50 protein-coding genes (2 of these 50 only partly in view) are annotated in these 57,671 nt (G+C 46.3%); 18 read left to right on the plus strand and 32 right to left on the minus strand.

Going from position 1 to position 57,671, the window contains the following annotated elements:
• On the plus strand, nucleotides 1-1,883 hold the 3' portion of the coding sequence (locus CWE13_RS08215) for a GGDEF domain-containing protein (protein ID WP_126807631.1). The gene continues 136 nt to the left of window position 1, outside the view; only the last 1,883 of its 2,019 coding nucleotides appear in the window; its start codon lies off the left edge, out of view; the stop codon is at nucleotides 1,881-1,883.
• A gap of 83 nt (nucleotides 1,884-1,966) precedes the next feature.
• On the opposite strand, the gene CWE13_RS12695 is transcribed toward CWE13_RS08215, so the two are convergent.
• The 7 genes from CWE13_RS12695 to CWE13_RS08250 all read right to left on the minus strand — a co-directional run bounded on the left by CWE13_RS12695 (nucleotide 1,967) and on the right by CWE13_RS08250 (nucleotide 15,045).
• Complete coding sequence (locus CWE13_RS12695; RefSeq protein WP_126807633.1) at nucleotides 1,967-3,748, minus strand: 2Fe-2S iron-sulfur cluster-binding protein; 1,782 nt, start codon at nucleotides 3,746-3,748, stop codon at nucleotides 1,967-1,969.
• The gene (locus tag CWE13_RS12700; RefSeq protein ID WP_126807635.1) at nucleotides 3,745-4,461 is read right to left on the minus strand and encodes a PepSY domain-containing protein; all 717 of its coding nucleotides are present in this window, start codon (nucleotides 4,459-4,461) and stop codon (nucleotides 3,745-3,747) included. Before CWE13_RS12700 ends, CWE13_RS12695 begins: the two co-directional genes overlap by 4 nt.
• Nucleotides 4,462-4,511: 50 nt before the next feature.
• Nucleotides 4,512-7,205: a TonB-dependent receptor domain-containing protein gene (locus CWE13_RS08230; protein WP_126807637.1), complete on the minus strand. Its 2,694-nt coding sequence runs from the start codon at nucleotides 7,203-7,205 to the stop codon at nucleotides 4,512-4,514.
• Nucleotides 7,206-7,561: 356 nt separating this feature from the next.
• Nucleotides 7,562-11,248, minus strand: coding sequence for an efflux RND transporter permease subunit (locus tag CWE13_RS08235; protein WP_126807639.1), 3,687 nt, complete (start codon nucleotides 11,246-11,248; stop codon nucleotides 7,562-7,564).
• Between the two features lie 2 nt (nucleotides 11,249-11,250).
• The gene (locus CWE13_RS08240) at nucleotides 11,251-13,203 is read right to left on the minus strand and encodes an efflux RND transporter periplasmic adaptor subunit (protein ID WP_126807641.1); all 1,953 of its coding nucleotides are present in this window, start codon (nucleotides 13,201-13,203) and stop codon (nucleotides 11,251-11,253) included.
• A complete protein-coding gene (locus CWE13_RS08245) occupies nucleotides 13,190-14,509 on the minus strand; it encodes a TolC family protein (RefSeq protein WP_126807643.1) in 1,320 nt (439 codons plus the stop codon). The genes CWE13_RS08240 and CWE13_RS08245 overlap by 14 nt, the downstream gene beginning before the upstream one ends.
• Before the next feature lie 71 nt (nucleotides 14,510-14,580).
• Nucleotides 14,581-15,045, minus strand: a complete 465-nt coding sequence (locus tag CWE13_RS08250) for a hypothetical protein (RefSeq protein WP_126807645.1) — start codon at nucleotides 15,043-15,045, stop codon at nucleotides 14,581-14,583.
• A 271-nt stretch (nucleotides 15,046-15,316) separates the two neighbouring features.
• Here CWE13_RS08250 and msrA point away from each other — a divergent pair, with 271 nt between their 5' ends.
• The 3 genes from msrA to CWE13_RS08265 all read left to right on the plus strand — a co-directional run bounded on the left by msrA (nucleotide 15,317) and on the right by CWE13_RS08265 (nucleotide 17,592).
• Nucleotides 15,317-16,006 (plus strand): peptide-methionine (S)-S-oxide reductase MsrA, encoded by a 690-nt coding sequence (msrA, locus tag CWE13_RS08255; protein ID WP_126807647.1) that lies wholly within the window; start codon nucleotides 15,317-15,319, stop codon nucleotides 16,004-16,006.
• Nucleotides 16,007-16,129: 123 nt separating this feature from the next.
• Nucleotides 16,130-16,804: a type 1 glutamine amidotransferase domain-containing protein gene (locus tag CWE13_RS08260; RefSeq protein ID WP_126807649.1), complete on the plus strand. Its 675-nt coding sequence runs from the start codon at nucleotides 16,130-16,132 to the stop codon at nucleotides 16,802-16,804.
• A 236-nt stretch (nucleotides 16,805-17,040) separates the two neighbouring features.
• Entirely contained in the window at nucleotides 17,041-17,592 is a 552-nt protein-coding gene (locus tag CWE13_RS08265) for a fasciclin domain-containing protein (protein ID WP_126807650.1), read from the plus strand.
• 73 nt (nucleotides 17,593-17,665) lie between these two features.
• Here the strand turns inward: CWE13_RS08265 and CWE13_RS08270 are convergent, their stop codons facing one another.
• Complete coding sequence (locus CWE13_RS08270) at nucleotides 17,666-18,544, minus strand: alpha/beta hydrolase (protein WP_126807652.1); 879 nt, start codon at nucleotides 18,542-18,544, stop codon at nucleotides 17,666-17,668.
• Between the two features lie 334 nt (nucleotides 18,545-18,878).
• Between CWE13_RS08270 and CWE13_RS08275 the strand changes: the two genes are divergently transcribed.
• Nucleotides 18,879-20,606: a Na/Pi cotransporter family protein gene (locus CWE13_RS08275; protein ID WP_126807654.1), complete on the plus strand. Its 1,728-nt coding sequence runs from the start codon at nucleotides 18,879-18,881 to the stop codon at nucleotides 20,604-20,606.
• An 87-nt stretch (nucleotides 20,607-20,693) separates the two neighbouring features.
• Here CWE13_RS08275 and CWE13_RS08280 read toward each other — a convergent pair whose 3' ends face one another.
• Together CWE13_RS08280 and CWE13_RS08285 are read right to left on the minus strand one after the other, a co-directional pair.
• Nucleotides 20,694-21,743, minus strand: a complete 1,050-nt coding sequence (locus CWE13_RS08280) for a GGDEF domain-containing protein (protein ID WP_126807656.1) — start codon at nucleotides 21,741-21,743, stop codon at nucleotides 20,694-20,696.
• Between the two features lie 41 nt (nucleotides 21,744-21,784).
• The gene (locus tag CWE13_RS08285; protein ID WP_126807658.1) at nucleotides 21,785-22,099 is read right to left on the minus strand and encodes a hypothetical protein; all 315 of its coding nucleotides are present in this window, start codon (nucleotides 22,097-22,099) and stop codon (nucleotides 21,785-21,787) included.
• A 142-nt stretch (nucleotides 22,100-22,241) separates the two neighbouring features.
• Here CWE13_RS08285 and CWE13_RS08290 point away from each other — a divergent pair, with 142 nt between their 5' ends.
• Nucleotides 22,242-23,033, plus strand: coding sequence for a thioesterase family protein (locus tag CWE13_RS08290; RefSeq protein WP_126807660.1), 792 nt, complete (start codon nucleotides 22,242-22,244; stop codon nucleotides 23,031-23,033).
• 44 nt (nucleotides 23,034-23,077) lie between these two features.
• Here the strand turns inward: CWE13_RS08290 and CWE13_RS08295 are convergent, their stop codons facing one another.
• From CWE13_RS08295 to sufB, 15 genes are all read right to left on the minus strand, one after another.
• The gene (locus CWE13_RS08295; RefSeq protein ID WP_126807661.1) at nucleotides 23,078-23,887 is read right to left on the minus strand and encodes a CLCA_X family protein; all 810 of its coding nucleotides are present in this window, start codon (nucleotides 23,885-23,887) and stop codon (nucleotides 23,078-23,080) included.
• Nucleotides 23,888-23,902: 15 nt separating this feature from the next.
• Entirely contained in the window at nucleotides 23,903-24,856 is a 954-nt protein-coding gene (locus CWE13_RS08300) for a vWA domain-containing protein (protein ID WP_126807663.1), read from the minus strand.
• The gene (locus CWE13_RS08305) at nucleotides 24,856-25,914 is read right to left on the minus strand and encodes a vWA domain-containing protein (protein WP_126807665.1); all 1,059 of its coding nucleotides are present in this window, start codon (nucleotides 25,912-25,914) and stop codon (nucleotides 24,856-24,858) included. Before CWE13_RS08305 ends, CWE13_RS08300 begins: the two co-directional genes overlap by 1 nt.
• 11 nt (nucleotides 25,915-25,925) lie before the next feature.
• Complete coding sequence (locus tag CWE13_RS08310) at nucleotides 25,926-26,699, minus strand: MotA/TolQ/ExbB proton channel family protein (RefSeq protein WP_126807667.1); 774 nt, start codon at nucleotides 26,697-26,699, stop codon at nucleotides 25,926-25,928.
• A 191-nt stretch (nucleotides 26,700-26,890) separates the two neighbouring features.
• A complete protein-coding gene (locus CWE13_RS08315; protein ID WP_126807669.1) occupies nucleotides 26,891-28,885 on the minus strand; it encodes an SUMF1/EgtB/PvdO family nonheme iron enzyme in 1,995 nt (664 codons plus the stop codon).
• 12 nt (nucleotides 28,886-28,897) lie between these two features.
• A complete protein-coding gene (locus CWE13_RS08320) occupies nucleotides 28,898-30,367 on the minus strand; it encodes a coiled-coil domain-containing protein (protein WP_126807671.1) in 1,470 nt (489 codons plus the stop codon).
• 34 nt (nucleotides 30,368-30,401) lie between these two features.
• Complete coding sequence (locus CWE13_RS08325) at nucleotides 30,402-31,673, minus strand: hypothetical protein (protein ID WP_126807673.1); 1,272 nt, start codon at nucleotides 31,671-31,673, stop codon at nucleotides 30,402-30,404.
• A gap of 31 nt (nucleotides 31,674-31,704) precedes the next feature.
• Nucleotides 31,705-32,301: a hypothetical protein gene (locus tag CWE13_RS08330; RefSeq protein WP_126807675.1), complete on the minus strand. Its 597-nt coding sequence runs from the start codon at nucleotides 32,299-32,301 to the stop codon at nucleotides 31,705-31,707.
• Nucleotides 32,302-32,698: 397 nt separating this feature from the next.
• Nucleotides 32,699-33,109 (minus strand): SufE family protein, encoded by a 411-nt coding sequence (locus tag CWE13_RS08335; RefSeq protein ID WP_126807677.1) that lies wholly within the window; start codon nucleotides 33,107-33,109, stop codon nucleotides 32,699-32,701.
• Between the two features lie 39 nt (nucleotides 33,110-33,148).
• Entirely contained in the window at nucleotides 33,149-33,679 is a 531-nt protein-coding gene (gene sufT, locus CWE13_RS08340) for a putative Fe-S cluster assembly protein SufT (protein WP_126807679.1), read from the minus strand.
• 16 nt (nucleotides 33,680-33,695) lie between these two features.
• Nucleotides 33,696-34,052, minus strand: coding sequence for a HesB/IscA family protein (locus tag CWE13_RS08345; protein WP_126807681.1), 357 nt, complete (start codon nucleotides 34,050-34,052; stop codon nucleotides 33,696-33,698).
• 10 nt (nucleotides 34,053-34,062) lie between these two features.
• Nucleotides 34,063-35,286 (minus strand): aminotransferase class V-fold PLP-dependent enzyme, encoded by a 1,224-nt coding sequence (locus CWE13_RS08350; protein ID WP_126807683.1) that lies wholly within the window; start codon nucleotides 35,284-35,286, stop codon nucleotides 34,063-34,065.
• Complete coding sequence (sufD, locus tag CWE13_RS08355) at nucleotides 35,283-36,551, minus strand: Fe-S cluster assembly protein SufD (protein ID WP_126807685.1); 1,269 nt, start codon at nucleotides 36,549-36,551, stop codon at nucleotides 35,283-35,285. The genes CWE13_RS08350 and sufD overlap by 4 nt, the downstream gene beginning before the upstream one ends.
• On the minus strand, nucleotides 36,548-37,309 hold the full coding sequence (gene sufC, locus CWE13_RS08360; RefSeq protein ID WP_420837038.1) for a Fe-S cluster assembly ATPase SufC: 762 nt from the start codon (nucleotides 37,307-37,309) through the stop codon (nucleotides 36,548-36,550). Before sufC ends, sufD begins: the two co-directional genes overlap by 4 nt.
• Nucleotides 37,310-38,746 (minus strand): Fe-S cluster assembly protein SufB, encoded by a 1,437-nt coding sequence (sufB, locus tag CWE13_RS08365; protein ID WP_126807687.1) that lies wholly within the window; start codon nucleotides 38,744-38,746, stop codon nucleotides 37,310-37,312.
• 198 nt (nucleotides 38,747-38,944) lie between these two features.
• Between sufB and CWE13_RS08370 the strand changes: the two genes are divergently transcribed.
• Nucleotides 38,945-39,262 (plus strand): Mpo1-like protein, encoded by a 318-nt coding sequence (locus CWE13_RS08370; RefSeq protein ID WP_126807689.1) that lies wholly within the window; start codon nucleotides 38,945-38,947, stop codon nucleotides 39,260-39,262.
• Nucleotides 39,263-39,342: 80 nt separating this feature from the next.
• Here CWE13_RS08370 and CWE13_RS08375 read toward each other — a convergent pair whose 3' ends face one another.
• Entirely contained in the window at nucleotides 39,343-39,552 is a 210-nt protein-coding gene (locus CWE13_RS08375) for a cold-shock protein (protein ID WP_007420064.1), read from the minus strand.
• A gap of 348 nt (nucleotides 39,553-39,900) precedes the next feature.
• On the opposite strand from CWE13_RS08375, the gene CWE13_RS08380 reads away from it, so the two are divergent.
• The 5 genes from CWE13_RS08380 (at nucleotide 39,901) to CWE13_RS08400 (ending at nucleotide 43,854) form a co-directional block, all read left to right on the plus strand.
• Nucleotides 39,901-41,628, plus strand: a complete 1,728-nt coding sequence (locus CWE13_RS08380) for a GGDEF domain-containing protein (RefSeq protein WP_126807690.1) — start codon at nucleotides 39,901-39,903, stop codon at nucleotides 41,626-41,628.
• Nucleotides 41,629-41,827: 199 nt separating this feature from the next.
• Nucleotides 41,828-42,433 (plus strand): hypothetical protein, encoded by a 606-nt coding sequence (locus CWE13_RS08385; RefSeq protein WP_126807692.1) that lies wholly within the window; start codon nucleotides 41,828-41,830, stop codon nucleotides 42,431-42,433.
• Between the two features lie 23 nt (nucleotides 42,434-42,456).
• Entirely contained in the window at nucleotides 42,457-43,038 is a 582-nt protein-coding gene (locus CWE13_RS08390) for a hypothetical protein (protein ID WP_126807694.1), read from the plus strand.
• A 12-nt stretch (nucleotides 43,039-43,050) separates the two neighbouring features.
• On the plus strand, nucleotides 43,051-43,635 hold the full coding sequence (locus tag CWE13_RS08395; RefSeq protein ID WP_126807696.1) for a hypothetical protein: 585 nt from the start codon (nucleotides 43,051-43,053) through the stop codon (nucleotides 43,633-43,635).
• 9 nt (nucleotides 43,636-43,644) lie between these two features.
• Complete coding sequence (locus CWE13_RS08400; RefSeq protein ID WP_007420073.1) at nucleotides 43,645-43,854, plus strand: helix-turn-helix domain-containing protein; 210 nt, start codon at nucleotides 43,645-43,647, stop codon at nucleotides 43,852-43,854.
• Nucleotides 43,855-43,883: 29 nt separating this feature from the next.
• Here the strand turns inward: CWE13_RS08400 and CWE13_RS08405 are convergent, their stop codons facing one another.
• Nucleotides 43,884-44,732 (minus strand): hypothetical protein, encoded by an 849-nt coding sequence (locus CWE13_RS08405; protein WP_126807700.1) that lies wholly within the window; start codon nucleotides 44,730-44,732, stop codon nucleotides 43,884-43,886.
• 191 nt (nucleotides 44,733-44,923) lie between these two features.
• Here CWE13_RS08405 and CWE13_RS08410 point away from each other — a divergent pair, with 191 nt between their 5' ends.
• Entirely contained in the window at nucleotides 44,924-45,601 is a 678-nt protein-coding gene (locus CWE13_RS08410) for an START domain-containing protein (RefSeq protein WP_157980949.1), read from the plus strand.
• A 45-nt stretch (nucleotides 45,602-45,646) separates the two neighbouring features.
• Complete coding sequence (locus CWE13_RS08415) at nucleotides 45,647-47,347, plus strand: class I SAM-dependent methyltransferase (protein WP_126807704.1); 1,701 nt, start codon at nucleotides 45,647-45,649, stop codon at nucleotides 47,345-47,347.
• Between the two features lie 57 nt (nucleotides 47,348-47,404).
• On the opposite strand, the gene CWE13_RS08420 is transcribed toward CWE13_RS08415, so the two are convergent.
• Nucleotides 47,405-48,385, minus strand: coding sequence for a M23 family metallopeptidase (locus CWE13_RS08420; RefSeq protein WP_126807706.1), 981 nt, complete (start codon nucleotides 48,383-48,385; stop codon nucleotides 47,405-47,407).
• Between the two features lie 174 nt (nucleotides 48,386-48,559).
• Between CWE13_RS08420 and CWE13_RS08425 the strand changes: the two genes are divergently transcribed.
• The gene (locus CWE13_RS08425; RefSeq protein WP_126807707.1) at nucleotides 48,560-49,456 is read left to right on the plus strand and encodes a hypothetical protein; all 897 of its coding nucleotides are present in this window, start codon (nucleotides 48,560-48,562) and stop codon (nucleotides 49,454-49,456) included.
• Here the strand turns inward: CWE13_RS08425 and CWE13_RS08430 are convergent.
• Complete coding sequence (locus CWE13_RS08430; RefSeq protein WP_198677926.1) at nucleotides 49,437-51,407, minus strand: tetratricopeptide repeat-containing diguanylate cyclase; 1,971 nt, start codon at nucleotides 51,405-51,407, stop codon at nucleotides 49,437-49,439. The two genes, CWE13_RS08425 and CWE13_RS08430, sit on opposite strands and share 20 nt — an antisense overlap.
• 184 nt (nucleotides 51,408-51,591) lie before the next feature.
• Between CWE13_RS08430 and CWE13_RS08435 the strand changes: the two genes are divergently transcribed.
• Both CWE13_RS08435 and CWE13_RS08440 read left to right on the plus strand, forming a co-directional pair.
• Nucleotides 51,592-52,137 (plus strand): hypothetical protein, encoded by a 546-nt coding sequence (locus tag CWE13_RS08435; protein ID WP_126807711.1) that lies wholly within the window; start codon nucleotides 51,592-51,594, stop codon nucleotides 52,135-52,137.
• 21 nt (nucleotides 52,138-52,158) lie between these two features.
• Nucleotides 52,159-53,223, plus strand: a complete 1,065-nt coding sequence (locus CWE13_RS08440) for a winged helix-turn-helix domain-containing protein (protein ID WP_126807713.1) — start codon at nucleotides 52,159-52,161, stop codon at nucleotides 53,221-53,223.
• 21 nt (nucleotides 53,224-53,244) lie between these two features.
• Here CWE13_RS08440 and CWE13_RS08445 read toward each other — a convergent pair whose 3' ends face one another.
• From CWE13_RS08445 to CWE13_RS08455, 3 genes are read right to left on the minus strand one after another with little or no spacing between them, the layout of a single operon-like run.
• Complete coding sequence (locus CWE13_RS08445) at nucleotides 53,245-54,234, minus strand: LacI family DNA-binding transcriptional regulator (RefSeq protein ID WP_126807714.1); 990 nt, start codon at nucleotides 54,232-54,234, stop codon at nucleotides 53,245-53,247.
• A gap of 26 nt (nucleotides 54,235-54,260) precedes the next feature.
• Complete coding sequence (locus CWE13_RS08450) at nucleotides 54,261-55,589, minus strand: glycoside-pentoside-hexuronide (GPH):cation symporter (protein WP_126807716.1); 1,329 nt, start codon at nucleotides 55,587-55,589, stop codon at nucleotides 54,261-54,263.
• Nucleotides 55,586-56,947 carry a GH1 family beta-glucosidase gene (locus CWE13_RS08455; protein WP_126807718.1) on the minus strand — a complete coding sequence of 454 codons (1,362 nt, stop codon included), beginning with the start codon at nucleotides 56,945-56,947 and terminating at the stop codon, nucleotides 55,586-55,588. Before CWE13_RS08455 ends, CWE13_RS08450 begins: the two co-directional genes overlap by 4 nt.
• Nucleotides 56,948-57,046: 99 nt before the next feature.
• Here CWE13_RS08455 and CWE13_RS08460 point away from each other — a divergent pair, with 99 nt between their 5' ends.
• Nucleotides 57,047-57,671, plus strand: partial view of a sugar MFS transporter gene (locus CWE13_RS08460; protein WP_126807719.1) — the 5' portion only. 608 nt of this gene lie beyond the right edge of the window; 625 of the gene's 1,233 nt are visible here — the first part of the coding sequence; its start codon is at nucleotides 57,047-57,049; its stop codon lies beyond the right edge, outside the window.

Consider the following 57,671-nt stretch of genomic DNA (forward strand, 5'->3'; position numbering starts at 1 on the left):
CTATACCTGAACCTGTGCGCGATTCGGCGATTGAGGCAGAGCTTGAGGGCATTCTAGGTGTAGGCTTTGTACCCCGCGATCGTACTAAGTTCGAAACTATCCTTGCCAAAATAACCAACGAAACACCAATCGAAACTTATGTTCGTGGGCAAGGTTATCAAGTGCTTGCTCTTGCTATTGCCGATGATAATCTGCCCGCAGCAGTTGCCTTAGGTGAAGCTATTTTAGCTAAAGCATTCGATTCTGGGAATGCGAATGCAATTGCTGAGGCCCATATTATTTTAGCCGAGGCTTACCTACAAAAAGATGAAATTGATGCCGCTGAGAATTTAATTTCTGACATTGAAGAATATTCAGCAGACGTAACTAATCCGCGCGTGCAATATCACGCCAAGCATCTTATTGCCCGCACTCTCATTCGCTTTGAAGAATTTGGCCGAGCGCTTGAGTATATGCTTGATGCGCATGCCATCATTTCAGCGACCAACGATGCCAGCACACAACGTCGACGTCAGTTTCTAAATCTTCATATCACCCGTTTGCAGGCAAATCTGGGTAATTACCGTGCTGCGATCGAAACTGCCAACGCTACCATTGAAGAATCGCTGCGCTATGGCCTAACCGAGCGCCTACCCGATATTTACTTGGTAAGAGCTTATGCTCAGCAATACATAGACGGCCCTTCCCCTGAACTTGTAACCGCTTTTTTGGAAGCTGCAAGGGAAGGCGCGGCACTAGGCAATGGCCGTGTGGAAATGCTTGGCTATAACAACGCTGGGGCGGCTGAACTGTTAATGGGAAACTTAGACGCAGCTAGTACCTACCTCGAACAAGGCATCGAAGTTGCTACCCGAATTAACAACGTAAATGAACGCTCGGTAACCGAGTTTAATCTTGGCTACATAAAAGTGATGCAAGGCAACTACGAACAAGGCCTTGCCGAGATGCTCGCAGCGGCGGAAGTTTTTAAAAGTTTTGCACTGCAACGAGAGATATCCATATTGCTCTCACATATAGCCGATGCATACGAAATGGCCGGCATGTATCAAGAGCAAGCGGCTGTATTGAAAGAACAAAATGAAATGCAATCTGAGCTTTTTCAGAACGAACGTGATCGCGTGATTAGTGAATTACAAGTTCGCTATGAGGCAGGTGAGAAATCCTTACAAATACAAATTCTTGAACAAGATGCGCAGCTACAAGCACAGCGCCTTAGTGAGCAGCAACGTACCCAAAAATATGCCATCGCAATTGGGATCCTATTGGTAATTATTATTTTCTTAACCGCTTACGCGTATCGCAAATCAAGAAAAGTGAATCAACTTTTGAATCGTGCGAATCATGAGTTAAATGAACAATCACTGCGCGATCCGCTTACAAGTTTATTCAATCGCCGTGCTGTGCAAAAGCGCTTCTTAGATGAGCGCCGCACCTATCAAGGTACCCACGGGTTGTTCCTAATCGATGTGGATTACTTTAAAAGTGTAAACGATCAATATGGTCATGATGTTGGCGATGAAATATTAGTAGAAGTTAGCAAACGCCTTATCGATATCACGCGAGAAAACGATATGGTTATTCGCTGGGGTGGCGAAGAGTTTTTACTAATTATAGGAAATATTGATACCGCATCATTGTCACGTTTTGCAACGAAAATTCTGCGTAGTGTCTGCCAAGAAAAGTATCAAACCAGTAAAGGAGCGTTAGTAATAACCATTAGTGGTGGCGCAATACCCGTTTCTGCAAACCAAACCAATGTTATTGAGAACTGGGATGAGAGCCTCAAGTTAGCCGATGATTTACTTTACATGAGTAAAGAAAACGGCCGAAATCAAATTCATGTAAGAGCAGAGAACCATACCACCTCCATTGCGCTCTCTTAAATAAAAGAAGCTGAAGCCCATTTCAGAGCTTCAGCTTTTTACTATCACACGGCAATGACGCACACGGTAATAACGGTTACGGCTTAGTTGCCAAAATCATCAAAACGGATGCGGTCTTGAGAAACACCTAGATTAGCGAGCATGTCCAAGGTTGCACTCAGCATTCGAGGTGGCCCGCACACATAGAAATCATATTCATCAATGTCTATGCTCGATAGATAAGCTAAAGCTTGCTCATGCACGAAGCCTCTTGCTCCCGCCCAATCAGAATGACTTGGCGCATCCGATAACACCGGTACAAAATGAATCTGCTCCGCCGCCGCTAAAGCTTCAAGCTCGTTTCTGTACACAAGTTCATTGCTATCCCTTGCGCCGTAATAGAAAACCATGTCACGAGGCTCGGGCGTTGAAAGTTCTTCTTGAACTAATGCTCGCAGCGGTGCCATACCGGCGCCACCACCAATAAAGAAGAGCTTTCTGTTCGCGCCTTCCATACGAGTGAAATCACCGTAAGGCCCTTCCACAATAACGTGCTCACCAACTTTCAAGTTGCATAAATACGTTGAACCTACACCCGGAGCTTGCGCGCCTTCGGCTTGTGGTTGATAGCGAACGGTGAACACAAGTTCATCGCCCGATTGTTTTGTGGCCATTGAGTAACTTCTCCGCACTGCAATATGCTTGAAGTTCCCGTCCTGAATTGCCGCCCAGTTTGGATGGAATTCCTCGGGGATATCGCAGGGCCGAATCGCCGTAATACCATCAGGTATTAAAAACTGCATATATTGGCCCGCAAGATATTCAACGTCACCTTCTTCAGCTCGGAATCGCAGTTCCCGCAGCATTGGCGTTAAAAAACGCGACGTTAACAACGTGAGCGAATGTTTCTGTGCGTTTACTTCCGGCACTTCAACATTCTGCACTTTGGCAATACTGTGTTGGCACGCCAAACGAATGCCTTCGTTGAGTTCTTGTGGCGATAATAAATCATGTTCCGCTGCAGTAATTTGCGCTTGGCCATTCACCGTTACCTTGCACAAACCACAGGAGCCACCACCACCACATCCGCTTTCTACAAGCACTTCATTATCTTGCAGTGCTTGTAAAACCGATTTGTGTGCTCGTCCAGAAAACTTATGCTGATTCGAGCCAATCGTGGCCCATAACGGAACATTGCGAAAGCTGAAGCGCATCTCGCCACTTACTAATAGTTTCACCAAGAGAATAAATCCACTTAGCGCAAACCAGAGCGTGACAACGCCTGCGGTAACAATCACCAGGTTATTAAAGTTCCGGCCGCCGGTATAGTCTATAAAGTGCAATCGGAACATCCAATCAGCAACCACCCAGGGAGTATTTCTGTGGTCGATAACGGAGCCCGAAGTACTATCTACGTACACTCGAGTATTTAAGTCGTCGTTAAAGTCGACTTTATATCCCTCTCCTTGCCAATCGTGCAGCTCTCTAGTGGTAGAGATAGGAGTTACACGTGTTGGTGTACCGGGGCCGGAGTAAGTTGATAAAGCAATTTCTTTAGCTAAGTTTTCCGACGTTACCCAAGTTTCGCCCGTTTGCCCATTCAGGTAGCTCACACCATCACGATGGTGAACTTCAATTTTTGGAATACCCTGAACAAGCTCATGCCGCAACAAACGAATATCATCGAAATTACTCCACCAGCTTGGATTCATATTCCGTGCATGCTGAAGATCTAAATTCACCAGTTGCGGCTCTGAACGATACTGATGCCCTTTCATGCCATGATGATCTACGAGCGCAAAATAAAGCCCGCTGATTGTCCACAGCACTATTTGCAAAACAATGATTAAGCCTGTCCAACGATGGAGCCATTGTAAAAATTTCATATTGGCTTTCTCCGATTGGAACGCAATGTTTGCACCACAAGAATACTGCCCGTAAACGCAAACAGGAAAGTGCCGAAAATAAAGGCTCGGAGCCACCAAGTCGTAATATCAACACGATCTTCGTAATCCATAATGTGCAACATCCACATAATGTCGAAACCACGCCAGAAATCATGTCTGCGAACCGTCATTTCACCTGTTGCTTGGTGGAGATACAGGCTGGTATTCCCGAAATCATCAAAATCAACACGCCAAATAGGTAAGTGCGTTTCACTTAGCTCAGTGGGTGGATTTTCAGTAAGAAGCTCAACGTTCGTTATCGGGTTATCACCTTTTTTATAATATTCCATGGCCAATGTACGAATATCGCTTGCTGCCAACTGAATCGGAGCAAGGGTATTCAAATTAACTAGAAACTTATCGCTTCCTGAATGCACTTGCGCTACATCTTGGCGCTCACCGTGAATCGTACGGTTCACAATTTTCACATCGTAAGCATCTGGATAAGTTGCAATAACATCAGCAATCCGAACGCCCGCTGTTGGATTATGAAGAACACCATCAACTTCTTGCGTAAGGTGTTCACCGTGAATAAATGGCAGCTTTACAAATACCATGTAGGCACCTGAAACAGCCCATATCAGCATTTGTACGCCCACAACCAGTGATAACCACCGATGCCATGTACGAAATGCGGAAGATTGATTTTGCATAGACATTCCCCGACAAAATGGCGGTGGGAGATTCCACCGCCACTACAGCTTTAGAACTGATAACGTAATTTCACATAGAGCTGGCGCCCCATGAGGTCATAAGTCATCGTGTCAGTATTGGCGTCTGTCCAGCTTTGAATGAAAGGTGCTTTCTTATCAAACAAGTTGTTCACACCCGCACTAAGCGTCCAGTTATCATCAAAGAACCACGCACCTTGCGCATTGTGATAAAAAGTATTCGATACTTTTGATCCCAAATCACCAGGCGAGGCATTGATATCATCAGCGGCACCAATCATGCGCACGCCGTAATGGAACTGCCATTGTTCACCTGAGAATGTAGCTGAGGCATCTGAACGAATGCGTGTATAACTACCACTTCCACCCGTAATTTTGCCCGCATATTCAATGGCGCTTGCGCCTGGGAACGGCTCAATGGTGTATTCATCAAGGTAAGTTAAATTCACATTGAACTTAGCATCTAAGCCGAACATAGTAGTTCGATAAAATGCCGAAGCATCCATCCCAGAAACATTCTCAGTGGCTACGTTATCAGGCTGTGCAGATAAGAAATCCAAAGAGCCTGTGAGGGGATCACGAGTGAACGTATCAGCACTACAGAATGGATGAGATAGGCCATCAGAGTTATAACAAGCGTTCAGTTTTGTTGAGCCCGCTACACCACGAATCGCATTTTCAATTTTTATGTCGAAGTAATCGAGCGTGAACTGCAAGCCTTCAACATAAGCCACATCCCAAACCACACCTGCGGTAAAGGTATCGGCATCTTCTGGCTGCAATTCTGGGTTGCCACCAGTGCGTGTTAACACGGTAGAACCAAACTGGGTGTAACCTGCAGGCACGCCATCAGCTTGGCAATTAGCCGCTACTGTTGGATCTGCACCCGGCTGATCCCAACCTGAACACGGATCTGAAGTTGTTAAATTACCCTCACCGATACCACCAAACAATTCAGGAATGTTTGGCACCCGAAATGCGGTAGATTGCGTTGCACGGAACTTCACATTCTCGTTTACATTCCAGTGCAGGCCTAACTTGTAGTTACCATCACTACCAAATGTATCGTAATCAGAATAACGGTATGCCAAGTCTAGAAACACAGAATCGGCAAACTTTTGATCCGATATAAGTGGTACCGAAGTTTCCGCATAAAGTTCGCTAACTGAGTAATGACCACTCAACGGTTCTTGCCGATTGGTATTCATAATGCCGGCAACAACAGAAGAATCGGGTTCACGCCAGCCGCGTTCTTTGCGGTGTTCGAAGCCAAACGCTACCGGAATAACACGATCACCTATTTCAAATAGGTCACCGGCAATATTGGCGGTAAGTGATTGCTGTTGGTTTCCACCATAGTCATTAATGCGGAACAGCATGTAATCAAGCGCTTCTTGGCTAACATTGCCTAAACCAATTAAATCAGCGCATGGCACGCCATTACTGCCACAAGTATCCGGATCAATTGCCCGATTCATCCGCTCAAGGTTCGCAATGTTGGTACCCGCATCATTACCTGTAGTGCGGCCAAAGTTATATGCTACTTCCCACGCCCAGTTGTAATCAATTAAACCATTCATTCCCGCGACTACCCGGAAAGTATTTACATCTTGTTCAAAGCCACGCGGACCTGCTTCCTCTAACCGCCGTTGAACAATGCGAATATCTTCGCCAACTGGGTTATCTGGGTGATCTGCAGAGTAATCAATATTTCGCAATGTGCCCGGTGTAGCTATTTGATTCGAGCGGCGGTTGTTATATAAAACTTCCGTGAACACATAAGTTTCCTCGCCCACCCGGTAATCACCGAATGTCGAAAAACTGATGGTTGTTACAGGGTTCACCGCATTCAACATATCGAAGAAATCAACGTTATGCGTACCGGCACTGTAGGTTTCAAATCCTTTCGGATCGCCACCAGCGGTTTGGTTAAAGTTAATCATTCGGCCAGTTTCTGGCCCACTGGTGATAACCGCACGGCCGCCCGGAGTAGAAGCGCTACCAAAGCAACCAAGTTCACCTGGTGAAGTTTCAGCTAACGCACAAGGTGCGCGGTCAGCCATATTTACCGCGTCGGTGTCACGAAAACTAATCGTTGAAACCAAACGCCCGCGATCGGAGCTGGTACCAAACATTAGGTTAACTGAACGTTCTTCACCATCACCTTCTTCGGTTCCAGCTAAACGCCCTTCAACCATTACGCCATCAAAGCTCTTCCGAGTAATTACGTTCACCACACCGGCAACCGCATCGGCACCATAAATCGCTGAGGCGCCATCTTTCAGCACTTCAATTCGCTCAACCATGGTTAACGGCAGTGTGTTTAAATCTACCGAGCTATTAGCACCGGTACCGCCATTTACCACTCTGCGGCCGTTAAGTAGCACTAACGTACGGTTAGCACCCAAGCCGCGCAAGTTAACCTGCGTGGTTCCCCAACCACCGCCAACCCAGTAGGCAGACGTTTGGTTGCCGCCAAACCCGGCCGAAGCCGACATTTTCTGCAGCACAAGTTCCATTGAAGTAAGGCCCGAAGCTTCAATATCTTCTGCCGTGAAAACTTGAACTGGCGCAGCACTTTCCGCTTCCGCTCTAAGAACGCGAGAGCCCGTTACACTAATACGCTCGATTCGTTCAGCATCGGCTTCAGAATCTTGAGCGAATGCCTGTTGAGTTGGTACTAAGCCAACACCAACCGCTATTGCGAGTAATGATAATTTATGCATTTTATGTTTCCCCATGTGTTGCGTTATTTTTATCTCACACCTTTATTCATAGCAGTGAACAAGATGTATATGCAACTTTGTATTTCACAAGATCTAATCGAATAAGTTGCTATTTTTATTATGTTTTAGCGCATATCAACCACCAAGTGAACGCGTGAACGTTACTTGTATAGTCATCTTATCTTTAATAATCATGTTTTATATGGTGTTTTTTTAATCGATAAACACGCTCCAATTTTAAGTTGTATATGAATTTATATATTCTTTTTCTGCATAAAAAAATATTCATTGCGCCGTAATAGTTTAAGAAAGAAGCAATAATCTATTGCGGCGCCATTTTTATTAAGCAAAAGACTTTATTTCGTATGCCATTTCAGCTTCATTTCTTCCCGCCAGCTGTATAAAACAGGCACAACAAACATGGTGAGCACCACAAAAGTGAGCCCTCCAACCGTTGGAATTGCCATCGGAATCATCAAATCAGCGCCTCTTCCAGTGGCCGTAAGCACTGGAAACAATGCCAATATGGTTGTTGCACTTGTCATCAAGCAAGGCCGCACACGCTGTACGCCCGCCTCAATCGTGCGCTCACGAATACTCTCTATAGTGTTCGAGGTACCTTCAGAGAAACGCTGCTGCAAGTAAGTAGCCATCACCACGCCATCATCCACCGCAATGCCAAAGAGCGCTAAGAAGCCCACCCACACCGCTACACTTAAGTGGGTTACTTCAAATTGGAAGATATCGCGCAAAGTAACGCCTTGCGTTATGCCCGGAATAGTAAAGTTGGCAAACCACGATTGGCCGTAGAGATAAAGCATAATGAAGCCACCGCCCCACGCTACAGCGATACCGCTGAACACCATAAGGGCCGTACTCACTTGCTTAAATTGCAAATAAAGAAGAATGAAAATGAGAGCGAGCGATAGCGGAATAACCACTTGCAAGGTTTCCATTGCACTTTGCTGTTGCTGGTAGCTACCAGCGAAAGTGTAACTTACCCCCGATTCAAGGCTCAGTTCTCCGCGCGCTTGTGCACTGCGAAGGTGCTCTGCCGCCGCTTCCACCGCTTCAACTTCAGCAATGCCCGCAGCAGCACCAAAAGTTACATAGGCCGTTAAGAAAGTGTTCTCTGAACGAATCATTTGCGGCCCACGGGTGTAACGAATATCCACTAGCTCCTGAAGCGGTATCTGCGCACCACTTGAGGTAGTGACCAAAATATCGTACATCGCCTCGATATCGTTACGTAGCTCACGTTGATAGCGCACCCGGATAGGGTAGCGCTCTCGCCCTTCAATGCTGCGTGTTACCTCAACACCACCAATGGCAGTAGCCACCGTGTTTTGTACCGCCGCAATGGTAAGGCCGTAACGCGCAATGTTTTCACGTTTCAAGTGCAATTCAAGGTAAGGCTTCCCAACCACACGCTCAGCGCTAACTGAAGCGGCATTCACCGCCGGCGAATTGCGCAAAACCTGTTCGATATCAACAGCAGCACGCTCTAACGCTTCGAGATCAGGAGCTTGTACTTTAACGCCCATGGCTGCACGCATACCGGTTTGCAGCATCAGTTGCCGGGTTTCAATCGGTTGCAAACGCGGAGCCGAGGTAACACCTGGCACTTGCGCTGCCCGCACAATTTCATCCCAAATATCATCTGGGCTGCGAATATGATCGCGCCATTGCCGGTAGGGTTCGCCTTTCGAATCTGGAATCAACTCACCATTACTATCGCGCACGAATTCGCCTTGCCGGTTTACCCGAAAATTGATTCGTTGCCCGTTCGTATTGGTTTTGAACTCACTCTTATAGTTAATAATGGTTTCAATCATCGAAACCGGTGCGGGGTCGAGAGCCGTTTCCGCACGGCCGATTTTACCTACTACGCTTTCCACTTCTGGAATGGCGGCAATGGCTTTATCTTGCTCGCTCAATACATCAAGCGCAGCACCAATAGATGCATGCGGCATCGTTGTGGGCATTAACAAGAAGCTGCCTTCATCCAGTGATGGCATAAATTCACGCCCCAAGCCTGGAAAAATAGCGAAACCCGCGATCACAACCAGTACCGGCAGCGCCATAAAGGCCGCTTTAAAGCGTAAACAAAGCCGTAACATAGGCTCGTAGAAATGGATAATAATGGCGAAACCACCCACTACGAAGGCGAAAATCAAGAGCACGAACAAGGTATTGCGAACGCCGCCCGCCGCAGGCCCTAGAGGCTCCCATAATCCCGCTAACGCCAGTATGACAACGAAAACCAACACGGCATAAGCAATACGGTAGGCTTTTCGGCGCGCCATTAACCAAGCATCGATTTTACGGAAACGATCACTGAGTAAAATTCGCAGCATTACCGGCACCACAACAAGCGCCAATACCACTGCGGCTAAAAGCACCAAGGTTTTGGTGTATGCCAATGGCGTGAACAACTTGCCTTCAGCACCGGTCATGGTGAATACCGGTAAGAAGCTAATTACCGTGGTAGCGATAGCGGTTAATACCGCAGGCCCCACTTCTTTGGTACCACGTTTAATTACCTCGCCAATATCGAGATCGGGCTTATCTTTACGTAACCGCAAGATATTGTCGGTCACGATAATGCCCATATCGACAATGGTACCAATGGCGATCGCAATCCCGGCCAACGCCACTATATTGGCTTCCACGCCTAGCAGCCGCATACCAATAAAGGTAATCAACACCGCCAGCGGCAGCATAGTGGCAATGGTAATAGCCGAACGCAGGTGCATCAAAAGAATGAGCACCACAGCCGCAGTAACCAGGAGCTGCTGCGTGAGCGCATCGCTCAAGGTGCCCAGTGTTTCCATGATCAAGGTTGAACGATCATAAAACGGCACTACCGTAATCTTGCTCAAGGTTACCCACTCGGGCCAACGATCTTGCGGGTGCGCTTGCAGCCATTCAGCCCAAGCTTTTTGTTCATGATCATCGAAATTCAAGGTTTGGCTGCGAAGTTCAGGTAACCCTTGCTGCTCAGCAAAATCACGAATATCGGCTGCACTCGCTTGCTGCCAATCAACCACGGCTCTGGCTGGCAAACTATCAGCCAGTTCATCAATGCGCAGCTTCACATTTTCAATAGCGGCAAGCGGATTAAATCCTTCTCGCACCGTTACAATACCGCCTACGGCCTCCGCGCCAGCTACATCAAGCGCGCCTCGGCGTTCCGCCGGGCCAAAGCCAACGGTAGCTACATCAGAAACTAAAATCGGGGTGTTATCACTCGCCAAGCGAACCACAGCATTTTCGATATCCGCTAGCGTTTTAATAAAACCGACACCGCGAACAATGTATTCCACCTGATTTATTTCAGTAGTGCGGGCGCCAACATCGATATTCGATTCCTGGACCGCCGCAACCACTTGTTCCATGCTCACATTAAAGTAACGCAGAGCATCGGCATCGATATCAATTTGGTATTCGCGAACGAAACCACCTATTGAAGCCACTTCGCTAATACCTTCAGCGGCCAACAGCCCATAACGCACATACCAATCTTGTACCGAGCGCAGCTCATCCAAATCCCAACCACCGGTTGGATTCCCCTGCGGATCTCGCCCCTCTAAGGTATAGAGGTAAACTTGACCAAGCCCGGTAGCATCTGGCCCCAGTGCAGGTTGCACATTATCTGGAAGCGTACCCGCAGGTAGGCTGCTAAGTTTTTCTAAAATGCGCGAACGCGACCAATAAAACTCCACATCATCATTGAAAATCACAGCAATACTGGAGAAACCAAACATTGAAATCGTGCGCACATCTTTCACGCCCGGCACACCCATCAACTGCACAGATAACGGGTAACTAATTTGATCATCCACATCTTGCGGTGAACGCCCAGGCCAATCGGTAAATACGATCTGCTGGTTCTCACCAATGTTCGGAATGGCATCTACTGCAACCGGTGAACGTGGCGTACCCGTATCCCAATTGAACGGCGCTACCATAACACCGGCAACAATAATCATTACCGCCAGTAGGGCTACAATTAGTTTGTTGTTCAAAAGCCAGTGGGTCATTACTAATGGCCTCCGTGATCATGGTTACGCTGATCACCCATATCGTCGGAGCCATGCGCTTCGTTGTCATGCCCAGAAAGCACGCCCTTGTTGTCGCCACAACGCAGCATCATGGCGCCATAGTATGGATTCAGTAGTTCGTCATCTTGCTGCAACCACGAAGCGCCTTGGCCACTGCGTGCCATGGGGCAGAACATGACGTGCAATTCACCTTCGTGATAGCCCGCTTCGGCGAGTGCAATCATGGCTTGCGAATGCTGATGAAATTGATTTCGTGCTGTGCTGATCGATGCAACATGATGAGCATGGCCGGCGCCAGTAGATAGCTGTTCAACAACAGCATTTAAACTATCAGGCCAATTCACCGCTGCTACCGATTCATGAAAATCCGTGGCAGCGGTTTGCCAATCAGCAAGATTATCGTTTTGCAGGGCTCCCCACATTTTGTGATATGCGGCGAATACTGGGGCTAATTCTGCAGAATCAACCTCATTTTGCGAAACGACCATGCCGCTATCGGAGGTATGTTCACTCTGTGCTGAATCATTATGTGCAGAATGATCAACGCCCTGTGCGCTGGCTGCCGGCTGATCAACCGAATTCCCGCCATGATGTTCATGGCCTGTTGCGCCGCCACCTTCGGGCGCCATCATGCTCGGCTGCCCACGTAATTGCAGCTCACTGTCAATCAAAAATGCACCACGGCTTACTACCAGCTCACCTTCGCTTAAGCCCGAAAGTACTTCGTAGCTATCGCCAAGTTTACGGCCCAGCTCAATAGTGCGGGCAGAAAAGCTGCCGGCTTGTTCCCCATCACGTACATAAACAACCGCACGTTTACCGGTAACTAAGGGCGCTGAAGCTGGAATCATTAGCATATTGCCAAGCGGTATTTGAATATTCGCGCTGGTAAAAGCACCAGCGGTTAATAACTGCTCACTTTCATCTATTGCCACGCGCACTTCGCGTGTGCGCCGATCCGCATCAATTCTTGGTGATACCGATATGATTTCGCCATGCACAGCGCTACCCGTTGCTTGCAAAGCAAACTCAATATGTTGGCCAACCGCTACTAACGCGAGATCCCGTTCAAAAACCTCAAAAACTGCCCACATTTTGTTGTTGTCGGCCAACTCAAATAGGCTATCCCCTGCATTTACATAATCGCCTTGAGCAACATTGCGGGTAACCACCAAGCCTGACGACGGCGAACGAATTAACACACGATCGCTTGCAGTGCCGCTTTCTACCACTGCATCAATTTGCGCCTGAGTTAAACCAAGCAGGCGTAACCGTTCACGCGCCGCCCGCAGTGTTGTTTGATTTGATTCTTGCAAAAACCCAGGGACCGTTGTGTCGGCATTTTTTTGCGCTTGCAATAGCTCTTGCTGAGCCACTAGTAATTCCGGGCTATAGATTTCTACTAGCGGATCATTCTGGTTTACGCTAGCGCCCGTAAAGTTAATGTATAAACGTTCTATACGCCCGCCCGTCCATGCACTAATACTGGTAAGTGCACGCTCATCAAACTCAAGCTGCCCCGTTACCCGGAGTTGTTGGTTGCCTTCTTTACGAACAACAGGCTGCGTTTGCACATTCAAAAGTGCCAAGCTGCGTTCCGAGAATTCAATATTGGTTGATGCGCTATCCTCGTTATTTCGGGCAACCGGTACCAATTCCATGCCGCAAATAGGGCAACGCTCGTTTGGATCTTCCGAACGAAAATGCGGGTGCATCGAGCAGGTATAAAGCTGCGCTTCTTCAACAAAAGGGTTTTCTGAGTTTTCACCCGCATGATCGTGATCGCTATGATCAACCGCTTGCGAATTTTCGATGGTTGCGGCGTGCGCATGCCCTGCTTTAGGCGTTTGAAAGGCGATCCCTAAAACCGTTGTAGCAATCACTATCAGCACAAACACCGCAGCGATAATTTTAACAAAATTAATGTTTTTCATTGGAAACCTCAGAATTAGCCCCAGAAGAGATCAGCGATTTAATAGCCGCTACGGCGGTAAGTTGATTAGCAAGTGCGCGGCGATAAGCCAATGCAAAACTCAGCCATTCTTGCTGGCTGGAAATAACATCGGTGTAACTCGCATTGCCGTTTTGATAGTTACTTAGAGAGGTGGCCACAGCTTGTTCCGCACGTGCGGTTAAAACCTTGCCGAATAATTCGCGATTACGTTCCGCTTCCCGCCATTGAAAGATGGCAATACTCAGATCCGCCTGAACTTCTAGCTGGCTCGAATAAAGCCGATGCTGCGCGGCTTGGTAAGCACTTTCTGCCGCTTCTCGTTGTGCTCTGTAATTTGAGCGCCAAATAGGTAACGACACCGAGGCCATTCCAGCAAACGTTCCTGAACCCATAGCTTCGTTCATGTATTCCACACCGACCATGAGTTTTGGTAATCCGGCGATTCCGGCGATATCACGCGCTACCGTTTGGCTTTCGATAGCAAATCGGCTAAGCGCCAATTGCGGGCTGTTTTCGTCGGCGAGCGCATATAAGGTTTCAATATCTGCCGGAAGTTTCGCGAAATTGCGATGGCTATCTACCAGCGAGTATTCCCCGGCGAGCGGTTCACGGCTATCACGCCCGAGTGCAGCGTTTAATCGTGCCCGTTGGGAAATTACCAACTGCTCTAGATTAAGTTGCTCAGCAAGGGCCGAATCTACTGCGTTCTGTGCACGCAACAAATCTGATAGGGAAACGGAACCCGTTGCGTAACTCTGTTCAGCCACCGCAGTAAATTGTTTTAATAACTGAATAAGTTCTTCTTGTAGAGCTTGGCTTTCGAGTACATAAAGATACTCTGCAAACGCAGCAACAACGTTTACCGATACCTCAGCTTTTACTGCATCCAACTGCGCCTGCGCCGATCGCTTTGCTATTTGCGCTTGTTCGATAGCCATGCCGCGGCGGTTGAACAAAGGAATTTCTTGCTCAACGCTGAGAGTTCTAAAATCAGAATTGTTTAACCCCTGAGCTACCGAGAACTGTGGATCAGCGAACGCTCCGGCAGACGTTAAAGCTGCATTGGCGCTTTCGATATCCGCCATTGCTGCTTTAACGCTAGGATGATGCTCATGGGCAAACGCAATAAACTCTGCAATATCCGCATCCACATGAATGTGCGCAGTTTCTGGACGTGTTAACGGTTCCGAGAAATCAGCATATTCAGGGCTATAACTTGCACAGCCGGTAATGGTAATGATGATCAGAGTAATGCTCGCGCACACCCGGATTCTTGGTAAAAACATGGAATATCTCCTGCATCAACAACACTCGAGTGAATTCGTGATGAATCACTCGAAACGAATCGAGTTGTAGATCAGGCGATAATAGGAGGAGGTGTTGGTTTACTGGTTAGTAATGAATAAAACGACGCGGCAAGTACCGATGATGAAAAGGCTTGAATGGGTGTATGTAAATTAAGGCTGTTAAGCGCTGCACTGCAGCCATGGCCAAACATTACACAATGGCCACAATCGGCAGGGCATTTAGTACCACAATCAGAAAGATCGTCACAACAATCAGCATCCGTGGTTTGCGTGTCAGTTGCGGTAACCTCCGCTACCTCAGAATGATGGCTTTGCGGCTCATGATTTTCTGTATGGTGCGCTTGGGTATCTTGATTCGACATGTCTACCATAGGCACTTCGGTGTTGCAGTGGCCATTGGTAGCTTCTTTTGTTGCTGGCATATGGTGCTCAGCGGCAGTTTCAGGTGTAACTAGGGTGGCAGAATCGCTATGGTGTTTCATTGTGTTTTGCGCGGGCATGTTTTGCATAGACATAGCTGAGCTGCTTCCAGAAAACGGAAGCAGAAAAAGCGAGCCTACCAAAAACAAAACAAACCAATTACGCATCTGATTCTCTATTTACCACTTGTTTATATTTACACCTATTATATGTATATACATCACTATACTGTGTAATTTCAGTATTTCAATTATTATTTGCACAGCGCCTGTAAAGATACATATTAAACAAAGCCAAATGCACAGAAGCCGCGTAACCATTGATAGTTGAGCTTTGCTTCAGAACCCAATCACATTAGGTGAAGGCATGAAAAAGATTATATTAATTAGTGTTTTATACACAGTACTCACAGCATCGAATGCGCTCGTTGGCGCAGTGTTCGGGCAAGATACGAATGCTGAAGGCGAAAAAGAGCGGGCGGTGGCAACTTTTGCCGGTGGCTGCTTTTGGTGCGTAGAAGAAGGGTTTGAGAAACTCTCGGGCGTGCATGAAGCCATATCTGGCTACACCGGGGGCCGAGAACGCAACCCCACGTATGAACAAGTAGCCGGCGGCCGAACCGGGCATACAGAAGCTGTGCAGGTATTCTATGATCCCGAACTAATCGAGTATGCTGGCTTACTCGAGGCATTTTGGCGTTTCATGGACCCAACAGATGCCGAAGGCCAATTTGTTGATCGGGGACAGCAATACCGCGCCGAAATTTTTTATCACAACGAAGAACAAAAGGCGTTGGCTGAGGCGTCGGTTCGAAAATTAAAAGCTACAGGGCCATTCACATCATCAATTGTTACGCCGGTTACCGAACTCGGGCGTTTCTACAAGGCTGAAGAATATCACCAAGATTATTACTCAAAAAATCCGATTCGTTATCGCTTTTACACCCGCAATTCAGGCCGTTATCAGTTCGTAGAATACTGGTGGGGTGATGATGCGAAGCAAGATTTTCAACAGTTTACCAATGCTGATTTGCTCAGTGAATACGGTGAAAAATAACTAAGCCCTTGATGATTAAGGTGTGTGCCCCAAGGTAATAGTTGTACAAACTTTTTAACGTGCATCGATTCTGAAATATCTTTTTTCAGCTACGCTAAGCGTTAACCCATATAAGGAAAAGCAATGAACATATTAATGATATTAACCTCACACGACGAGCTAGGTGATACCGGAAAGAAAACAGGTTTCTGGCTTGAGGAGTTCGCTTCTCCGTACTACGTATTCAAAGATTCCGGAGCAAATGTAACCTTGGCTTCGCCGAAAGGTGGTCAGCCTCCTTTAGACCCAGGAAGCGATACGCCAGATTTCCAAACAGATGCAACCGATCGTTTTGAAGGTGATATAACCGCAAAAACCGAACTCGCAACCACTAAGAAATTAAGTGATATCAATATCGATGATTTTGATGCGGTTTTTTATCCCGGTGGACATGGCCCTCTATGGGATTTAGCCGAAGATAAGCACTCTATAGCTCTAATTGAACAAGCAGTTTCCCAAAATAAACCCGTTGCTGCAGTTTGCCACGCACCTGCGGTATTTCGCCATACCAAAGCGAGCGATGGCGAAAGCTTAGTTAAAGGCCGTAAAGTAACAGGCTTCAGTAACAGTGAAGAAGCGGCGGTAGAGCTCACAGATATAGTGCCGTTTTTAGTAGAGGATATGCTGCAAGAAAACGGTGGAAGCTACTCAAAAGGCGAGGATTGGGGCCCTTATGTAGTTACCGATGACATTCTGGTTACGGGCCAAAACCCGGCTTCATCGGAAAATACAGCAAAAGCACTGCTTAAACTTTTATAAATTCATATTCGGGCGTAATTCATTGAAATTACGCCCGAATATCTACTTCCCAAAGCTCCTGATACAATTTCAATTCACTTCTCCGCGTAAAGGTTTGGTTAACAAACATCCAAATCTAATAATCCCTCGTAAACTTAACTGAACCACAAATACTGATTTTAATTCAGTAACTTGTTTGGCACTCGTGCAGCAAACCGCAGCACAGTGACGAAAGCAGTTAATTAATGGAGAATACTATGACTAAATTAACAACGATTGCTATGTCTATCGCCCTAGCGGGTAGTTTTGCTGTAAGCGGATTGGCTGTTGCTGACCATCACGGTGGTAACAAAGAACGCAGTGGTTACAGCATGGAAGAGAAAGCTGAGAAGAAAGGCACTATCGCTGAAATCGCAGCCAGCAACGGTAGCTTTGGTACGTTAGTAGCCGCATTAGATGCTGCTGATTTAGTAGAAGTGTTAAATGGTGAAGGCCCATTTACCGTTTTTGCACCAACTGATGAAGCCTTTGCGGCATTGCCAGAAGGCACAGTTGAAAGCTTGTTAGAGCCAGAAAATCGTGATCAGCTAATTGCCATCCTAACCTACCATGTTGTTTCTGGTAAGGTGATGAGCGCAGATTTAGCGGGTGAACAAACGGATGCCGATACGGTTGAAGGTTCTTCGCTAAGCATCGATGCCACCGGTTACGGTGTAACCGTTAACGGCGCAAACGTAGTAACGGCCGATATCGAAGCTGATAATGGTGTGATTCATGTTATCGATGCTGTTTTGATGCCAGGTAACTAAGTACTAACAATTCCAGTAGATACTCGAAAGGCTGTAGCTTTATTGCTACAGCCTTTTTTATGTTTGGTGTGTGCTATTCACAGGGCAAGTTGAGCTCACGCTCTTCCAAATACGCCTGAATATCTGCGTACACTGGCGTTAAAAAACGGAGTGGGCTTGCCAAGCTCGCTACCACTGAGGCATGTCGAGTACTGCTATATAAATGCATAGTTACCGGAACACCTAACTCTGTTAAACGTTTTTGCAGCTTCTCTGCATGCGCTGGTTCTGCAACTGTATCGGCCTCACCGTGGATAAGCAGTGTCGGTGGCATACGTTCTGTGGCAAGCGCTACAGGGTTCGCCTCATTGCCCTTTACTTGGCTAAACTTATCTTTCACACGGTCGTGATCCAGCGGTAGATCATAAGGACCAGAAAGCGCTAATAATGCCGCAATTTCGATGTCGCTCGCGTTGTGTTGTTGAAAGTATTGATTATCGGCAGCAAGAAGTGCTGCGGTATGGGCGCCCGCCGAGTGGCCGGCTAAAATGATGCTATCGCCTAACCCGCAATTTTCCGGCAAATGATTCCTCATGTCACCTACGGCCATAGCAACATCGTTTACAAAGGCAGGAAATTCAACGTCGGGATATAAACGGTAATTAGGTATCAGCGTAATATAACCCAAACGCGCGAATGCCTGACCAACAAACTCAAACTCTTCTTTACTACCTTGATCCCAAGCCCCACCATAAACAAACACGAAAACGTGTTGATTGTATTTTCCATCGGCGGGAAGATATAGATCCATAGCCTGCCGCGGTTCATCGCCGTAAGCGATATCGGTTTTTACAGAGTAGGCTCCTGAGGGTACTACTGAGTTCAACACGCTTATCGGTTGGCATGCCGTTATTAATGTCACCACAAGCAACAACACCGCAAGTAAACCAAGTTGTGGATAATAAGATTGCATTCCGTACTCCTCATGTTCCGGCAAGAACTCCAACCGTTAAATACGGGATTACAGAAGCCGATTGTTCTTACTTTACCGCAAAGTTTCCCCAAACATTAAAATCAATGCATATTTTTTTATGACAGTTTCATGACTGTAATTTCGGTGTTTTAGTTACATATCAAAAGGTTGCGCTCAAACTACGGAAAATTAATACAAACTTTCAACCCGACAGCGATTTCAATTCCGGATAATGCTCTATAAAATGCCGGTACAAACTAAGTAGTCACGCAATCCGTGTCGATTATTCTGGCAGTGTTGCCAACAAAAGCACGCCACATCAAAGGCTTAACCTATGAGTTATTCATTATTTGATTTTCTACAACTAGTTGGTTCATTGGGTATTTTCATATTTGGTATGAAAATTTTCAGTGAAGGTTTACAAAAAATTGCAGGTAGCCGGTTAAAAGGCATCGTTTCGGGCATGACCCGGAACCGGTTAACTGGTGTGGTAACCGGGTTCGGTACCACCGCCATCACGCAATCATCAACAACAACAACGGTTATGGCGGTAAGCTTCGTAAACGCAGGGCTGCTTACCTTTGTGCAATCAACCGGCGTAATTATGGGGGCCAACATTGGCACCACTATTACGGCATGGATGGTGGCACTGTTCGGTTTCAAATTCCAAATTACACCAATCGCATTGGCAGTAATTGGTATTTTCTTTGCGTTCCTATTCTCTAGCAACAACCGCATGCGGAATATCGCAGAGGCCATGGTTGGCTTTGGTATCTTGTTTATCGGCCTTGAGTTTATTAAAGGTGCGGTTCCTGATATCAACAGTAATCCAGAAATACTAGCATTCATGGATGCTTTCAGTGATTACGGCTACTTATCGTTAATTATCTTCGTGCTCGCCGGTACCGTGTTAACGCTGCTTACCCAATCATCGTCGGCAGCCACTACCATTACCCTAGTCATGTTGTTCGAGGGATGGATATCCTTCCCTATCGCAGCAGCCATGATATTAGGTGAGAATATAGGTACTACTGTAACGGCGAATATTGCCGCCTTAGTGGGGAATGTGCAGGCGAAGAGGGCCGCGAGGTTCCACTTCTTCTTCAATATCATTGGCGTTATTTGGATGATGATACTGATCTATCCAGTTATCATGCTCATTGATAATTTAACCCAGTATATCTCCGAGAACCCTATTTCAATTCTCAGTGATGATGAATCGGTTAGGGGAAATGCGGCGCTCGCTTTATCGTTCTTCCATACTTTCTTTAACGTGATGAACGTTATACTTCTATTCGCCTTTGTGCCGATGATTATTCGTTTCGTTGAATATATTCAGCCCGATAAAAAAGGCGAAGAAGAGTTTCACTTGCGATATATCAGTGCAGGCCCAATGACATCACCTGGGTTCTCCATTGAACAAGCGCATAAAGAAACGCAGCATTTAGCAGATATTATCGAGAAAATGCATCAGGCCTTAACCGAGCTAGCTACGAACCCGAAAGCGGATAGAGCTGTGCTTCTGGAAAAAATACGCAACTACGAAGAAGCTACCGATGTTTTAGAAATTGAAATTTCTGATTATCTAGTTCGAGTAAGCGAGCATACCAACCTAGAGCGTTCACAAAGCGAACGTATTCGTTTCATGCAAACCATGATCAACGATATGGAGCGTATTGCAGATATCTATTTCCAGGTATCTCTACTGACTGAACGTTTAGTAGCATCACGTAATGATTGGCCTGAAGAAGCGTTACAAGAATTGGCGGAAATGCTTGAAACGGTCAACAATGCGGTTGTCACCATGAAAGAAAACGTGTCACAAGAACCTGAAGATGCGGATCTTGAAAAAGCATTGGTGCAAGAAGAAGCGGTTGATCGGTGCCGCGATATGTACCGCGCCAGCCACTATTTACGTCTTGAAAGTGGGAATTATCCAGCCCGCTCAGGCGTGCTATTCATGGACATGCTGAATCGCTTAGAGCGGATTGGCGACCATATCTTGAATGTGAATGAATCGGCTGCAGGCCGTCGCTTAAAGGCGAGCCGCATCGAAGATTAAACATCGAGTATGGTTCGCGGGGCTTCGGCTTCGCACACAAAAAACGGGCTACTTCAGTATGAAGTGCCCGTTTTTTATATTTGCTATTTAGGCATGCATTACACAATTGCGCCCATTTTCTTTTGCTTTATACAACGCATCATCGGCGCGCCCGAGCGCTTCGGTTACCGGCATATACTTATTTATTTCCGCAACACCAATACTCACCGTTATAGTTAAATTTGCTGTCGACACCTCTCGTTCAATCTGTTCACGTAAGCTATTCGCTAATTGTATGGCCGACGCTAAATCAGTTTGGGGGCAGAGTAGTAGGAATTCCTCACCACCCCAACGCCCAACTTCATCAGTTTTGCGCACGCTATTGCTCAATACAGACGCTACTTTTTGGAGCACTTGATCACCGTGCAGATGGCCAAAATTATCATTAACCCGTTTGAAGTAATCAATATCAATTAACATCACTACGAAAGGCTGATCTAATCGCTGCAAATAAGCCATTTGCATCTCCAGAATACTATCGAGCTTGGCGCGATTATGAAGCCCGGTGAGTTTATCTGTGATAGATAGCCGTTCCATTTCTGCAAATGCAGCTTCACGCGAACCTTCATAGTGCCGAAAGATCAGCCAATGGCCGAGCAGCACCTCGGTGATATTCAAAAATGCTCCGGTAGAAAACGCCGTACTCGGTAAATTGGGCATTTGCCAAAATAGAAATGTGAGCAAGCTAACAAAGGTAGCGCCTGTTAACCATGAACCGGCCCGCTTACCGAGTAAAAAGAATGCAATAGGTGGCAAAACAGTAATCCAAATGAGTGAGTAGGCACCACCTTTGGCGAGCAAGATAAACGAGAAGAGATTAAAAATAACAGCCGCACACAGTAGCCAAGAAGCAACCAATAAGTGACCGGTGCGACGATACAACCAGCCAATCAAAATAGCTGAAATCATAGATGTATAGTTAAACGAAGCGATTTGCCAGCTATCGAAGGTTACAACATTGATGGTGCCGATTACGGCCGAAAAAATGAAGATTATTATTAATAGTGATTTCAATAGGCTGCGTTGGTGGCGAGCAGGATCGTGAACGAGTTGAAAAGGGGTCTGAACATTCATGTTTTGTGCGATGTGATTATTCAATGTATCAGCCTTTTAGTAGCGGTACTTGGCGCGTTTACTGCCTAAATAAAAGAATACACAAAGGTTGCAAAAACATACAGATATAATGCGCTAAGCACGATATTGCTAATAAAAATACAGTACCAGAACGGCGTGTTAATGCCATTTTCAGCTCGCTTTTCTGCAGAGCAGAGTACGATAGTCGAGCCTATAGAAAACACCGCTGAAGCCACTAGCAACGGCAACGAAATTAACGCCGCGAACAACAGCACACCCCCGCTGGGCGCAGCACTCATGGAAGCTTGCGCTTGCATGAGCCAATGCACTGCAATCGCAATTAATGCTGCTGCTAACGCTAATAGTTGAATCTTTTTCATGTTAAATACCAAGAATCATGAATTTAGCTCATCTTAATAGAATGCTTTTGTATTACAAAGCCTAGTTTAGGCTGGAATTCAAAGCTTGTTGTGGTTAAACTCATCGATAAAATCAAACGCTCGTTTTAAAATGGATGATCACATGCAGTTCTCAGAAGTATTAGCCTCCATTGGTTCCGAAGCGAACCAAACATTGCATTTGCCTGAAGGTTGGAATCAAGGCCGAGCTCTATTTGGTGGCCTTACCGCGGGTATAACCTACCAACATGCTTTAAATGGTGTGAACCCAAATCAGCAAGTTCGTGCGCTTACCATTTCTTTCGTAGGCCCGTTAGCTGCTGGGAAAGCGCAACTAAAACGTAGAATTCTTCGTGAAGGAAAAAACGTTACACAAGTAAGTATCGAGATTGAGCAAGATAATGCAGTAATGCTCAGCGCCTTAGTAACCTTCGGGTTATCGCGCCCTTCAGCGGTTAAAGTAACCGATACGCCAACCGCAAAAGTGCCTCCCCGCGAACAAGGCCCAGCTTTCCCTAGATCAAAGCTAAGCCCCGAATTTACGAACCACTACGATTATCGTGTAAGTGTGGGCGGAATGCCATTTAGCAATAACCCATCGCGTGAATTTGGCGGGTGGATGCGCTACTCGCAAGAAGATAGCCCTATTGATATTGGTTTGTTCCTAGGTTTAGTAGACGCATGGCCACCGGCTGTGTTGCCGCACCTTGATGCCCCCGCGCCCGCCAGCTCACTTACTTGGACGATAGAATTTCCTGAGCCACTGCCAACCACAAAGCGCACCAGCGATTGGTGGCAATATGTGGCATACATTGATTATGCCGCCGATGGGTATGGCCATACTCATTCACATATTTGGGATAATGATGGCAAGTTAGTGGCAATTAGCCGACAAACGGTTACCGTTTTTGGCTAAGTTGATGGCCAATAAACCCTGTTGAATTAAGCCTAAATTAGGTATTAAGAGAGCACCGATTGCCTATCTAAGGCATTACCTAAGGCAGCGAAATAACGAAGCCAGGCTTTTTGTAGTTGAGCATTCAGCGCACTTGCTGGGTATAAACCTGCAAGTGCCGTTTCACTCTTTAAACAGCCTGAAACTAAAAAGTGATTCTTCTGCGGTAAGGTCTGTATGGCCTTTTCAAATCCTCTAGCCGCGAGTTCTTCTGGCAAGCTGAAATACAATGATTTATTGGCGGCATCAACGGCTTGGCAATGGCTTACAAATTCATTGGCGGCATCACCTTCAGCAGTTAAAAACAACGTCCGGTATGCATTGTGCAGTAACTTGTTTAAAGCATGCGGGTGATAATCATCTCGTTGCAACCAAGTGCTGCTGGCAAATGCATTCTTTTTCTTTATCTCAGGAAAAAGCTTGTTAGCAATATAGTGATCAAAGGCGTGAAACCATTCATGCGCCAAGCTACCGCCGCCAGCATTTTTAGTAAGGGCCAGAATACGGCCGGTGGGTTGATAATGCGCAGAAGCACCAAGTTGCCCGCCACTACCAAACGTAAGTGCCACTTCTCCATTCATAGAGATAACGGCAGGCGGTACTGCTAATATTTGCTGTAGATCACAGAGTGCATCATAGAATAAGTTAGCGCTTACTTGCTCTTCTTCGGCGGTTACCCAACGCCCAATTTTAATTCGATAAAAATAGAAGCGTTGTACAATATCGCGGAAACTCACATTTTCACCCCGGCGATGATCAGGGCCATTCCGATAAAACGCTCGCGGTGAACGCGTTGATTGTGTACTGCTTTGCATTATTTGTTTGCCAATTTAATTCGGTAACCCTACAAAAGCGCCCCGGTTTCGTTTCGCTACAGCTTGCATGAAAGCCGAAAATTGCGCGGCATTACCATAGCTGGCACGATGAAAGCCAATGCCGTGAATCCTGAACCGGGCGGTTCCGTTGGGCCGCATATTCGCTTGCGTAATCTCAGTAACCACCTGATCGAGTGTTCCCGGGCGGAAATCATCGCCAAACACATATAAGCTTACTTTATCTTGTTCGTTTTTATACAGCTCAATCGCCCGCAGAATACCCACCTCTGGTGCACTTGCTCCACCTCGGAATCCTGCTAAGCCTTGAATAGCACGCTGGCGCATCGTCGTTGTGTCGGGTAGCCAACGTCCTTCTTGGCCCGAGTACATAAAACTGCCATCGGCGGCCATAATCTGGAAGCCCTTCATTTCCGGATGGCTTGCGATAATATCTTCTACTACACGCGTTACTTGCCGCCAACCTTGATCGGCCGACATCGAGCCTGAATTATCGATTACAAAAATCACATAATCGGCATCGGTTGGTATACCACCCGCTTCTGGGGAAGGCTCATCAGCAGAACTAGGTACATTCAACCGAGCTTGCTCAAAACGAATTTCATTCCGCAGCGATTGTGCCTGCCGCCTCACCTGGGCAATGCTCTCTTGCGCCCGCGGTATAGATTGCTCTAACGCTTCGGCATCGGTTTCATCGGCACTGGCGGCTGCTATTGCTTCATCTAAGGTTTCTAACTCATTATTTAAACGCGCGCTGAGATCAGCAACACGATTCTGTGCGGCAAGTAATTGCTCAATACGCACCGTAACTTCCGAAGCGGATGCATCCGAGGGCACATCTGCGTTCCGAGCTAACAGCACAAGCAGCACTACTGCACCAAATGCACACGAAATAATATCTAAAAAAGATAGGCTAAAAATTTCTACCGGAGCCCGTTTCACTCTACGCATTATGGCCACTCCTGCGAAGGTGCCAAGAATCGGCCTTGTGTTGAGTTGGCCCATTCCCAATACATTGACGGTGCGAAAGGGTCGCCCTCTAGCGGCAATAAAATAATGTTCATTCGATAATTACCGGGCACACGCTTCACCGTTTCCAGTAACAGTTCTTGCCGGCATTCAGAGGATATTGAACGTTGCCGAGAAATGAAGTTTCGACAACGCAAACCCAAACCTTCACCCAAAGTAGGTAAACCATCAGTTACTAGGTATATATCCGTAATATTTGGGTTAGCCGCCAACAGCGTTTGCATACCGAGTAATAAATTCGTACCGCCGTCCGGTGTTACATCATCTATTTCATCGGCAATTTGCCGCAACGAGCTAGTAGCCGGCACAGGGTTTACATTGTTCGGGCCCAACACGCTCGCCGAATCAGAAAAGCTAACTACGGTAACGCGGGAGGTTTCCGGCAAACGTGCGAGCAACCATTTAGCGGCGCGCACATTGCGTTGCCATTTAGCGGTGCGCTTACGTTGTTCCGGTGCATAGCTCAAGGCCAACAGCACATCCACCAGGCTATCACCCATCATGGAGGCTGATTTATCGAATAAGATACCAATTTGCCGGCCTTCAACCACCATGCCCGTAATGTAGTTTTCTTCACCGGTACCACTTAACCGAATATTCGAATCTGGTGTTTCGATGTCTGCCAAGGCGGCAAGCTGCTCTTCAAGATCTGCAATAACCGCAAGCTCAGTCGATAATTGCTGCAGCAGTTGCTGTTGTTGCGCCAAGGTAAGCTGTTGTGCCTCTTGCGAGCCATCTTGCCTTGCTTGCTCTTCGGCAATCGCGGCGAGAGTGGCTTCAATCGCTTCTGAGATTTCAATTTCGTCGCTGGTTGCCGCAGCAATTTCCGCATCTAAGCGATTTAATTCATCGCTCGGGTCGATAGTTGCCGCGTAAAAATCAACGAGGATAAAAATTAAAATAACCGCACCCAAACCACATGCCATAACATCGAGAAATGACATATTAAAAGCATCGTTATTTCGCCGCTTCAAACGCATAAAAAGTTCGCCTAGTTATGCAGGTGAGAAAGCAGATTTTTTTCGCAAGAGCCCTGGATTTTTAACACCATGGCATCTTGTCGGCTGTTCAGTAAATGCATAACGTACATCAACAATACCGAAATCAATAAGGCTACTAATGTTGAGTTAAACGCTAATCCAAGCGATGCCGTCATGCCCGAAATATCACCGGCTAACGCATCATCAGCTTGCGCTAATGCTTGCCCGATGCCGCGCACAGTGCCTACGAAACCTAAGCTTGGAATCGCCCAAATTAAAAAGCGCACCATATTATTCCCGCTTTCCAATTGCGCCGACACATTATCAACCGACGATTCAATCGCATCGGCAGCATGCTGTACGTTCTTCGTGTGTTTAAAGCGGCGAATGCAGCTAATCCATGTAGCGAGGGCTGGGTTTTCTCGATACTTCGAGCTTTCCAATTGGCTAAGTGCCAAATTTACATTCAGCGGCTCCGATTTATCGTGTTCAGCTAAGAAATCTTGGCTATAAATGGCTTCTTCATCAACTAAGCGCCAAATTTTATAGGCCATCAAGAAGATACAAACCAGCATTAGCGATATACAAATTTGCTGCTCTACGCCGTTCAAAATTACCCACAACGATGATAATGCAATCGTGCCTTCAGCATTCACCAACTGCTCAGCTGCGGGCCTAACCATGCCAGCATAAAATAACTGCACCAAGGTAAATGAAATGGCCACTACAATAAAACTCACCAGTACGCCTGGGTTCATTGATGCATTCGGATTATTGATTTTCATATGCTTAGCCTAATTGTAGTATTCGTGCCGATGGTTAAATATTAGTCGGGAAATCTTGTGGCGCATCAAGCGACACAAAGTACGCCATAGCACTGGCTCCGGCCAACGCTAAAATGAGTATCGAAATTATGATAATTAATCGTCTTTTCACTTTTTCACCTGTAACAAATCCTGATAAAACGCGGCCCACATTAGTTATGGTAACGCGCGATGCGGAAACCTATATCAGCCGCCGGTTCTGTGCCTTGTGCACGCGCGCTTGCGCGCAACAATTCCAGTTGTCCCGTAAGGTATGAAGCGCCCTTAACCACGCGGCCGTTGCCATTGTCTGGGCCTAAATAATCTTCCGCAGTAGGCGCGATATTTCCGTTACTTATTGGTTGTAACTGATAGTAATCATGCACCCACTCACGCACATTGCCCGCCAGATCATAAAATCCATTTCTATCCGCAGGATAACTCCCTACCGGCGCTTTGCCTTTGTGTTCATCTTCATAATCGCGGAGCACAAAGGTTTGTTCGCCGCGTAACGATTCATCGGCGAAGTTAGCTTGGTTATCACGCAATACCGATTGATTACCCCAAATGTATTGCGTGCGTGCTGCGCGGCGAAAATGTTTCGCTACAAATTCCCACTCGGCTTCGCTAGGCAAGCGATAGCCACGTGAATCAAGGCGCACATCAACCAACGTATCGCCCCGAATAATATAGAATGGCAATAAACCTTCTTGTGCACTCAGCCAATTCGTGAAGCGTGCAGCATCGAGCCAACTCACATTCGTTACCGGTAGCTCGCTGGTAGTATCGCCTTGGCCGGTAAATCGGGCATATTGCCCCTCTGTGATTTCATGGGTGGAAAGCCAAATATTCCGGGTAAAGGTTACCGGGCGCTCCACTTCGTTTCGATTTCGGCCACTTTCACTCAGCGGCGAACCCATCGTAAATGCTTGTAAACTTACCGGTAACAGGTTAATTCCAATCGTATTGGCAAATAACGGGCGCCCTTCCGCTCTACGAGCATCGAACTCCGTTAGTAACTCGGCAGTAACGTTTCGCTCCGCCGATGCTGATGGCCGAACTTCTAATTGCAAAGTACGGTAACCTTCTCGCCGGAATTCAACGATTTGCGGCACGGTTTGTAAACTTAGCTGCAATGGCACTCGCCCTTGCGCAGCGCCATTAATGTAAACGTCTGCAGGCACATTGGCGGCGATATTCACCGTACCCATTTGCATTCGCAGATTAAATGGCACCGTGCTCTCTTCTCCGGGCGCGAGCTCAATACGTTCAGAAGCGGGCCAATAACCTTCTTTTTCATAACGTACCAGCAAGGTTTGATTGGCGTTCACCCGGGCCGGGCTTGCTATTGGTTGCTCGTTTACCGTGAGAATACCCCCAGTGGGTTGTATGGCTGCACGCAACGTAGCTTTTAATAATTCCAACTGATAATTTCGTGTGGCGCGTTCGTTACCCACACTTAGCCGCACCGTATCGGTTACCGGTTCGTAACCTTCGGCCTCAAGCCGAATGTCGTAGCTACCACCATTACGTGTTAATCGTAACGGCGTGTTTCCCACCACTTCGCCATCGAGCGAAACTTCAGCGCCTACGGGCACTGAGTTTATTTGCATCTCACCTACAACCGGCTTTAATGAAAACTCATGGCTCAGCTGCTGACCTTTAGAAGCGGTAATGATAGTACTTTGCGGTTGATAAAACGGGTGCGCAACAGATAACTCAAATTCGCCTTCCGGAAGTTCAACCCGAAAATTTGCGCCCTCATCAAGGGTTACGCCATCGATTTGCCATAATGCATCGGTAATATTTGGGGTGATAGTGGCAACGAGTACCGCAGGTTGCGGCTTCAGCGTTACCTCAATATTGCTTGCTGTGCTGCTATCTACATTAACATCTTGGCTAATATACAATGGCGCGCGTACCTCTATGGTGGAATTGCTACCCAATAAGTAAAGCTTATTACCGAGCATGAAACCAGCGCCAGAAACGGTGCGAAATTCCGCCTGCTCTCGGGCTTCGCTAGGCGCAACAATGACAGTGAAGCCTTGCAACAAGAACAGCCAAAACAAATACACGGCAAGTACAATCACCAATGCACTTCCGCTTAATATCGCAAATAATCGGTGTTTACGTACGCCAGAATCAATGGCGCTATCAAGTGCGTTCAACCTTTACTCCTTTTAAATCCGCTCATCACAGATGAGGGTAACGGCAATCGGTGCGGCCGATTGTTCTACCACCACAGTGATAATCTTTGAGCGGTATCCTTCACGCCGTCCTTCAAACTGATATGTGCCGGGTTTTAACGAAAATGAGTATTCGGAGTGAGTGCCCACTACACCCTCACCCAGCACTCGAACATGCGTCCGGTTATCACTGGTGAGCACTACCGTTACTGGCTGGTTCGCTGTTTCAATGAGCTGTTGCAACTCTTCAATAGCACTACTTAGGCGTGGGCTGATTTGCTCATAACGCTGAGCCGTTGCAACCGCTTCCTGTGCATTTTGCAACACAGCTAAATCAGCAAGCCGTTGTGGGCTATCGATATATCGTTGCAGTTGTGCCTGCGTTTGCACAATGGCGCTTGCTTGCGTTAGGGCATTATTCGAAACACTATGCGAGGGATATTTCTGCAACGCATTACTGGCTACCATAGCCACCGTAGCCCATTCATCGATCTCTTGAAATAGCGCCAACTGTTGTTCAATTTGTGCCAACTCTTGTTCCGCCCGTGCGTTTGTTAAGCGCGCACGGGCATTCGCTATTTCTGCACGACTTCCATCAATTTGTGCGGCTCGATTTATAGCGGTTGCTGCTCTATCCAAATCCCCCGAATCAAGCGCTTGTAGTGCTTGATCAAGCGCATTTAGAAATGCACGCTCGGCAAGCTCAGCACTTACTTCTTGGGCTCTTTCGGCCGCTTGTTCATGGTTCGGATCTAATGCTAGCAAGCTTTCTAACAACTCAATTTCCCGAAGTGGGTTGTTCTCTGCGCGCGCCGTTTGGCTTTGCAACCACAAGGCCTGAACCTCCTCATAAGCCTCTAATCGAGGCTGGAGTTCTAACGCCGGCGTGAAACTAGGGTTAATTCGAAGCGCTTCGGTATTCAATAATCGCGCACGGGATATTTCACCATCAGAAAACGCAGCGAATGCTTGTTCATACGCTTGCGTGAAGGCAGCTTGATATTCATTTTCAAGTTGGCTTATGGCGTTATTAAGGTCGCTGAGCGCTGCGCGGGTGCCAGCGTAATCAGCATCGGTGTATAACGCATAAGCATTTTCCAGCATTTGCTGAAAAGTAGTGAATTGCTCCGGCCGCCAAGCATTAAAAGCAGCGTTGGCACCTGCCTGCTGTAAACGCTGGCGCGTATCGGAAAGTTGTTGCTGGATAGCCGCTCGTTCAGCAGAATCAATAGGCGGCTGGTTGCTTGGTTCTTCAGCTTCCAGCGCACCATTCGTTCTCGAAACTTCTGTAAGCGCCTTATCCGAATCGGAATTAAACGATTTGGTTACGCTTAAAATTAAAAAATACAAAAGTGCCGCGAGGGCAACGATAAGTAGCGATACAAACGCCACTTTCGTTACCTTTTTCACGAGCTTCAGCCTCGCGGCTTTTACTTCGGATATCGAATCATCAATGTTAGACACAACTCACCTCTTACTTCTTGCCCATCAAGCTGCGCTACAGATTCTGATCCGGTGTCGCCTCTACTTTATAAATTTCTAAGAGTTGCGCCCGCAACTGGGTATATTGCTCACGTGCGCTACCCTGTAATTCAATCGTTTGATCACGATATTCAATAACCTGCGGCGTTACTTCGATATCCAGATTCTGGCCCATCTCGCTAAGTAGCTGGCGTTGATTATCCAGATTGCGATTGTTCTCAATAGCACCGCCTACGTTATACAGCGAAGTAGCCCCCAACACTATGGCGCCAATCTCACCGGCTGTTGACCCTGAGTTTTTCATTAGCAAACCAGCACCTACTGCGGCGAGTAGTGCCGTGGCTTGCCTACGGCCGCGTTGTGCTTTTTCGCGGCGAATAGAAGCAGCAATGGGTAAGGTTTCGCGGTGATAATCGCTATAGCTCGAATCGCTTTGCTGATAGTAAGCCGCATAGTTATCTTGCAGCTCAGAGATAAAGTTTTGCTCTTCGGCCTGAATCAAACGAATACGCTGTAGCATTGGATCTTCATCGGCTGGAAAGCCATTGATGCTGTACACCACGCCGTTCCGGGTTGATTTTTGCTCAAGGTAAGAACCCATCGTTTCTGGGCTATACATAGCCGCATAACGCAGCTCCGTTACCGCTTGAATATTTGCTTTCTGAGCTTCACTTTTCTCACGTAATAAATCATAAACGTAATTGGCGATGCTGGTGAAAATCGGCTCATACGGGTTGTTACCACTATTGAATGCATCGCGGTAAAAGCCTTCGCTCACCTGATATTCGAAGGTTTGCGAACCCCAAAGCGCATTGGTGCCATCCATTACCCGCACACTGATGCTAATGGTTTCGGTATCAGAATGATTAATTTTTCCCAACACATATAGATCAGCTGAAGAGTTCGTGTCAGGTGTTACATCAATCGAGCCAAACGAATTCGTTTTGCTTAATGCATTTTTTGTATCTAGAGCAAAACGATTTGCTTCAAGACGACGAATTTGTGGCCAAATATCATCTTCTACCAATTGCTCGTAATCCACGTTGCCGTTTCTATCCAATGGCAAGCCCGGATCAAACACAGGTACTGCAACATTCAAATAAATATCGGAATTATAGGTGTAGTTACGTTGATTATTGCCCAACGTACCTGAACCAGAAGGGCCCGTCATGCTTGGTCCCACGTGGCGAACATCAGGGCCTGTTTGGCAGGCCGTTAACACGAAAGCAGTAATACCTAGTATTAGGAATTTACGAACTACCTGAACCATTGATTTAGAAAAATGCATACCCGCTCCCTACTCTTTATATCCGTTGCCGTTACTGGCAGCCGTAATCGTTTTTAAGTTTCTCAAAATGAGCCTTTTCGGATTCTGTTTTTGCTCCGGCCAAGCCTTGCTTAATCGCATCACAAACGGTTGACGTGCCACCTTTGCCAGTTGCCCCGCTATGGTTGCGCGAAGCAGAAGCCGGGGGTGCCGTATCTTCAGTACTATCAAGTTCAAGGTCTTCTGGTATTTCACTAGCGAGCTCAGCACCATCGCCACCATCGATTAATCCAACACTACCCGCATTTACCATCCGCTCTTGCGCCGATTCGTTGGCTGCTGCACGACAAGCTTCATAGTTACCTACATTCGCCTCAATATTCGCATTTAGCAAGGTAACTCGTTCGGCTCGTGTAAGTTCTTGCTCAAAGAAATTATCGAAAACCAAGTGTGAGCAATCCAAATAGAATACCGAGCTAACCGGAGCCATAGGCGCAGAAACGGCTGCGTTCTCTGTATTCTCCGCTTTTGGCTTCTCACTTTCTTCCCGCTCTAATGAAAAAGCAGGCAGCGAAATGCACAGAGCACCCATAACTAGCGCGGTTTGCGCCAGAATACTTAGGTTAACTTTCCGCTTAAATACGTTCATATTGATACCGCCATTCACGCTCAATCACTCACGCCAAATTGTTCGTAATTATCAAGCCTATACTCTATATCCAAAATGAAGGTTTACGCCAACTATATATTAAACTTCCACTTTTAGCAGTTACTATACCATTAGGTATTGAAATTATAATATGGTTCCCTTAACTGCCTACGTATCTATAAATGTAGCCTAAATTAGGGTTTCTTGCTCGAATTTACGCTTTCTAAGCCTTCGCCATTATTATCGTTCATAAAGCACTTTTCTAACGATCACCCACAAAAAAACGCGCCTATCTGGCGCGCCTATTCCCAACTCTTTTACCTACTTTTAAGTTTTCTCGGCAAGCGTATTTTCGTTACTATCCCTAATACCGTTAGAGAAAGTACCGTTAGCAAAATTAAGCCGCTTCGGCAGCAATCGCTTTAATTTTGCCTACAATAGCGCGCAAACCATTGCCACGAGTTGGCGATAAGTGATTCTCTAAATCAATCGCCGCAAAATACCCATCAATATCAAACTCGGTAATTTCCTGCGGCTTTTTCTCGTTATACGCTGCCATTACCATGGCTAATAAGCCCCGAACAATCATAGCATCGCTATCAACACGGAAGCTAAGCACGCCATTGTTCTCTTGTGTAATCATCCACACATCGCTCTGGCAACCTTTCACTTTCAATTCTGGCGCACGTTCTTCTTCAGGTAACTTCGGTAATGCTTTACCAAGATCGATAATATACTGATACCGAGATTCCCAATCGTCGAGAAACTCAATATCTTCAATAATTTCGGTAGTGCTTGGTAAGTTCATGTTGTTCTCACGTTCAAAATTAGCGTTCTGCTTAAAATTCTAAAAAAATACGCCCGCTTCGAGTTGCGCTTCTTCGCTCATCATATCGCGCGACCAAGGTGGATCAAACACCAGCTCCACTTTCACGTCTTTCACATGCGGCACCATACCCACTCGATATTCCACATCGCCCACTAACACAGGGCCCATGCCACAGCCTGGTGCGGTGAGTGTCATATCAATAGTTACAACACCTTGCTCGGCATCAACCACTACTTTGTAGATCAAGCCAAGTGATACAAGGTTAATCGGAATTTCAGGATCGTAAACCGTTTCCAGCGCTTCCCAAACTTGCGCTTCAGAAACCTTGCCATCTTCCGGTTCAGGGAAATTCAATACGGTAGGCTTACGGCCAATAGCATCGGCATCGGTGCCATCAATACGCAACATATTGCCGCCCCAAGTTACGGTGTAGTTGCCACCGAGATCTTGCGTAATGTTTACGAATTCACCGCCAGGAATGATTTTCACTTCCCCAGTAGGCACACGGCGCGCTTTGCAATCGCGAGTGGTAGTAACAATCTTGTGCATATTTGCCTTACAGAAGTTAACTTACGCTGAAACTTTCGCCGCAGCCGCAGGCATCAACAACGTTAGGGTTATTAAATTTAAGAATACCGTTAATACCTTCTTTCACGTAATCAAGCTCGGTATTTCGCAACATTGGAACCGCTGATTTCGCCACCGCGAGCGTGAGCTTTTCGTTCACTTCAACAACTTCATCGCCTTCTTCCGGTACATCAGCTAGATCAACAACATAAGCATAACCCGTGCAACCGCTGGGCTTGGTAGATAAACGGATTATCTTTTCCGGTGTTGCCGCAATTTTTGCCTCAAAGTGCTTAGTGGCACTTGGGGTTACGGTAATCACACGAGATTCAGGAACAAAACTTTCAACTGACATAGCAACTCCTTTAAGCAAGCATCATTTGGGCTTTTTTCAACCCAACAAACAACTGCTCAACTTCTTCGAGTGTATTATAAATACTAAATGAAGCCCGCGCAGTACCTGGTACACCAAGCCGTTCCATTAATGGTTGGGCGCAGTGATCACCAGTGCGAATAGCAATACCTTGGCGATCAAGCAAGAAACCAACATCGGCGGGGTGTGAACCTTCAAGAACAAAGCTATACACACCAATTTTATCTTTGGCATTCCCTACGAGGCGTAAACCTTCAATGCCACCGCCCAACTCAACAGCTCGCTGCAACAACGCTTTCTCGTGCGCTTGCACCGCGCTCATATCTAACTGTTGGAACCAACGAATAGCCGCGGCTAAACCAATCACACCGGCAATATTGGGCGTGCCCGCTTCTAAACGATTCGGCAGCGCACCCCAAGTAGCATCTTGGTAGCTTACTGAAGCTATCATTTCGCCGCCGGTTAACCATACTGGCCAATCTTCCAGCACTGCCTGCTTGCCCCAAAGTACGCCTACGCCTGTTGGCCCGAATACTTTGTGGCCGGAAAACACGTAGAAATCGCAATCAATGGCCTGCACATCAACATTTCCGTGAGCAATGCCTTGCGCGCCATCAATGAGAACGAGCGCGTTTGGCGAATGCGTGCGCACCTGACGAATTAAATCAACAATCGGGTTCACCGTGCCAAGAGCATTCGAAATATGCGGCATGGCCACAAACACCGTATTTTTACTCAGCAGCTGCGTAAAGGCTTCACGATCTAACGTACCGTTATCATCAATTGGCGCAACATGCAGTGTTGCACCACTGATTTTACAAGCTTGCTGCCACGTAACTAAATTCGCATGGTGTTCAAGCTCGGTAACCACCACTTCATCGCCTGCTTTTAAGCGCTGCGCCATGCCTTTACTAACAATATTAATGCCTTCGGTAGTACCGCTAGTCCAAATCACTTCTTCACGGGCGTTGGCGTTAATAAAATTCGCCATAACTGTACGCGAATCTTCATACAAGCGGGTAGCTTCATCACTTAAAAAGTGGGCACCACGATGCACATTAGAGTTACTTTGGCTGTAATAATTCACCAACGCATCAATCACCGCTTGCGGCTTTTGCGTCGTAGCTGCGTTATCGAGATAAACCAAAGGCTTACCGTGCACTTCACGGCTTAAAATCGGAAACTCTTGGCGTAACGCTTGAACATCTAAGCTCATTTTGTCTCCATGGCACTGAAACGCTCACGCAACAACGGCTGTAACCATTCTGATAATGCCTTATTCGGCATTTGGTTTACCAGTTCTTGCACAAAGCCAAAGTTCAACATCACTAATGCTTGGCTACGTGGAATGCCACGAGTTTGCAGATAATAAAGTTCTTTTTCAGCTATTTCAGCCACCGTTGCACCGTGCGCACACTGCACGTCGTCGGCATAAATTTCTAGCTCTGGCTTGGTATTAATTTGGCCACCGCGCGATAACAACAAGTTGCGGTTGTTCAGCTCCGCCAGTGTTTTTTGCGCATCACGATGAATATGAATACGGCCATTAAATACAGCTTTCGCTTTATCGCCAACAATACCACGGGCATTTTCTTCGCTGGTGCCGTTAGGCTTCGCGTGCTCAATGGTAGTGTGAAGATCGAAATGCTCTTTTGGCGCCAGCAAGTAAATACAATTCATTTTCGCAAACGCATGTTCAGCGGCATGAATCACATCAGTATCAATACGCGTTAAGCGGCTACCATAGCCCACAATCGTGCTATTCAAACGTGAACTTTCGCCCATTTTAAAATGGCTGCCACCCATGTGAATGGCTTCTTGGCCGTGCATGGCAAAACGATAGTGCTCTAATTTACTCTCGCTACCGAGCACATACTCAGCATATGCCGTATTCATGCTATGGCCATTGCCTGCACCATGCTCGATAACGGTAACTTTCGCGTTATCACCCACGTTCACAAGCACACGGTGATGCGATTCCACGCCATCGGTAACAAAGTTCACGATACGGATAGGCTGTTGAACATCAGCGCCAGCGGCAACATCAATAACCACACCTTGCTCAGCTAAAACATCGTTCACCAACCCAAATAAATGGTGCGCAGGCTTTGCCTGGTTAAATAGTTCACTAATCCGCCCTTGTTGCTCGGCATTCACGCCGTGCAATTGGGTAACAGTAACGCCGGCAGACAAGGTTAACATACTAAAATCGGTAACCGGCTGACCATCTACAAACACCAAATCAAGGCTGTTTAAGCCTGCAATAGCCGGAGCTTCGGCATTCGCAACGCTTGCGCTGTTGCCTGCTTGCTTAAGTTCTAATTCCGCCACTTCATGCAGCGATGTATACCGCCATGCTTCAGTGCGGCGCGTAGGCCAGGCTTGCTCGCGTAACGTTGCTAGTGCAGTTTGCCGAACAGGGCTCAGCCAATCGTTAACCGTGCTGGCACGATCAAGAACGTTTGCTAACCACTGGCTCATGCACTTGCCTCCTCATGGCCTTCAAGCCACGCATAACCAGAGGTTTCAACTTCTTTTGCTAACTCAGGGCCGCCACTTTTCACAATTTTGCCATCGGCAAGAATGTGCACAAAATCAGGCTGAATGTAATCAAGCAAGCGTTGGTAATGGGTTACAACAATAAAGCTGCGCTTGCCATCACGTTGGCTGTTTACGCCATCGGCCACTACTTTCAATGCGTCAATATCAAGGCCGGAATCTGATTCATCAAGAATACAAAGTTTCGGCTGTAACAAAATCATCTGCATAATTTCGTTACGTTTTTTCTCACCGCCAGAAAAGCCTTCGTTCACGCCACGCTTCAAGAAATCGAGCGGCAGGTTTACTTGTTTGCACGCTGCTTTCGCAGTTTTCAGAAACTCAGCGGCCGAAAGTGGCTCTTCGCCACGCTCTTTACGTGCCGCATTTACGCTTTCCTTCATAAATTCCATATTGCTTACGCCAGGAATTTCCACCGGATACTGGAATGCCAAAAAGATACCGGCGCGCGCGCGTTCATCTACTTCCATTTCGAGTAGATCTTGCTTTTCAAATTCAACACTTCCGCTTTCTACTTCATAGCCTTCGCGGCCCGATAACACATAACCTAGCGTACTCTTACCGGCGCCATTGGGGCCCATGATCGCATGCACTTCACCTGGGTTGATAGTGAGATTAAGCCCTTTAATAATGGTTTTCTCTTCAACACTGGCCTGCAAATCTTTAATGGTTAACATCATTTACCCCACTGAACCTTCAAGACTAATTTCAAGTAATTTGCCCGCTTCTACTGCGAACTCCATCGGTAACTCTTTAAATACTTCTTTACAGAACCCGTTCACAATCATCGATACCGCTTTCTCCGTATCAAGACCACGTTGCTGGCAAAGGAACAGCTGATCATCACTTACTTTCGAAGTGGTAGCCTCGTGCTCAACAATGGCTGAAGGGTTCGAGCTTTCAATATACGGGAAGGTGTGTGCCGCCGATTTATCACCAATCAACAACGAATCACACTCGGTGAAGTTACGTGCGCCATCGGCTTTCGGGCCCATTTTCACCAAACCGCGGTAAGCATTGCTGCTATTACCTGCAGAAATACCTTTCGAAATAATGGTCGATTTCGTGTTCTTACCAAGGTGAATCATCTTCGTACCGGTATCCGCTTGTTGGCGGCCACGGGTTAAGGCAACAGAATAGAACTCACCTACGCTGTTATCGCCACGCAAGATGCAGCTTGGGTATTTCCAAGTAATCGCCGAGCCGGTTTCAACTTGGGTCCAGGAAATTTTAGCGTTGGTTTCGCAGATACCGCGCTTGGTCACAAAGTTATAAATACCGCCTTTACCGTTCTCATCACCCGGATACCAGTTCTGCACGGTGCTGTATTTGATTTCGGCATTATCCAGCGCTACTAATTCAACCACTGCCGCGTGCAGCTGGTTTTCATCGCGCTGAGGCGCAGTACAGCCTTCGAGGTAACTTACGTGGCTACCTTCTTCGGCGATAATCAGGGTGCGTTCAAACTGCCCGGTGTTTAATTCGTTGATACGGAAATAGGTAGAAAGCTCCATTGGGCAACGCACGCCCTTTGGAATATAAACAAATGAACCATCGGTAAATACGGCACTATTTAATGCAGCGAAGAAGTTATCGCTCCGCGGCACCACGCTACCAATGTACTTTTTAACTAAATCAGGGTATTTCTTGATGGCTTCAGAAATCGGGCAGAAGATAACGCCCGCTTCTTCAAGCTTAGCTCTGAAAGTGGTTACTACCGATACCGAATCGAATACCGCATCTACCGCTACACCCGCAAGCATCTCTTGCTCGTGCAGTGGAATGCCCAGTTTTTCATAGGTGCGCAGTAATTCAGGATCTACTTCTGCCAGCGATTGCGGCTTATCTTTCATGCTTTTCGGTGCCGAGTAGTAAGAAATTGATTGGTAATCAACTTTCTCATAGCCCAAATGTGCCCAATCAGGCTCTTTCATTTTTTGCCACGAACGAAACGCCTGTAAACGCCAATCTAGCATCCACTCTGGCTCTTCTTTCATCGCGGAAATACGACGAATAACGGATTCATCCAAACCGATGGGGAAAGTATCTGATTCAATCGCAGAAACGAAGCCAGCATCGTATTTACGCGCTAGAGCTTGATCGATTTGTTCACTCATCCTGTTACCTCTTGTTCAAACCATGATGTTCATACCATCTTGAATACCCGTAATTATACATTTCCCGACTAAATCACTCAAGTATTAAGGGCAAAACAGTTCAAACAAAAAGCACGCTTCAGGGTGATTTTGCTGGCCAACTTGTAACCAAACGGAAATAGCGCTATTTTTTGATCAAAGCGTTAGGAGTACAAGACTATGATTCGCACCGTACCAGATACATTTTCGAGCTTTAAAGCGTTCTATCCGTATTACCTACAAGAACATAAAAATCGTACCAGCAGGCGCTTACATGTTATTGGCAGCTTGTTAGTGTTAGCTATTATTGTTACGGCGATTATCACAAGCACTTGGATGTTACTGTGGTTAGTACCGGTGGTAGGTTATGGCTTTGCTTGGGTGGGGCACTTTTTCTTCGAAAAGAACAAGCCCGCTACGTTTAAACACCCGCTTTACAGCCTAATGGGCGATTGGGTAATGCTAAAAGATGTGCTTACCGGAAGGCTTCCTTGGTAAACAAGCCGAGTAAACAAAACGGTTTCATTCAGCCATAAAAAAACGCGCCAGAAGGCGCGTTTTTTAGTGAGCTATGTAAATTACACAGCTACGATATTTTCTGCTTGAGGACCTTTAGGGCCCTGAGTAACAGTAAATTCTACAGTTTGACCTTCAGTCAAAGTTTTAAAACCGCTGCTAACGATTGCACTAAAGTGAGCGAACACATCAGCGCCGCCTTGTTGTTCTAGAAAACCAAAACCTTTAGCTTCGTTAAACCATTTAACAGTACCAGTTACAGTATTAGACATAATTAACATCCTGAAATTTATAAAATAAAAGTGCCCTTTCGAGGCGATAATTCGGAGAGAAAATAAAAACAAAATTAAATACTACAGGACGGAGGTAATTACGAATAATACGGCAACGCAGTGAAGTTCTAAATAATATTTACTATCCAACGCCGGCTAGCCTACTCCTATCTGAGTGAGAGTCAACGTTTCTTTTAGAAAGAATTAAATATATGTTTTTATTTAGCTTTTTATTAGAGCAACAAACACTGTTCAGGTAGGCATGCGCAGCTACACGCATGTTTCACAGGAATGTCATACGAATAGGTAAAACTTGCCACATGTTTTACTAACCGAACAGCACTTAATATGCTAGAAAACGCTATCGATACAGGTTCATTGTTCTCTGTTTATCAACCCATTGTTGATACCTATCGCGGTGCCATTATTGGCAATGAAAGCCTGATACGCGGCCCTAGGGATAGTGCGTTTGAGCTACCCGCAGCTATTTTCTCGGCAGCCGATGAACTCGGAATACGCAGAGGTTTGGAATGTTATTGCTTACGAAGTGCTGTGGGTTCATATCAAAAATCCGAGTTTAACGGCCTACTGTTCATCAACATCAACCCAAACTTTCTCAGCAATGACGATGTTTTCCGTGAATTAGCCGCGCTGCAGAAAAACTCTTCAACTCCCATCGTGTTAGAGCTATCTGAACAGCATCCGGTAGAGAACATATTGCAGCTAAAGAAAGCGACGAACCGCTTACGGAACTTGGGCTTTCGATTCGCCATCGACGACCTCGGTGCCGGCCATTCAAGTATGATGCTCTGGGCTGAAATACGCCCTGAGTTTATAAAAATTGATCGCTATTTTATTAGCGAAATACACAAAAACCCCTACAAACGAGAGTTCGTGCAGCATATCGTAACCCTTGCTAAAAACTTGCACGCCACGGTAATTGCCGAGGGCATTGAAACGATTCAAGAGCTTCGCCAATTACAAAAAATAGGTATTTTTGCCATGCAAGGTTTTCTAATCGGCAGGCCGGCGCTACAACCACTGAATACCGAATTGCTTGAAGCTTTACTCGCGGAAGAAAACCACCTTGATCGATATAATTCTTTACATGCCTTGGTAGAAGATACAACTGTTGTCACCAGCTCTCGAAGAATTTCAGATATTCTCGATTATTTTCAACAAAACAACCGGTTAGTTGCCATTCCTGTGGTCGATAACGAACAAATTACGGGCATTATTCGGCGCGGGCAATTCATGGAATTGATGTCGAGTAATTTCGGCAGAGCACTCTATGCCAGCAAACCAGTTTCTCTTGTGATGCAAACGAACGGGCTGATTATCGATATCAATGCACCGCTAGAGCAAGCAAGCGCATTGCTCACTGAGCATGAAGATACACTCGATCAACACGTGCTCCTCATTCAGAAAAACGGTAAATACTGCGGTGTGATTGCCGTTCCTAGCCTGCTGCGCCGCATTACCGAGTTCCGTATTCAGAATGCGCGTTATGCAAACCCACTTACCTTGCTGCCTGGCAATGTACCAATCAACCAACAGATTGATTTACACATCACCAATCAACACGCATTTTTTGTGCTCTACTTCGATTTAAATAACTTTAAGCCCTACAACGATATTTATGGTTACCATCAAGGTGATACGGTTATTCAATGGTTCGCACAAATGCTGCATGAAGTGTTTACCGAACAAAATTATTTCGTGGGCCATGTTGGCGGTGATGATTTTATCGTGATCGGCGATAAAAACTTCAACAAGCAACTGCTTGATGTACTAAAAAACAAGTTTTTAGAGGAAATTCAAGGATTTTACCGCCAGGAGCACTTAGAATCGAATACCATTTTAGCGCGCGCTCGAAATGGCCGCTTCCAAAATTTCCCTATCCTCGATTACAGCGTAGGCATTGTGGAAGTTAGCCCCAACTCAATATTCTCTCATCAAGAAGTATCCTCCTTGGCGGCTGATTTGAAACGCAAAGCGAAAGCAAACCCCAAGGGTATAGCGCAATGCAAAACCACCAGCGCCGATACACCCACCGTTCGAAAGGCAATGAATTAGCCGTATCTCGAAGCTTCCGCAAACACGGCAGGGGGTGCTCTTACCTATCATTTTACGTTTATCATAAAATAATACTTGCATATCATAAAATGCCGATCTATTTTATAAACAACGGTGCAATACATACGCACAAACCTTTTTATCAACACAGCCGCGATGTAGCCAAAACACAGGGGCTCGGCATTTTCGGAGAATAACTATGAACACAAATGCGTTTAAATCTGCCGGCTTCGCCGCAATCGCGTTGGCAATTCTGTTTCCGGTTTATTGGCTTTACGCATTCGGCACGCTAAGCGCTGAATCATTTGAAGCCGCCTTTCAAAACGACCTCACCAGCCTAAATGGATGGGATGTTTTATTCGTTATTATTGGTGCACTCGAAATCGCGGTGTATGTGGCGCTCGCCAAACTGTGCCGAAATCAACTTAACGGCAACTTACCCGCGGTTTTACTCATTATTATGGCGGTTGTTGTAGGCCTTTTTCATGCCACGGTTGTGGTTGATATAACCTTAGCACTCGGTCTGGCCGCATTGAGCGATACATTAATGAACGTTACCGTTATATTTGGCCTCATCTGCCTATTTTTATATGCCGTAGTAGCCTTTATTTTCGCCATCAGCATGCTCATCCGCTTTGCCCAACTTTCAATGCCACTCAAAGTGTTCTCCGTGGGCCTACTCATAGCCTGCGTGTTCCAATTCACTGTAGTGCTGGGCATTGTGAATATCTTCTTATTCCCGGTGCTATTAATTGTGCTCGCGATTCAGTTTTTCCGCGGTGACCACGAAGTAGAAGTTGTGTGAAACAACCGTTAAAAGGATTTCAAATGCCCTATTACAATGCAAAATTCGCCGCCGCTATTGCGTTATTGCTCACGATATTGATACCCGTTTACTGGCTTTCACAATTTGGTGTGTTCTTTGAAAAACTGATGTGGCCGAGCACCGAGAACACCTTCTACTGGCGTCATATCTTCACTGTGCTCATGCACGTTTTAGTGATCGTTACCTTGCTAAACGTCCGGGCATCATTAGCCCATTTAGAGGCAACCCTGTTAAAGCGCATTATCGTAGGGTTTGCCCTTATCATTGCGCTGTTCTCCGTAATATGGGTACTGTTTGGCAAAGTAGAAGCTGCTGGTCCTGATTCACCCTTAATTATTTTAGGAAGCCTTCTGGTATTAATGCTACTCAGTGGACTCGTAACATTTAGCGCTGCAATACAATTTCACCAGCCGAAGCTACCCGCAAGCCTTCGCATGGCTGGCCTATTTATAGCCCTATCAATTCTGCTTCCAGCGATTACCCTAGCAGTATTGTTACCGGTAACCCCTATCATGCTCACTATCGGTTGTGGATTTATCGCTGTGTATTTTTACAAATCCACCCAACCTGTCGATGTGGTGTAACCGGAGGCTGTTATGAAAAACTCACGCAAGTTAACGGCGAGCCTAGCGATTCTTGCTGCGCTGTTATTGCTACTGATTATGAATTGGATGGCAAGCGCTATCACCAGCGAGCCGAGTTTTGCAGGGGAAACCAGCATTGCGCGTGTGCTGGTAATCGGGTTATTTCAAGCTATTGGCCTGTATCTACTGCTGGCACTACGAAATGAATTCAAAACACTTTTAGTGAGCAGTGGAACACAGCTACTGCTTAATCTACTACTCGTTGTATTAGCCATAGCGATGCTTATTCAATGCATTTGGTTTCTTTTAGAGGGGCCTGCAACTGGGCGTATTTCCGTGAGCAACTATTACACACTCGATGTCCTACTTTTGAGTACGGTGTTGGTTTTAGTGATTACATTATGCGCGTTCGGCGTAGCACTTGCGCTTAGCCGCTCGTTAAGCTCCCAGCTTTTGCGAGTAACCGGTGGGTGTGTTGCCGCCGGCTCACTCGTAATGCTTGTTAGCATTCCAATCAGCACCGTTGCTTTTTTGGCTGGCTTGATATCGCTCGCCATACATTTTTGGCGAAACAAAGCCAACATCGATATTGTTTAAGAGGCCACCATGAACATTCGAATTAACTTAGATGTGGAGCTCGCCAAAAACAAAATGCCGTTAACCGAGCTTTCCGAGCGGGTAGGTGTTTCGCTCACCAATTTATCGCTTTTAAAAACGGGCAAAGTAAAAGCCATTCGCTTCAGCACCCTCGAAGCTATTTGCGAAGCGTTAAATTGCCAACCTGGGGATATTTTAGAGTATGTGCCACCGAAGTAACTCGGTGGCTGCTAGGACTTCAAATATGGTTAATTGAGTGGGGTAATCTTCATAAAGTACACCGCTTTATCAGCAGATTTCCCGGGTATTTGGGGTTCACCAACTAGAAAAAAACCTTCAAGTAGCACATCATCATTATTAAACAATGATAAAAGTAATCGCGTATCGTCTTCTGAACGCAACACTAAGTGGTTTTCATTAAGCTCGCCGCGAGATACCGTTAGGGTATGCTCACTGACGGAATTAATTGAGGGGCCAGCGCCCAACAGATAAACTTCGAACGTTGCTGTATTATCATCGTGAAGCTCTAAAGTTAACAATTCGTGATGGGGCGCTCGTGGCCCGTAGGAATAGCCAAGGTAAAAATCATGCTCATTCCCCTCCCTTACACTCCGTATCAAATTCTCATGTTTAAATGTGAGCTTACGCGCTGCAGAATCACCGTTCACATGTTTTAAATGATAGTTTTCAACGAAACGAAGTCCTGAGTCTCTGCCAAGATGGGAATCGATTATATTCCAATAACCCAAAGCACTAGGCACCATTGTTAGGCGGCGTTCGTAACCCATTTGGTCAAAGAACGTAATTGTGCAGTTTATCGATGAACAAGAAATGCTATCATCGGTGAAATACGAAGAATGGCGCAACTGAAAGCCGTCCGAAATACTGAAATCGAGAATAAAGTGCGTTTCGTCCTCTCGTATCCCCAATAAAATATACTCACGGGTAAGCGTTTCGATACCCTCGTACATGCCCTTATCTAATGTAAGCGGCTTTTGCTCGTGAGGGAGTGGGCCATCCATAGCTTGAGCTGGTTGCGCGAGCAACAGCAAAACAATACTAAACACCCATGCCCACTTGTAGGTAAGAAATCTCATCGCTATTCCACTCATTCAATGTATTAGGTTCATATTAACGTAGCATTTTTATGTGAATATTGTGGCCAACTTTGGCTAAATTGGAAATCGTTTGTATTTTATTCGCCGGAAACAAGCAAAGTAACATTTGTTAGCTAAAATCATTAAAGGCACCTCAATAGTTTGAGAGGCACCATATAGAGAGTATGCACATGAAGTACTTAATGGTTTTATCGGCTTCAGCCCTATGTGGGCTTAGCATTTCTTCTACTGCCGCAGCTGATGAGTGGAAACACGCTTCTAACAACAGCAATGTTCAGATTGAGTATCGTGATATTGCTGGTGATGTTCTGCAAATTAGGGCCCGAACCGAGCTCGTTGCAAATAACGGCAGTTGCATGGCAGCATTCGTACATTTGTTTAACGATACCGAACGTGTCAGCGATTGGATAGAAATAGCAACCGATGCAACTCTCGTTGAGCAGCTCAATCCTTACACCCGCATTGTTCACACCGAATTTGATTCCCACTGGCCAATATCAGACCGCGATATGGTGACACGAAGTATCTGGCAATATGATGCTGAGTCGGAAGCTCTACGTATTGAAATAACGAACGCCAGTGAAGAAAAGCCACCCAGCAAAAACGTAATCCGCATGACCGATGTAGCCGCCAACTGGCACATACAAGCTACCGAAAACGGCACTGTGCAGATAGCATACCAAGGTAATTCCAACCCAAAAGGCAACATCCCACGCACATCCGCACGAACATCAGCCATAACCGCCATAGAGCAAACCTTTGCAGCAATAGAAACCTATATCACCGATAACGAATATCAGCGCGATTATCATTCAGTGCCTTGTTTGGAACCCCACTTGCCAAACTAAGCCATTGCGTACAAAGTAGAGGCTTGATTTGGGGGCAGGAACAACATGAACGCATTCGTGGATAGGGATACACTATCGTATTATACCAACAACGCTGAAGATGTTTTCGATCGTTACGAAAGCCTTGTCGAAAGTGGTATTGCTGGGTTTTTCCCGAGCAGCTTCTTGAAGGGTAGTAAGATCTTAGATGTCGGTGCTGGTTCCGGCCGCGATGTTCGTAAGTTATTAGAGCTTGGTTTCGATGCGTATGGCGCAGAGCCGGTAAAAGAACTCCGTGATCTTGCTATTGCGAAACACCCTGAACTCGAAAACCGTTTATTTTCAGGCAGCCTGCCTGACAATTTAATTTCATATCAGAAATACGATGGCGTAGTTTGCTCTGCTGTTCTGATGCACTTACCGCCAAATGTGCTATTTGATGCTATTTTAGCCTTGCGTGATGTGCTTACTACACAAGGTCGTTTACTAATATCAGTTCCATTGCAACGCAATGATATTGACGCTGGCAATCGAGACCAGCATGGGCGATTATTTAGCCCTATCACCGCAAATCAACTCAAACTTTTATGCAAACGCCTCGCATTTGATTGTATCGAAGAGCATACAACCGATGATGCACTTGGCCGTAAAGATACCGCTTGGCATACATTGCTGTTTGTGCGGAAATCGGCAGCTGGTAAGCCGCTCGATAGAATTGAATCAGTATTACGCAACGACAAGAAAGTAGCTTCGTATAAATTAGCGTTATTGAGGGCGTTTTGCGATATTGCAGAACAAGATGATCATGCGGTGGCATGGAACCCCTCTGGCAACATAGCAATTCCTACAAAGCGTATAGCCGAGCTCTGGCTAATCTACTATTGGCCGTTAGTTAGCGCTTCTCAATTGATTCCGCAACACAATGCGGAAGCAACAGGTAGCTCTGTAATAGCATTTAGAAAACCGCTTTACGAGCTAATTGTAGAATCCGCTGAAGAATTCCAAATTAACGACCTTTCAGATACTCAGTTGCTCTCTGCATTCATGTTGGCTTGGAAAAAAGGAGTGCTTTCTGAAGAAATGCTGAAAAGGCTCAAAACTACTTTAAGCAAAATTCGAAATGCGATAATTACCGGCCCAGTAAAGTTTGCCAGTTCGGGGGAGATGTTTTCGCACAATAAAACGAATGACACTATAGAGGTGGAGGCTGAACTTTGGTTGGAGTTTTGCTTAACCGGATATTGGGTACGCGATTCGCTAATATTACGCTGGGCAGAACTCTGCTGCCGTTTCGGGTTACGTCTTCCCCACTTGAACATCGGCATCGTGATGGAACGACTACTCCAGAAGCCAGAAATAGAGCGCGAACAAGCTTTAGCCAGAAAAATTTATTTACAGAATCCAAATTTAGCCTGCGTTTGGACAGGTACAGAGCTTACATCCAGTGTATTTGACGTAGACCACGCATTGCCTTTTAGCCTTTGGTATAACAACGATTTGTGGAATCTACTACCCGCTAGCAAAAAGGTAAATAATCAAAAGCGTGATGCTATTCCAGCAAGTTCTGTATTTCTAGAAAGCCGAGATCGAATCATTGATAACTGGCAATTTGCTTTTAGCGTTGAGCCTGAATTATTTAAATTTGAAGTACAAAGAACGCTCGGTGAATTCAACAGAGATTTTTGGGAAAAACCCCTGTTTGATCACTTAAAACGGAAAGCTGAGGTTGCTATTTTTCAACGTGGTGCCCGCGAATGGTTTATTTGATTGCTTCACATTTTAGAAAAATCAGCTAATTTCTTTTGACACCTTAACTAGGCCAAACTACCCCGCCACTTTCTCGCCGCGGGTAATTTCGCCAACGCCTTCGAAGCGAATGGGTAGGCCCATTGAGCTGTAGAAGCTGGGGCCGTTTTGTAGATGGAAATGCAGGTGGGGTTCGCTTGAATGCCCGGTGTGGCCGCAATGGCCAATTACTTGGCCTTGTTTCACTTGCTCCCCTACTTTTACAGGTATGCTGCCTTTGATCAGGTGGGCGTAAAACCCATATTCGCCCTCAGCATGGCGGATAACCACGTGATTACCGGCAAAATGTGTGCAGAGGAAATCGGCAATACCGAAACCTACCAATGGCGCTGGGCGAACGCGATCGAGCACGGCTACTACTTCACCATCGGCAGCGGCCAGAATAGGTTGGTTGTAACAAAAATAATCGTGCAGGCGAGCGCCTTGGTTCTGGTGTCGGCGATAGTTTTCATCGGCCATAACAAAATCATAAGCGTAGCGCTGGGGGTATACGCCCCAAGAGTGCGAGGTTTCCTTGGTTAAGCCGCCATTAAACACCAGCCACTCGCCTGTAAATGGCAATCGATAGCTCATTTTCGTTTGATAATTAGCATTTTCTTCTTCGTGCTCACGCAAATATTTAGCGGCTTTTATTTGGCCAAAAATTTGCTTCATTTGTTGCACAAATTGAAATGGGTTTAGCACCGATAGCATTACCGTTGGGTAGAAGGTAAACAGCAGCATATAGCGCCCGCAATAGCGAATGGGGCCAGAGGTTGGCCACTTTTCGGCCGGGTGCGCAACGCGTTCTTTCTTACCGCCTGCAAGAACGCTGAAAATCCACGCATACACAACATAAAGCCCGAAATACAAAGCTAAATTTGCCAACGAACCCAGTTTAACGCCAAATACGTTTTCCATTACTTCAACGGCCACAAGAAAAGTAACAACAGCCGCCACGATTGGCCAATACCATGCGTTCAATTTATGTCGCCAACTTTTGCGTTCTTGTTTGCTCATGCGCGGTTTCCCTATTTTCTGTTCAATCGTTGCACTGCAAAGCCAAAAAATATGAGTGATAAATGTGCTGAGATTTCTAAATCGCTATACTACAATAAAACCAATAATCGCTCAGCTACGCAAGAATTCCATGGGTAGAGCAATCAATAAAGAGCCATTGAATAAGGGATTAATATGCAATCGCAACAGGACGTGTACCGAGGTGAAGCAAAGCTATTTTCTAGCTTGAATGTTCTTATCTTTATTTACCTAGTATTTCTCTCCCTTGTTACTTCGAGGTTTATCGAAGCTTTTTCATTTAATCAATTGTTGTTAGTGCTTTTACCCGTAGCACTAGCTGTTGCTTGGTTTGGACGAACTTGGATCAAGCGCAATGTAGTAAAGGTTTCCGATGAATCAATTTCTATCGAGCGCAGCGGTAAAGAACATGCTTCTATAAAATGGTGCGATATACAAAGTACTGAATTTTCGACTATAGGCAGAAAAGGGCTCGATTTATTCGATAACGCGGGTATGTTGAGGCTGCACATTCCACCCTACATTGAACGCTTTGAAGAACTTGTATCTTTTGTGTTTGAACGTATAGCAGCCGAGCACACGCAAATATCGCGCACACAGTACTTTCAACACCTAAACGTAGTACGAGATACTATTCAGTGGATAGTAACTGTAGCGCTTATTTATTCTGTATTTATCTTCGGTAACTACCAAGAAACTGGCTTCGTTGACTTCTTCTTTCCAGGCCACTTAGGTATTCTTATTGTGGCCTCAATATTTGCCATCCACACGATTTACCGCGCTTGGTACACACCCAAGCAGCTCACTTTTCACAATGCTCATCTAGAGATTACAACTACACTTCGAAACACTAAAATTCCTTATGCAGCCATTGCAAACGCCGAGCTAGTGGGTAACCCGTGGGCACCTGTAACCTCGAAGCGAAATTTCTTAAGAATTGGCCGCAAGGATAAAGCCGGTGGCTATACTGTACGAGGCTTAGAATCGAATAGCGAAGAATTGCTGGCCACGTTGCAGAAAAGGTTAGCTGCTTTTAATCAGCATCGGGAGTAATGCATATCTCACCCAGCTTCTCGTGCTCACCTACTGCTCGGTTGCGGCCTGCGCCTTTTGCCTTGTACAAATACGTATCAGCAAGGCTTAAGGCCTCGTCGAGTTCCAATTGAGTGCTAATGTTACGCACTAAAAATCCAATTGACGTGGTTACTGGCAGTTCGGTTGAATTAAAGCGCACGGGTTGTTGCACGTCTTTTAAGATCCGTTGAATCAACACTTTAACAATTTCAGGGTCGTTCACATCGTTCAGGTAAATCAAAAACTCTTCACCACCCCAACGCACCATGCGGTCGGTAGATTTCAACTTGTGCTTGATCCGGCCACATATAATTCGCAGCACTTCATCGCCCGCATCATGCCCGAAATGATCGTTGATTCGTTTAAAATGATCTAAATCCAGCAGTACAATTAACGCGGGTTGGTTGTTCTTGAATTGGCTTTGCATGAACTCACCAAAAGAACGGCGATTATGCAACTTCGTGAGTGGATCGTGCCGGCTTTCATAATCGAGTTGTTTGGTTTTTTCGGCCAGTTCCCGATGCGCTCTTTTTAGGCGCAAATACGCAATAACAACAATGCCGGTGAAGATAATCGCTACGGAAATAATAATGATCCAGAGCTTTTGTTGAAATTCACTTTGTTGAAGTTCAAGAGCGCTTTCCGCTCGAGCGGCTTCCAGCTTTAGGATTTCCTCACGCTGCTCTTGGCTGGCCACTACCGCTTGCATAAGCTCGGTATTGGTAATGCGCTTGGCCCGATTCAGTTCATTATTCAACTCAATACTTTCCACAAGGGTTTCGTATGCTTCGCTGGGCATGCCATGGAAGAACAGAAGCTCCGCCCACCCTTTTAAATTTTCTACCAGAACACTGGTTATTTTATTATCTCTAAACCACTGCTGTGCCTCGCTAAACATCGCCAGCGCCTGCTCTTGTTCACCAATTTCGAGCAGCACCGATGCTCTTTGTGTTTGCACAAACGCAATCGAATCGGCATCGCCTAATCGATACGCACGCTCAAGTAGGGCTTCGGTATACGTTAACGCTTCCTCCATGCGGCCAAGCCTGCGCAATGCAAAAGCAATATTTGTTCCCGTAGTAATTAGAAGGCGTTCATTCTCAGAATCAATTAATGCTTCGGCTTCGGCGTACGCTGCCAGCCCTTCTTCTAGCCTATCTATACCGAATAATAGCCACCCTCGGTTCATCAAAAGCTCTACCCGAGTACTATCCCGTTGCGCCAACTCTAAAGCTTTGGCATTGGTGGCTAGCGCTTCTTCAACTTGAAGAATATCGGCTTCGATTAAAGCCATTAACCCTAACGCCTCGCTTTTTAGCTCACGTAGCCCACTTTGCTCTGCTATGGCGCGAACTTTCATAGTGGCTTCCATCGCTTGGTCGGTTAGGCCGGCGTCAAGTGCGTAGTAGGCGTAATCATAAGCAACCCAAGCTACAAGCAAGGGCGGATCGGTTTCGGTAAGCGCTTGGTATGCAGTTACATTTAATTCTAGCTCTGGGAGTTCATAACTACTGGTTGCGATAACATCTTGCTGACACTTTGCATACGCTGCATCACTTCGGGTGTTGTCATCAAATTTCTCGAACTGCTCAAGCGCAATTTCTTGATAAGGTAGGTTGTAACGAAAGGCCCAGTGGCATTGGAGAAAGTACAATAGTTGCGCATAGGCCGGATTATCCATAAGCGCATGACTTTCCAACGCTTCTAATGCCGCCCAAGTATCGGCCGGGTCAGTATCGGTTGGGTAGCCTGTGAGCTGCCATATAATATGCTCGAAATCAGAAAATTGCTCGGTGGCTTCGTGTGCAACCGTTGTACTATTATTCGTTCGGTTGCCTACAGGTAACTCGCTAGTTTGCGCAATACTTTGGGCGCACGATAAAACCAGCATGAATACCCCAACTACAAAACTACGCTTCCCTAACATCATGCTGACCTCCGTTAATCTGTACCTATAGTATATTTTTAAATAGCGAAGAGAAAGTGTTCCTCGCATTTTTGATACAAATTTTTAACAATATTTTCTAAATAATAAACTCCTCACTTTTTCCTCATTACTTTCATGCACCTCAGCGCTATCTTTGCGCCAATACTTAAACACGAGGAGCACGGCAATGAACGTTTGGCGAATTACAGGTTGGGGTTTAGTGGTGGCATTGTTGATTACACCCGCAATAGCAATGCGTTTTACCACGGAGGTGAATTGGGATGCTTTCGATTTTATCGTAGCCTCGATTTTGCTGGGTGGCACCGGGCTATTCATAGAGTTCGTGGTGCGCTTATCAAGTAACGGCGCTTTTCGAATGGGCATGGTATTGGCCATTCTGGCCAGCTTATTGTTGATATGGATGAACCTTGCGGTTGGCATTATTGGTAGCGAGGATCACCCAGCGAACTTAATGTACTTAGGTGTCATTGCCATTGCATTGGTGAGTTCAGTGTTTGTGCGAGGCCGTGCGAGTGCCATGAGCTGGGTGATGGTGAGCACTGCGGTAGCACAGCTTTCGGTTTCGGTAATTGCGCTGGCACTTTCGCTTTCCGTAGATTTAAAACCTGCGTTTTTCTTAAATTCTGCGTTTGCCATTCTGTGGTTAGTATCGGCCGGACTATTCAAAGTTGCTGCAGATAGCTATGATAAAGCCACGGTAAATAAAGAATAACCACCCTAACGTAAGTAACGCATGCCAACAACTGAATATCGTTTTCATGAATTTACACTCAACCCTGCCGAACGTTCGTTAACGCGAACTTCGGCAGACATTGACGCTATAGTTGATTTAAACAGCCGTTATTTCGATGCCTTACTGCTGTTGGTTTCTCATTCCGGCGCGCTGATTAGCAAAGAGCGCTTTATGCGTGAAGTGTGGGGTGGCATTCCGGTTACCGATGAAGCGCTTACGCAGTGCATACGCTCGCTTCGCCGCGCCCTTGGCGATCGGGCAAATGCACCGCGTTTTATTGAAACTGTGCCGAAACATGGGTATCGATTTATCGCCGATGTAACCCATGAGCCCGGACAAAGCATTAAGGCAGATTCAGCTTTAGAAGGGCACCCTTCGAATCATATTCATCCACAGCAGATGCCAATTCATAAACTCATTATGCTCGGTGGCCGAGGCACATTAGGTGCGGGTGCCGCGGGTCTGGTTGGTGGCGTAATGTTCGGCGCGCTGGCTCTTTCGCAACCCGCGCTGCAAAGCTTTGGTGCTGCCTCGGTGCTCGTTGTGATGGTGAGCCTAACTTTACTGGTGGCGTTACTCGGCGGTGCAGCAGTTTCGTTTGGCATCGCCATTAGCCAATATCCATTTAAAAACGATACCCAACTATTTCGCAGTGTGATGGGTGGCGCACTTGGCGGGCTGTTGGTGGGTGCGTTCGTGAAGTTGATTGGTATCGATACTTTTATGCTACTTCTTGGCTATAACCCGGGCGATATAACGGGCGCGGCCGAAGGTTTAGCTATTGGTGCTGCGGTGGGCATTGCTTACGCGCTCGTTAAGCAACGGGCAGAAACCTTTGCGCATGCGGCTGTTTTCACGATTTTAATTGGTGCCATTGTGGGTGCCGGCATCGTGCTGGCTGGCGGAAATCTATTGGCAGGAAGCTTAGAAATGGTAGCCCACAACTTGCCCGCCAGTAATATTCCGAAAGGGCACTTATCGCCAGTAATGCAAATAGTAGTTGGCGCGCTTGAAGGGGCTTTGTTCACCACCGCAATTGTGCTCGCCACGTTTAAAGTTCGATAAAGAATCCGCCAAATGCAGGTATTAGGTTGAATCGCGCACGATAAGCTTGGGCATGAATACTGCCTTTAGGTCGTCTATTGGGCGTTGGTAAACACGTTTTAACACCCAACGCGCTGCCATTTGGCCTATTTCAGCCACCGGGTAATCGATAGTGGTAAGTTTTGGATAGGTATAGTGCGAGAAGTTAATATTATCGAAGCCGATTACCGCTATTTCTTCTGGAATTCTTAAACCCGCTTCATGCGCAGCGGTGATTGCACCCGAGGCCATTTCATCATTCGCACACACGAGTGCAGTGAACGAATAACCATGATCGCGCAAATGGTTAAAGCCATTTACTCCACCCGTTTCTTGGAAATCACCTTCATAAAACAACGCTTTGTTTTCGCTCAAACCAAATTTAGTTAATGCACTTTGGTGGCCGTTATAGCGCTCCTGTGCATCGTGCTTCCAAAGTGGTCCGGAAATATAAGCGATATCGCGATGGCCGAGCTTTAACATATATTCGGTAGCTAAATAACCACCTCTATCGTTATCCAGAGTAATGCAGCGATCTTCGATGGTTTCAACCATGCGGTTAATCAGAACAAAGGGTAAACCTGTGGCAGCGAGCTCGGTTAAGTATTTATCATCCACCGCTTCTACATGCAGAATCAATGCATCACAGTTCCGGCCACGTAAAAACTCGATACTATCACGCTCTAAATCTGCGTTACTGTGCCCGGCTGCGATAATTACGTGCTTCCCAGCCGCCCGGAATTCATTTTCGATTCGGCTTAATAGCTCGCCATAAAACGGACCACCCAGCTCAGAAACCACAATACCAATGCTATTCGAGCGGTTGCTCGCCAATGATTGTGCTACCGAGTTTGGCCGATAGCCCAGCTCTTTCATGGCGGCTTCAACTTTTATGCGCGTGGCTTCACGAACCGGCACCGTGTTGTTAATCACACGCGATACGGTGGCAAGTGATACACCTGCTAATTCTGAAACTTGGTAAATTGTAGCCATTGGTTTAAACGTCTCGCCAGCTGCTGTTATCGTGGTTCTTGAGTTAACTCATGGGCAATTTGTTCTACCCGTACGTCATTCAGAGTGTACCTGCGCATCACCCAAGCAACAAGCAATGAGGTAATAGCGGGCAGAACCGTAAACGCGAACAAAATACCTAAACGGCTTGCTTCCGTTTGCACTTGGTTTGGTTCATATCCTGAAAGGGCGAGCCACCAACCCGCTATTGCACCGCCCAGCGCGATACCAATTTTAATAAAAAACACTACCGAAGCATACACCAAGCCCGTGGCACGAAACCCTGATCGGCGTTGCCCTAAATCAACCGTGTCGGCTATTTTGGCCCACAGTAAGGGGGTTGCCATTTGTAAGAAGAAACTCCAGAAGAAGTAAAGTACAAACGCTAGCACGAGTTGGTCCGGTTTCACCCAAAACGCGGCAAGTGAAAATACAGCGGCAATAATTTGCAGTGCCTTATACGCTTTTACTTTATCGATTCGGCGCACCAGCGGAGCCGCTAGCGCACAACCGAGAATATTGCCGACCATGCCTAACGAGATAAACGGGGTTATTAGATCTTCGCGTACCAGATAATATTTTACATAGAAGATAGCCAGCGTATTTTTTATGGCTATACCGCAAAGTAGCAGAACGGCAACTACCGCCAGCGTGCGCATAGCATCGTTTTTCCATACACTTACCAACGCCGTTTTTAAACGCAGCTGCTGATCCGCAGGCGGTTTCACTCGCTCTTTGGTGCCCCAAAAGCAAAGTAGGAAAAGCACTACGCCAACAACACTCATGGCAGCTATCGTGAGCTGATAGCCGAGTGCGCGATTGCCTTGGCCAAACCACTCTACTAACGGCAGCGTGAGTAAGGTAACAAAAAGACCACCGAGCATACCAAACACAAATCGATAGGATTGAATCGATACGCGCTCTTTCGGATCTTGTGTTATCGCGCCGCCTAAAGCGGAATAAGGAATGTTAATTGCGGTGTAGGCGAGCATGAGTAGGGTGTAGGTAGCATAAGCGTAAATAACTTTTCCGCTATCACCAAGATCTGGCGTGGTGAACGCAAGAATACTGCACACCGCAAATGGGATAACCAACCAGATGAGGTAGGGCCGGAACTGCCCAAATCGTGTATTGGTTTTATCGGCTAAGAAGCCCATAAGCGGATCAGTGATAGCATCAAGCAGCCGCACAACTAAAAACATTGTACCCACAGTGGCAGCCGAAATTCCGAAAATATCGGTGTAGAAAAAGGCTAAAAATAACATCACGGTTTGAAAAATTAAGTTGCTGGCTGTATCACCAAAGCCATAAGCAATTTTTTCTTTTCGCGATATCATGATGCTTCCACCACCTGAAGTTGTGCTTTCCTTGCGAGCCAAAATTGCCGTAATGCACGGCTGCTATCTTTCAGAATACGTTGTTGGCTATCAAAATCCACGTACACTATTCCGAATCGTTGCGTATACCCTTCTGCCCACTCAAAATTATCGAGCAAGCTCCAAGCAAAATAACCACAAACGGGAACTCCTTTCTGAATACTTTCATGAACTGCCAACAAGTGGCGGTTATAGTAATCGATTCGAGCGTCGTCGTGTACCCGATTATTTACTACTTCATCAGGAAATGCAGCACCATTTTCGGTAATGTAAATCGCCGGTAGTTCACCAAACGTGCTTTGTAGATCAACAAGAATTTCCGTAAGCCCCTCGGGATAGATTTCCCAACCCATTGTTGTAAGCGGCGGTTCTGAAGGCGGTACATCTGAAAACCAACCATTTTTTTCGCGAAACACGGTTCGCGTGTAGTAATTTACCCCTAAAAAATCGATAGGCTGGGAAATAATATCCATATCACCTGATATCACTTCTGGGCGCTCATTTTCGGCAAGGCGCTCGAGTATGCTTGGATAGCTGCCAGTAAGAATAGGCTGTAAATACCATAAATTGTGATAGTTATGCGCAAGGTTTGCGGCGTTGTGATCCGCTTCACTATTGCTTGCTGGGTAGCAAGGGCTAAAGTTCAATACAATGCCGTGCTCAGCGTTAGGCGCGTGCTTACGCAGAATTGGCATGGCTAAACCATGGGCGAGCAACAGGTTATGCGCAGCTTGCCGCCCTTTCTTTCGATCTTTCAAACCCGGCGCATGAATACCCGCTTCGTAACTTAAATATGCACTACAGAATGGTTCATTTAATGTGGCATAGCTGGCCACTTTATCGCCGAGGGCTTTCACGATAACTTCGGCATATTCAGCAAACTTGTGCGCAGTTTCTCGGTTCAACCAGCCACCACGATCTTCTAAATATTGCGGTAGGTCCCAATGATAAAGCGTAACGTGAGCACTAATACCGAGCGTTTCCAATACATCAACCAAGTTCACGTAAAACGCCAACCCTTCTTCATTCACGCTGCCATCAGCACGAATAACACGGCCCCAAGCGATAGAAAAACGATAGGCATCAACGCCAAGGCTAGCAATAAGATCAGTATCTTCGCGCCACCGCTCTACATGCTCACAGGCTACCAACCCATCACTTCCGTCTTTGATTCGCCCTGGCTGTTGGCAAAAGGTATCCCAAATAGTGAGTTCGCGCTCTTCGGCTGCCCCTTCAATCTGAAACGACGAGGTAGCAACACCGAATACGAAATCGCTGGATAATAACTTTGAATTTTCTGGCAGGCTTATTTTTTTCATAAAGATTGCGAAACCGTTTAATTATGCTATAAATGAAAGCGCTTTCATAATAGGCTATAATCAAGCCAAAGGTCAAAAAATAATTATATCGAGGCAACTATGACCCATAACAACAACCAATATCGGTTCGCGCTTACCGCGCTAACATCGCTCTTCTTCATGTGGGGCTTTATCACGTGTTTAAACGACATCCTTATTCCATATTTGCGCTTATTGTTTGATTTAAGCTACGCGCAATCGATGCTCATTCAGTTTTGTTTCTTTGGCGCGTACTTTATCGTGTCTATTCCTGCAGGCCAGCTAATTGGGAAAATAGGATACAAATCGGGAATCGTAACGGGGTTAATGGTGGCCGGTGCTGGTTGCTTATTGTTTTACCCAGCAGCCATGCTAGAAGTGTATGGTTTGTTCTTGTTAGCCCTATTCGTATTAGCGTCGGGCGTTACCATTTTGCAAGTAGCAGCGAACCCCTACGTAACGGTGTTAGGTGAGCCAGGTACGGCCTCGAGCCGCCTTACCATGACACAGGCCTTTAATTCATTGGGTACTACCGTTGCGCCTTTCTTCGGCGCTTGGTTAATATTTGGCGGTATCGCCGACCCTGAAGTAACAGGTGTCTCGAAAGATACCGTTGCATTGCCTTACTTCATTCTTGCCGCAACCTTAGTGTTAATGGCAATTATTTTTATATTCCTGAAATTGCCAAATATGGGCAAGGTAGACC

The organism is Aliidiomarina shirensis (genome assembly GCF_003987345.1).
GTDB lineage: Bacteria > Pseudomonadota > Gammaproteobacteria > Enterobacterales > Alteromonadaceae > Aliidiomarina > Aliidiomarina shirensis.

Bases quoted from the DNA above. Each gene is read 5' to 3' on its own strand.
- CWE13_RS08230 (WP_126807637.1), bottom strand. From the start codon at position 7,205: ATGCATAAATTATCATTACTCGCAATAGCGGTTGGTGTTGGCTTAGTA.
- CWE13_RS08390 (WP_126807694.1), top strand. From the start codon at position 42,457: ATGCCCTATTACAATGCAAAATTCGCCGCCGCTATTGCGTTATTGCTC.
- sufC (WP_420837038.1), bottom strand. From the start codon at position 37,309: ATGATGTTAACCATTAAAGATTTGCAGGCCAGTGTTGAAGAGAAAACC.
- CWE13_RS08375 (WP_007420064.1), bottom strand. From the start codon at position 39,552: ATGTCTAATACTGTAACTGGTACTGTTAAATGGTTTAACGAAGCTAAA.
- CWE13_RS08290 (WP_126807660.1), top strand. From the start codon at position 22,242: ATGCAGTTCTCAGAAGTATTAGCCTCCATTGGTTCCGAAGCGAACCAA.
- CWE13_RS08370 (WP_126807689.1), top strand. From the start codon at position 38,945: ATGATTCGCACCGTACCAGATACATTTTCGAGCTTTAAAGCGTTCTAT.
- CWE13_RS08440 (WP_126807713.1), top strand. From the start codon at position 52,159: ATGCCAACAACTGAATATCGTTTTCATGAATTTACACTCAACCCTGCC.
- sufT (WP_126807679.1), bottom strand. From the start codon at position 33,679: ATGCACAAGATTGTTACTACCACTCGCGATTGCAAAGCGCGCCGTGTG.
- CWE13_RS08295 (WP_126807661.1), bottom strand. From the start codon at position 23,887: ATGCAAAGCAGTACACAATCAACGCGTTCACCGCGAGCGTTTTATCGG.
- CWE13_RS08405 (WP_126807700.1), bottom strand. From the start codon at position 44,732: ATGAGATTTCTTACCTACAAGTGGGCATGGGTGTTTAGTATTGTTTTG.
- CWE13_RS08425 (WP_126807707.1), top strand. From the start codon at position 48,560: ATGCAATCGCAACAGGACGTGTACCGAGGTGAAGCAAAGCTATTTTCT.
- CWE13_RS08345 (WP_126807681.1), bottom strand. From the start codon at position 34,052: ATGTCAGTTGAAAGTTTTGTTCCTGAATCTCGTGTGATTACCGTAACC.
- CWE13_RS08395 (WP_126807696.1), top strand. From the start codon at position 43,051: ATGAAAAACTCACGCAAGTTAACGGCGAGCCTAGCGATTCTTGCTGCG.
- CWE13_RS08310 (WP_126807667.1), bottom strand. From the start codon at position 26,699: ATGAAAATCAATAATCCGAATGCATCAATGAACCCAGGCGTACTGGTG.
- sufB (WP_126807687.1), bottom strand. From the start codon at position 38,746: ATGAGTGAACAAATCGATCAAGCTCTAGCGCGTAAATACGATGCTGGC.
- CWE13_RS08415 (WP_126807704.1), top strand. From the start codon at position 45,647: ATGAACGCATTCGTGGATAGGGATACACTATCGTATTATACCAACAAC.
- CWE13_RS08400 (WP_007420073.1), top strand. From the start codon at position 43,645: ATGAACATTCGAATTAACTTAGATGTGGAGCTCGCCAAAAACAAAATG.
- CWE13_RS08420 (WP_126807706.1), bottom strand. From the start codon at position 48,385: ATGAGCAAACAAGAACGCAAAAGTTGGCGACATAAATTGAACGCATGG.
- CWE13_RS08455 (WP_126807718.1), bottom strand. From the start codon at position 56,947: ATGAAAAAAATAAGCCTGCCAGAAAATTCAAAGTTATTATCCAGCGAT.
- CWE13_RS08270 (WP_126807652.1), bottom strand. From the start codon at position 18,544: ATGCAATCTTATTATCCACAACTTGGTTTACTTGCGGTGTTGTTGCTT.
- CWE13_RS08305 (WP_126807665.1), bottom strand. From the start codon at position 25,914: ATGCGTTTGAAGCGGCGAAATAACGATGCTTTTAATATGTCATTTCTC.
- CWE13_RS08435 (WP_126807711.1), top strand. From the start codon at position 51,592: ATGAACGTTTGGCGAATTACAGGTTGGGGTTTAGTGGTGGCATTGTTG.
- CWE13_RS12695 (WP_126807633.1), bottom strand. From the start codon at position 3,748: ATGAAATTTTTACAATGGCTCCATCGTTGGACAGGCTTAATCATTGTT.
- CWE13_RS08245 (WP_126807643.1), bottom strand. From the start codon at position 14,509: ATGTTTTTACCAAGAATCCGGGTGTGCGCGAGCATTACTCTGATCATC.
- CWE13_RS08430 (WP_198677926.1), bottom strand. From the start codon at position 51,407: ATGATGTTAGGGAAGCGTAGTTTTGTAGTTGGGGTATTCATGCTGGTT.
- CWE13_RS08260 (WP_126807649.1), top strand. From the start codon at position 16,130: ATGAACATATTAATGATATTAACCTCACACGACGAGCTAGGTGATACC.
- CWE13_RS08275 (WP_126807654.1), top strand. From the start codon at position 18,879: ATGAGTTATTCATTATTTGATTTTCTACAACTAGTTGGTTCATTGGGT.
- CWE13_RS08325 (WP_126807673.1), bottom strand. From the start codon at position 31,673: ATGCATTTTTCTAAATCAATGGTTCAGGTAGTTCGTAAATTCCTAATA.
- sufD (WP_126807685.1), bottom strand. From the start codon at position 36,551: ATGAGCCAGTGGTTAGCAAACGTTCTTGATCGTGCCAGCACGGTTAAC.
- CWE13_RS08330 (WP_126807675.1), bottom strand. From the start codon at position 32,301: ATGAACGTATTTAAGCGGAAAGTTAACCTAAGTATTCTGGCGCAAACC.
- CWE13_RS08410 (WP_157980949.1), top strand. From the start codon at position 44,924: ATGAAGTACTTAATGGTTTTATCGGCTTCAGCCCTATGTGGGCTTAGC.
- CWE13_RS08450 (WP_126807716.1), bottom strand. From the start codon at position 55,589: ATGATATCGCGAAAAGAAAAAATTGCTTATGGCTTTGGTGATACAGCC.
- CWE13_RS08350 (WP_126807683.1), bottom strand. From the start codon at position 35,286: ATGAGCTTAGATGTTCAAGCGTTACGCCAAGAGTTTCCGATTTTAAGC.
- CWE13_RS08235 (WP_126807639.1), bottom strand. From the start codon at position 11,248: ATGACCCACTGGCTTTTGAACAACAAACTAATTGTAGCCCTACTGGCG.
- CWE13_RS08385 (WP_126807692.1), top strand. From the start codon at position 41,828: ATGAACACAAATGCGTTTAAATCTGCCGGCTTCGCCGCAATCGCGTTG.
- CWE13_RS08300 (WP_126807663.1), bottom strand. From the start codon at position 24,856: ATGCGTAGAGTGAAACGGGCTCCGGTAGAAATTTTTAGCCTATCTTTT.
- CWE13_RS08240 (WP_126807641.1), bottom strand. From the start codon at position 13,203: ATGAAAAACATTAATTTTGTTAAAATTATCGCTGCGGTGTTTGTGCTG.
- CWE13_RS08335 (WP_126807677.1), bottom strand. From the start codon at position 33,109: ATGAACTTACCAAGCACTACCGAAATTATTGAAGATATTGAGTTTCTC.
- CWE13_RS08250 (WP_126807645.1), bottom strand. From the start codon at position 15,045: ATGTCTATGCAAAACATGCCCGCGCAAAACACAATGAAACACCATAGC.
- msrA (WP_126807647.1), top strand. From the start codon at position 15,317: ATGAAAAAGATTATATTAATTAGTGTTTTATACACAGTACTCACAGCA.
- CWE13_RS08285 (WP_126807658.1), bottom strand. From the start codon at position 22,099: ATGAAAAAGATTCAACTATTAGCGTTAGCAGCAGCATTAATTGCGATT.
- CWE13_RS08445 (WP_126807714.1), bottom strand. From the start codon at position 54,234: ATGGCTACAATTTACCAAGTTTCAGAATTAGCAGGTGTATCACTTGCC.
- CWE13_RS08265 (WP_126807650.1), top strand. From the start codon at position 17,041: ATGACTAAATTAACAACGATTGCTATGTCTATCGCCCTAGCGGGTAGT.
- CWE13_RS12700 (WP_126807635.1), bottom strand. From the start codon at position 4,461: ATGCAAAATCAATCTTCCGCATTTCGTACATGGCATCGGTGGTTATCA.
- CWE13_RS08380 (WP_126807690.1), top strand. From the start codon at position 39,901: ATGCTAGAAAACGCTATCGATACAGGTTCATTGTTCTCTGTTTATCAA.